At 47.7% G+C, this 57671-nt stretch carries 47 protein-coding genes, 1 pseudogene and 1 riboswitch (2 of these 49 cut by a window edge); of the genes and pseudogenes, 38 read left to right on the forward strand and 10 right to left on the reverse strand.

What is annotated here, in order from left to right:
* The 11 genes from BMW94_RS07330 to BMW94_RS07380 form a co-directional block, all read left to right on the forward strand.
* Positions 1-130 carry the 3' end of an AI-2E family transporter gene (locus BMW94_RS07330; protein WP_076287766.1) on the forward strand. It extends 938 nt beyond the left edge of the window, so the window shows 130 of its 1068 coding nt (coding positions 939-1068); its start codon lies off the left edge, out of view; it ends in the stop codon at positions 128-130.
* 421 nt (positions 131-551) lie between these two features.
* Positions 552-3173: an alanine--tRNA ligase gene (gene alaS, locus BMW94_RS07335; protein WP_090996438.1), complete on the forward strand. Its 2622-nt coding sequence runs from the start codon at positions 552-554 to the stop codon at positions 3171-3173.
* Between the two features lie 129 nt (positions 3174-3302).
* Positions 3303-3563, forward strand: a complete 261-nt coding sequence (locus BMW94_RS07340; protein ID WP_024633073.1) for an IreB family regulatory phosphoprotein — start codon at positions 3303-3305, stop codon at positions 3561-3563.
* A gap of 125 nt (positions 3564-3688) precedes the next feature.
* A complete protein-coding gene (gene ruvX / locus BMW94_RS07345) occupies positions 3689-4105 on the forward strand; it encodes a Holliday junction resolvase RuvX (RefSeq protein ID WP_053779129.1) in 417 nt (138 codons plus the stop codon).
* A 12-nt stretch (positions 4106-4117) separates the two neighbouring features.
* On the forward strand, positions 4118-4417 hold the full coding sequence (locus BMW94_RS07350) for a DUF1292 domain-containing protein (protein WP_024633075.1): 300 nt from the start codon (positions 4118-4120) through the stop codon (positions 4415-4417).
* Positions 4418-4732, forward strand: a complete 315-nt coding sequence (locus tag BMW94_RS07355) for a DUF1292 domain-containing protein (protein ID WP_024633076.1) — start codon at positions 4418-4420, stop codon at positions 4730-4732.
* A gap of 79 nt (positions 4733-4811) precedes the next feature.
* Positions 4812-5852 carry an endolytic transglycosylase MltG gene (mltG, locus tag BMW94_RS07360; RefSeq protein ID WP_254790157.1) on the forward strand — a complete coding sequence of 347 codons (1041 nt, stop codon included), beginning with the start codon at positions 4812-4814 and terminating at the stop codon, positions 5850-5852.
* A 15-nt stretch (positions 5853-5867) separates the two neighbouring features.
* A complete protein-coding gene (locus BMW94_RS07365) occupies positions 5868-6797 on the forward strand; it encodes a peptidase U32 family protein (protein ID WP_090996441.1) in 930 nt (309 codons plus the stop codon).
* A 17-nt stretch (positions 6798-6814) separates the two neighbouring features.
* Positions 6815-8143 (forward strand): peptidase U32 family protein, encoded by a 1329-nt coding sequence (locus BMW94_RS07370; protein ID WP_090996444.1) that lies wholly within the window; start codon positions 6815-6817, stop codon positions 8141-8143.
* 235 nt (positions 8144-8378) lie between these two features.
* The gene (locus BMW94_RS07375; RefSeq protein WP_090996447.1) at positions 8379-10661 is read left to right on the forward strand and encodes a methyl-accepting chemotaxis protein; all 2283 of its coding nucleotides are present in this window, start codon (positions 8379-8381) and stop codon (positions 10659-10661) included.
* 124 nt (positions 10662-10785) lie between these two features.
* A complete protein-coding gene (locus BMW94_RS07380) occupies positions 10786-12594 on the forward strand; it encodes a peptidoglycan D,D-transpeptidase FtsI family protein (protein ID WP_175480612.1) in 1809 nt (602 codons plus the stop codon).
* On the opposite strand, the gene BMW94_RS07385 is transcribed toward BMW94_RS07380, so the two are convergent.
* On the reverse strand, positions 12573-13769 hold the full coding sequence (locus BMW94_RS07385) for an AI-2E family transporter (RefSeq protein ID WP_090996450.1): 1197 nt from the start codon (positions 13767-13769) through the stop codon (positions 12573-12575). The genes BMW94_RS07380 and BMW94_RS07385 overlap by 22 nt on opposite strands.
* 186 nt (positions 13770-13955) lie before the next feature.
* Between BMW94_RS07385 and BMW94_RS07390 the strand changes: the two genes are divergently transcribed.
* Positions 13956-15356, forward strand: a complete 1401-nt coding sequence (locus tag BMW94_RS07390; protein ID WP_090996453.1) for a polysaccharide deacetylase family protein — start codon at positions 13956-13958, stop codon at positions 15354-15356.
* 109 nt (positions 15357-15465) lie between these two features.
* On the opposite strand, the gene ilvD is transcribed toward BMW94_RS07390, so the two are convergent.
* The 3 genes and pseudogenes from ilvD to BMW94_RS07405 form a co-directional block, all read right to left on the reverse strand.
* Entirely contained in the window at positions 15466-17151 is a 1686-nt protein-coding gene (gene ilvD, locus BMW94_RS07395; protein WP_090903949.1) for a dihydroxy-acid dehydratase, read from the reverse strand.
* A 317-nt stretch (positions 17152-17468) separates the two neighbouring features.
* Positions 17469-17717, reverse strand: a pseudogene (locus BMW94_RS07400) (KGG domain-containing protein); the annotation flags it as partial.
* A gap of 112 nt (positions 17718-17829) precedes the next feature.
* The gene (locus tag BMW94_RS07405) at positions 17830-18882 is read right to left on the reverse strand and encodes an acyltransferase family protein (protein WP_090996461.1); all 1053 of its coding nucleotides are present in this window, start codon (positions 18880-18882) and stop codon (positions 17830-17832) included.
* Positions 18883-19103: 221 nt separating this feature from the next.
* Here BMW94_RS07405 and BMW94_RS07410 point away from each other — a divergent pair, with 221 nt between their 5' ends.
* The 6 genes from BMW94_RS07410 to mgrA all read left to right on the forward strand — a co-directional run bounded on the left by BMW94_RS07410 (position 19104) and on the right by mgrA (position 24380).
* On the forward strand, positions 19104-20069 hold the full coding sequence (locus tag BMW94_RS07410; RefSeq protein WP_090996467.1) for a sugar kinase: 966 nt from the start codon (positions 19104-19106) through the stop codon (positions 20067-20069).
* Between the two features lie 85 nt (positions 20070-20154).
* Positions 20155-20820, forward strand: coding sequence for a bifunctional 2-keto-4-hydroxyglutarate aldolase/2-keto-3-deoxy-6-phosphogluconate aldolase (locus BMW94_RS07415; RefSeq protein WP_063566860.1), 666 nt, complete (start codon positions 20155-20157; stop codon positions 20818-20820).
* A 90-nt stretch (positions 20821-20910) separates the two neighbouring features.
* Positions 20911-21675 (forward strand): alpha/beta fold hydrolase, encoded by a 765-nt coding sequence (locus tag BMW94_RS07420; RefSeq protein WP_090996470.1) that lies wholly within the window; start codon positions 20911-20913, stop codon positions 21673-21675.
* Between the two features lie 61 nt (positions 21676-21736).
* A complete protein-coding gene (locus tag BMW94_RS07425) occupies positions 21737-22522 on the forward strand; it encodes an HAD family hydrolase (protein WP_090996473.1) in 786 nt (261 codons plus the stop codon).
* Between the two features lie 21 nt (positions 22523-22543).
* Positions 22544-23284, forward strand: a complete 741-nt coding sequence (locus tag BMW94_RS07430) for an NAD-dependent protein deacylase (protein WP_090996476.1) — start codon at positions 22544-22546, stop codon at positions 23282-23284.
* 88 nt (positions 23285-23372) lie between these two features.
* Positions 23373-24380 carry an L-glyceraldehyde 3-phosphate reductase gene (mgrA, locus tag BMW94_RS07435; RefSeq protein WP_090996479.1) on the forward strand — a complete coding sequence of 336 codons (1008 nt, stop codon included), beginning with the start codon at positions 23373-23375 and terminating at the stop codon, positions 24378-24380.
* A gap of 105 nt (positions 24381-24485) precedes the next feature.
* Here mgrA and BMW94_RS07440 read toward each other — a convergent pair whose 3' ends face one another.
* On the reverse strand, positions 24486-25430 hold the full coding sequence (locus BMW94_RS07440) for an AraC family transcriptional regulator (RefSeq protein WP_254790180.1): 945 nt from the start codon (positions 25428-25430) through the stop codon (positions 24486-24488).
* Positions 25431-25613: 183 nt separating this feature from the next.
* Here BMW94_RS07440 and BMW94_RS07445 point away from each other — a divergent pair, with 183 nt between their 5' ends.
* The 15 genes from BMW94_RS07445 to BMW94_RS07515 all read left to right on the forward strand — a co-directional run bounded on the left by BMW94_RS07445 (position 25614) and on the right by BMW94_RS07515 (position 44189).
* Entirely contained in the window at positions 25614-26795 is a 1182-nt protein-coding gene (locus BMW94_RS07445) for a galactokinase (RefSeq protein WP_090996483.1), read from the forward strand.
* Position 26796: 1 nt separating this feature from the next.
* On the forward strand, positions 26797-27786 hold the full coding sequence (gene galE / locus BMW94_RS07450; RefSeq protein ID WP_090996485.1) for a UDP-glucose 4-epimerase GalE: 990 nt from the start codon (positions 26797-26799) through the stop codon (positions 27784-27786).
* Positions 27787-27801: 15 nt separating this feature from the next.
* On the forward strand, positions 27802-29400 hold the full coding sequence (locus tag BMW94_RS07455; protein ID WP_090996488.1) for a UDP-glucose--hexose-1-phosphate uridylyltransferase: 1599 nt from the start codon (positions 27802-27804) through the stop codon (positions 29398-29400).
* A 149-nt stretch (positions 29401-29549) separates the two neighbouring features.
* Positions 29550-30137, forward strand: coding sequence for an MSMEG_1061 family FMN-dependent PPOX-type flavoprotein (locus BMW94_RS07460; RefSeq protein WP_090996491.1), 588 nt, complete (start codon positions 29550-29552; stop codon positions 30135-30137).
* A gap of 93 nt (positions 30138-30230) precedes the next feature.
* A complete protein-coding gene (locus tag BMW94_RS07465) occupies positions 30231-31394 on the forward strand; it encodes an iron-containing alcohol dehydrogenase (RefSeq protein WP_090996494.1) in 1164 nt (387 codons plus the stop codon).
* 252 nt (positions 31395-31646) lie between these two features.
* Positions 31647-32183, forward strand: coding sequence for an NfeD family membrane protein (locus tag BMW94_RS07470; protein WP_090996496.1), 537 nt, complete (start codon positions 31647-31649; stop codon positions 32181-32183).
* A gap of 58 nt (positions 32184-32241) precedes the next feature.
* Complete coding sequence (locus BMW94_RS07475) at positions 32242-33795, forward strand: flotillin family protein (protein WP_090996499.1); 1554 nt, start codon at positions 32242-32244, stop codon at positions 33793-33795.
* 166 nt (positions 33796-33961) lie between these two features.
* Complete coding sequence (locus BMW94_RS07480; protein WP_090996502.1) at positions 33962-34816, forward strand: glucose PTS transporter transcription antiterminator GlcT; 855 nt, start codon at positions 33962-33964, stop codon at positions 34814-34816.
* A gap of 288 nt (positions 34817-35104) precedes the next feature.
* On the forward strand, positions 35105-37162 hold the full coding sequence (gene ptsG / locus BMW94_RS07485; protein ID WP_090996505.1) for a glucose-specific PTS transporter subunit IIBC: 2058 nt from the start codon (positions 35105-35107) through the stop codon (positions 37160-37162).
* 77 nt (positions 37163-37239) lie between these two features.
* Positions 37240-37515, forward strand: coding sequence for an HPr family phosphocarrier protein (locus tag BMW94_RS07490; protein WP_024633102.1), 276 nt, complete (start codon positions 37240-37242; stop codon positions 37513-37515).
* The gene (gene ptsP, locus BMW94_RS07495) at positions 37508-39220 is read left to right on the forward strand and encodes a phosphoenolpyruvate--protein phosphotransferase (RefSeq protein WP_090996508.1); all 1713 of its coding nucleotides are present in this window, start codon (positions 37508-37510) and stop codon (positions 39218-39220) included. Before BMW94_RS07490 ends, ptsP begins: the two co-directional genes overlap by 8 nt.
* Before the next feature lie 292 nt (positions 39221-39512).
* Positions 39513-41084: an ABC transporter substrate-binding protein gene (locus tag BMW94_RS07500; protein ID WP_090996511.1), complete on the forward strand. Its 1572-nt coding sequence runs from the start codon at positions 39513-39515 to the stop codon at positions 41082-41084.
* A 219-nt stretch (positions 41085-41303) separates the two neighbouring features.
* A complete protein-coding gene (locus BMW94_RS07505) occupies positions 41304-42395 on the forward strand; it encodes an alpha/beta hydrolase family protein (RefSeq protein WP_175480613.1) in 1092 nt (363 codons plus the stop codon).
* A gap of 34 nt (positions 42396-42429) precedes the next feature.
* The gene (locus BMW94_RS07510) at positions 42430-43410 is read left to right on the forward strand and encodes an ABC transporter substrate-binding protein (RefSeq protein ID WP_090996517.1); all 981 of its coding nucleotides are present in this window, start codon (positions 42430-42432) and stop codon (positions 43408-43410) included.
* A complete protein-coding gene (locus BMW94_RS07515; protein WP_139209322.1) occupies positions 43407-44189 on the forward strand; it encodes a hypothetical protein in 783 nt (260 codons plus the stop codon). Before BMW94_RS07510 ends, BMW94_RS07515 begins: the two co-directional genes overlap by 4 nt.
* 212 nt (positions 44190-44401) lie before the next feature.
* Here BMW94_RS07515 and gcvPB read toward each other — a convergent pair whose 3' ends face one another.
* The 3 genes from gcvPB to gcvT form a co-directional block, all read right to left on the reverse strand.
* Positions 44402-45889 (reverse strand): aminomethyl-transferring glycine dehydrogenase subunit GcvPB, encoded by a 1488-nt coding sequence (gene gcvPB / locus BMW94_RS07520; protein WP_302847997.1) that lies wholly within the window; start codon positions 45887-45889, stop codon positions 44402-44404.
* 95 nt (positions 45890-45984) lie between these two features.
* On the reverse strand, positions 45985-47340 hold the full coding sequence (gene gcvPA, locus BMW94_RS07525; protein ID WP_090996523.1) for an aminomethyl-transferring glycine dehydrogenase subunit GcvPA: 1356 nt from the start codon (positions 47338-47340) through the stop codon (positions 45985-45987).
* Positions 47337-48473: a glycine cleavage system aminomethyltransferase GcvT gene (gene gcvT / locus BMW94_RS07530; RefSeq protein WP_090996526.1), complete on the reverse strand. Its 1137-nt coding sequence runs from the start codon at positions 48471-48473 to the stop codon at positions 47337-47339. The genes gcvPA and gcvT overlap by 4 nt, the downstream gene beginning before the upstream one ends.
* Before the next feature lie 302 nt (positions 48474-48775).
* Positions 48776-48898, reverse strand: a riboswitch (glycine riboswitch).
* Between the two features lie 347 nt (positions 48899-49245).
* On the opposite strand from gcvT, the gene gcvH reads away from it, so the two are divergent.
* The 5 genes from gcvH (at position 49246) to BMW94_RS07555 (ending at position 55354) form a co-directional block, all read left to right on the forward strand.
* Complete coding sequence (gene gcvH, locus BMW94_RS07535; RefSeq protein WP_062324957.1) at positions 49246-49635, forward strand: glycine cleavage system protein GcvH; 390 nt, start codon at positions 49246-49248, stop codon at positions 49633-49635.
* Positions 49636-50203: 568 nt separating this feature from the next.
* Positions 50204-51670 (forward strand): PTS mannitol transporter subunit IIBC, encoded by a 1467-nt coding sequence (locus BMW94_RS07540; RefSeq protein ID WP_090903929.1) that lies wholly within the window; start codon positions 50204-50206, stop codon positions 51668-51670.
* Positions 51670-53775, forward strand: coding sequence for a BglG family transcription antiterminator (locus BMW94_RS07545; protein WP_090996530.1), 2106 nt, complete (start codon positions 51670-51672; stop codon positions 53773-53775). Before BMW94_RS07540 ends, BMW94_RS07545 begins: the two co-directional genes overlap by 1 nt.
* The gene (locus BMW94_RS07550; protein ID WP_024633110.1) at positions 53772-54206 is read left to right on the forward strand and encodes a PTS mannitol transporter subunit IIA; all 435 of its coding nucleotides are present in this window, start codon (positions 53772-53774) and stop codon (positions 54204-54206) included. The genes BMW94_RS07545 and BMW94_RS07550 overlap by 4 nt, the downstream gene beginning before the upstream one ends.
* Positions 54203-55354, forward strand: a complete 1152-nt coding sequence (locus BMW94_RS07555; RefSeq protein WP_090996533.1) for a mannitol-1-phosphate 5-dehydrogenase — start codon at positions 54203-54205, stop codon at positions 55352-55354. Before BMW94_RS07550 ends, BMW94_RS07555 begins: the two co-directional genes overlap by 4 nt.
* A gap of 52 nt (positions 55355-55406) precedes the next feature.
* Here the strand turns inward: BMW94_RS07555 and BMW94_RS07560 are convergent, their stop codons facing one another.
* The gene (locus BMW94_RS07560) at positions 55407-55655 is read right to left on the reverse strand and encodes a cysteine-rich CWC family protein (RefSeq protein WP_090996536.1); all 249 of its coding nucleotides are present in this window, start codon (positions 55653-55655) and stop codon (positions 55407-55409) included.
* A 92-nt stretch (positions 55656-55747) separates the two neighbouring features.
* Positions 55748-57671 carry the 3' portion of an endonuclease MutS2 gene (locus tag BMW94_RS07565; protein WP_090996539.1) on the reverse strand. Its footprint extends 32 nt past the window's final position, so only the last 1924 of its 1956 coding nucleotides appear in the window; the start codon falls outside the window, past its right edge; its stop codon occupies positions 55748-55750.

Raw genomic sequence — 57671 nt, forward strand, 5'->3', positions numbered from 1 at the left:
CTTCGCGCTCCTTGTGGGAGGCGAACTGGCGGGCATAGTAGGTCTCATTCTGGCGGTGCCAGTCTTTGCTGTTCTGAAAGTCATTGTGCAGCACTTTTTTGCCTATTACATCAAAAGAAGAACGGACTGATTTTAGCAATGGTGTGGTCCAAAAGGGTGCGTTGACACCATATAGGCATATCGATATAATGGAGGGGTATGTTTAGAACAAGAAATCGATGATGAAATGAAGTACGCCGAGGTTCCTTTCCTCAGAGAAGAGACTTCTTCGGATCAGATGTAATCTGAGCCCGATGGCTGGAAGAGTCTTGAAAGTTGAAGCGGCGGAAAGCTGATTTCGGAGTGCAGGACAACCCTGCCGGGAGCGACCGTTATTTCGCATCAACGAGGAGATTGTTTGTTTCATCTGCGGATAAACAGCAATAACCAGGGTGGTACCGCGATTATAATCGTCCCTGACTATCAGGGGCGTTTTTTGTGTTTGTTTTTACTTGTTAACAACCCGGAGCGAATACGCACCGGACTATTATAATTAATTGGGGGCACACCGTATGAAAGCCAGTGAAATCCGGTCCAAATGGATCAAGTTTTTTGCAAGTAAAGGTCACAAAATCGAGCCAAGCGCATCGCTTGTACCTCATAATGATCCATCCCTTCTGTGGATCAATGCGGGTATGGCACCGTTGAAACCGTATTTTGACGGTCGGGAGAAACCGGAGAATCCACGTCTTGCCAACTCCCAAAAATGTATTCGTACAAACGATATTGAAAATGTCGGCAAAACTCGTCGTCACCATACGTTCTTCGAAATGCTCGGTAACTTCTCCATCGGAGACTATTTCAAGGAAGAGACGATTACTTGGGCATGGGAATTTCTCACAAGCAAAGAATGGATCGGTTTTGATCCGGAACGACTCTCTGTAACGGTATACCCTGAAGATGAAGAGGCCTTCAAACTGTGGAACGAAAAAGTAGGCTTGCCTGCTGAGCGTATTATCAAACTGGATGAAAACTTCTGGGATATCGGCGAAGGCCCGTGTGGACCTTGTACCGAAATCTTCTATGATCGCGGCGAAGCTTATGGCAATGACATGAATGATCCCGAGATGTATCCAGGCGGGGAAAATGAACGTTACCTGGAAGTATGGAACCTGGTATTCTCCCAGTTCAATCACAACAAGGACGGCAGCTACACACCGCTTCCGAACAAAAATATTGATACAGGTGCAGGTCTGGAGCGTTTTGCATCCATTCTGCAAAATGTGGATTCCAACTTTGACACCGATCTGTTCCAACCGATGATTCAAAGAACAGCGGCTCTTGCCGGTGTGAAATATAATGACAGCGTAGAGATTGACGTTGCACTGAAAGTCATTGCCGACCACATTCGGACCGTTGCCTTTGCTGTAGGTGATGGCGTTCTGCCAAGCAATGAAGGACGCGGATATGTCATTCGCCGTTTGCTCCGTCGTGCCGTACGTTACGGAAAAGTACTGGGACTCGACCGTCCATTCCTGTATGAATTGACAACGACTGTTGGTGAAGTGATGGGGATGTACTACCCGGAAGTTGTGGACAAACAGGAGTTTATCGCTAAAGTGATCAAAACCGAGGAAGAACGTTTCCACGAAACACTCACAGATGGTCTGGCTATTCTTGCGGATATCAGCAGCACAGCCAAGTCCGAAGGACGTACCGTTATTAGCGGCCCTGAAGCGTTCAAACTGTATGATACGTACGGTTTCCCGTTTGACCTGACAGAAGATTATGCAGCAGAGCATGGTCTGACGGTAGATCGTGAAGGTTTCGATGCTTCCATGCAGAAGCAGCGTGAGCTTGGACGCGCAGGACGCCAGGAAAGCGAGAGCATGAAGGTTCAAGGCGGACCGCTTGCTGATCTGGAGGTTAAAAGCGAGTTTGTTGGTTATAATGACCTGTTGACGGAAGCAAAAGTGGTAGCCATCGTTGCTGGTGACGCACGGGTAGACTCCGTAAGCGAAGGACAGACATGCCAGGTCATCCTGGACAAGACTCCGTTCTATGCGGAAAGTGGCGGACAAGTGAGTGACCAGGGTTTGCTGCGCGGAGCCAGTGTAACGGCGAAAGTGCAAGGCCTGTTCAAAGCTCCGCTTGGACAACACGTACATCTGGTGACGGTAGAGTCCGGTGAACTGCGTGTAGGTGATGTGATTAAAGCTGAAGTGGATGCGTCCAAACGCGGCGATATTATCAAAAACCATACCGCAACCCATTTGCTGCACAAAGCGCTCAAAGATGTGCTCGGAACGCATGTCAATCAGGCAGGATCACTCGTAGAGCCTCAACGTCTGCGCTTTGACTTCTCGCACTTCGGCAGCATTACGCCGGAAGAATTAACGGAGATCGAGCGTCAGGTGAACGAACAGATCTGGAATCGTCTGAACGTAAACATTGAACTGAAAGCTATTGATGAAGCCAAAGAAATGGGCGCAATGGCGCTGTTCGGTGAAAAATACGGGGATATCGTACGTGTAGTACAAGTCGGAGACTATAGTTTGGAACTTTGTGGAGGCTGTCACGTAAACAATACATCAGAGATCGGTATCTTCAAGCTGGTGAGCGAGAGCGGAATCGGCTCCGGCGTACGTCGGATCGAAGCTGTGACTGGCCGTGGCGCGTATCTATATGTAGAAAGTCAGCTTGAATTGCTCAAACAATCCGCATCTCTGCTGAAAGCAAATGTGGCGGACGTGCCTAAACGTATTGAGGGTCTGAATCAGCAATTGAAAGAAGCTGCGAGAGAGACTGAATCACTGCAAAGCAAACTGAGTGCCATGGAAGCAGGCGCATTGACTGATCAAGTGGTACAAGCAGGAAATACACAATTGCTTGCAGCTCGTGTAGATGCTCCGAACATGGATGCACTGCGCACAGTCGCTGATGAATTGAAAGTAAAATTGCCTAACGCGGTACTCGTATTGGGTGCTCCAGCTGACGGTAAAGTGAATTTCGTTGTAGCTGTCCCTGCTGAACAGGTAAAACAAGGGCTGCATGCAGGTAAGATCGTCAAGGAAGTTGCGGCAGTATGCGGCGGCGGCGGTGGCGGACGTCCTGATATGGCGCAAGCCGGCGGCAAGGATGCAACCAAGCTGGATGAAGCGTTGAAACTTGCGGTTTCGCTAGTTAGCCAATAAAGGACAAGCAAAAAACACAATTGACTTATCCTTTGTTTACTTGTGGCAGTCAGAATATGTTATTATATAAGCAGAAATCAATTCGGCAGGACATGGTCCCCATGTTCATGCAGGAGCGAGGTGTCATCAATGGACTCCATGGATAAGACGGTTAAATTTAATGTGAAAGCCGACGAGCAGGAAGCATCCTCCAAAGAGATTCTTCTCACGGTATATGATGCACTGGTGGATAAGGAGTATAATCCTATTAACCAGATTGTCGGGTATCTGATTTCTGGAGACCCCGCATACATCCCTCGTCACAACAATGCACGCAGTCTGGTCCGTAAAAAAGAGCGCGACGAGCTGATTGAAGAGCTTGTTCGTTCTTATCTGGCCAATCACCGGTAATGTACATCGCTTCCGCTGTGATGCAGCTATGCAGGCAGCGGGAAATGAACCGACAGAAGACAGCCTGAAGCTTGAGAAGGCGAATATGGTTCGACCTGAGCAGGCTTGAGGATGGGAGAGCATGGATGAAAATATTAGGTTTGGATTATGGGGACCGAAGAATCGGAGTTGCCGCTAGTGACGCCTTCGGTTGGACTGCCCAGGGATTGGAAGTACTTGAACGCCGCCGGGATGAAGGTGAGTTCGCTCGGATTGCGGAGCTTGTGCGTGAGCATGAGATCGGCGAGATTGTTGTCGGACTTCCCAAAAACATGAACGGCACCGTAGGGCCGCGTGGTGAAATATGCATCGCTTTTGCCGAACGCCTGCGGGGCGAACTGAATTTACCTGTTCACCTTTGGGATGAACGACTGACAACCATAGCAGCAGAACGAACGTTGCTTGAAGCGGATGTCAGTCGCAAAAAACGCAAGCAGGTTGTGGACAAAATGGCCGCAAGCTTGATTTTGCAAAATTATTTGGATGCCAATAGTAAAAGGTGAGGGGGATCAACAATGGCTGAAGATCAACTGGGTATGGAAGAAGAATCGGAGATTATTTACATTGCGGATGACGAGGGTAATGAAGAGGAATTTGAAGTCATCATGAAATTCGAAGTGGACGGTTCGGAGGCCAAGTACATGATGGTTGCTCCGGTTGAACCCGAAGATGGAGAGACGGATGTTTATGCATTCCGTTATGAAGAAGAGGGCGACGATATTAAACTTTTCGTCATCCAAGATGATGCCGAATGGGATATCGTCGAGGAGACGTTTAATACATTTCTTGCAGAAGATGAAGAGGAAGCGAACTAAATGACAGAATACAGCCGCGAAGACTTGAAATGGACAGATTCGCTGCGTCTGGCTTTTGGTGCTCACGTTGAGCTGGAAGAAGAGAACGGTAAATCGCACCCGTATGACCTGCTGGCTGAGTTTGAAGTGAAGGGCCAGCAATATGCGGTGCTACGAAGTTCATTACGTCCTTATGACGAAGTTGAACTTCTACGGGTTTTACCGGGAAGTGAAGGCCAGATCATGCCGGAATTAGTTACGATTGACGATGATGATGAGTGGGAGAACATCTCTGAATTGTATGATGAATGTACACTCCCCATTGACGAAGATTGATTGATCAGCTTCAAATTGAAAAAACCGGAAGGGCGGAGAAGTCCGCTCTTTTTGGTTGTGTAAAGGAGTTGTGTCTTTTTTGAAAGGGAAAGCAATAGTAGTCATACTGCTTATCATTGTAGTTCTTGCCGGAGGCGCAGGCGGTTACGTATGGAGTATGATGCGTCCTGTGGAAGCTTCTACAGAACCGGTCGTATTCGAGATTAAGAGCGGATCGGGAACTTCGAAAATCGCGGATCAGCTTCAAGAGGAAGGGCTCATTCGAAGCGGGTTAACATTTAAAGGGTATTTAAAGTGGAAAAAACTAGGTTCTAATTTCATGGCGGGTACATATTCTATGAATCCTGGCGTGACATATGATGAGATTGTTAGCAAGCTGAGTAGTGGCGAAGTTGTACCGGAGGAAATGGTGAAATTTACGATTCCGGAGGGTTATACCGTTCTGCAAATGGCGGGTAAGCTTTCTTATGAGCATGTCGTAGATCGGGATGAATTCATCAAGCTGGCCAATGATCCTTCGGCCTTTGATGTAGATATCGTCAAAGATATTCCAGTGGATGAAGAACTTCGCTATGTATTGGAAGGGTATCTTTTCCCGGAAACGTATGAGCTGAAAAAGGGAAGTTCCACGCATGATGTGATGCAACGGATGCTGGAAGAATTTCAGACCAAGATTAATTCCATTCCTGATTTGGAATCCAAGCTCCGAGAGAAGAACCTTTCCCTGCATGAACTGCTGACCGTTGCGTCACTGGTGGAGAAAGAAGTTGTAGTGGATGAGGAACGTGCTCTGGTTGCCGGTGTAATCTACAATCGGATTAATCAGGATATGAAGCTGGAGATTGATGCTACCGTTCAATATCTGCTCGACAAGCCAAAGGAGCGGTTGTTTTTCAAGGATCTGAAGGTACAGAGCCCCTATAATACGTATCTGAACAAAGGCTTGCCACCAGGTCCAATTGCCAGTCCAAGTCTTCCGTCCATTGAGGCAGCGCTAAATCCGGAAGCTTCGGAGTATCTGTTCTATGTGACGAAAAAGGATGGTTCTTCTGGACATCTATTTGCCAAAACGTATAAGGAACACCAGCAAAATATAGCCAAAAGTAAGGCTGCGCAATAAGCGGAGGGGATGTATATGAGTACGAAACATGAACTGCTCGTTACGGCGGCAAATGTGAAAGAGGCAGAGGTGCTGCTCCAGGCAGGAGCAGATGCTTTGTTAATTGGGGATGATCGCTTCGGCATGCGTCTTCCCGGAAGCTTCAGTTTAGAAGAAACGGCAGAGGTCGTTGCCATTGCAGCGAAACATCAGGCTCGTGTATACGTGTCCATGAACAATCTGATGTCCAACGAGCTGCTAAAGGAATTACCTGAATATGTTCAAGCGCTGGGTAAAATCGGTGTTCATGGGGTGGAGTTCAACGATCCATCTGTGCTCGCCGCTATCAAGGAGCATGCTCCGCATATCCAGCTGCACTGGAACGCTGAGATGACATCGACCAACTATGCAACAGCCAACTACTGGGGAACCAAAGGAGCGAGTCGTGTCGTGCTTGCTCGGGAGCTGAATATGGACGAGCTTACAGAGATGGTTCCATTTCTGAAGGTGGAGGCCCAGGTTCAGGTGCATGGCATGACGAACATTTATCATTCCAAGCGGAGTCTGGTGCAAAGTTATATGTCCCATCAGGGGCGTCCTGTAGAGGGGCATTTGGGTAAAGAGCGTGGTTTATTTCTGATCGAGGCTGAACGCCGGGATGAGAAGTTCCCGATCTATGAAGATGTGAACGGAACTCACATTATGAGCTCGGAGGATATCTGTATTCTTGAGGATCTTCATCTGTTGATGGAGGCCGGGGTACACAGCTTCAAAATCGAAGGCATATTAAAACCGCTTGCGTATAACGAAGCTGTTGTGCGTGCATACCGAATTGCTCTGGACAGTTACGCAGCTGATGCCGATGCTTATGCCTTCTGTGAAGAATGGCTGGACGAGGTTCGTCAATTGCAGGACCCTGAACGGGAATTGTCGTTTGGATTTTTCTATAAAGAACAGGTGTATTAATAGACGAGGTGAACAACATGGAAACAGTGGCGGTACAGCGGAAGTTCTCGGGTAAACGTAACCGTCTGGACAAACCGGAGCTGCTTGCTCCAGCGGGCAATCTGGAAAAACTTAAATTTGCAATCCATTATGGTGCAGATGCTGTGTATATTGGTGGGCAGGCCTATGGATTGCGTTCCAACGCGGATAACTTTAGCTTTGAAGAAATGCGTGAAGGTGTGGAATTTGCCAAAAAATATGGAGCTAAAGTTTTCGTCGCAACCAATATTTATGCGCATAATGAGGATATCGAAGGCATTCAAGCGTATTTGCAAAGCTTGTATGATGCAGGAATTGCAGCGATTATCGTAGCAGATCCAGCAATTATTGAAGTGGCTCAGCGTGCTGTACCGGGTCTGGAAGTGCACTTGAGTACACAACAATCCACTCTGAACTGGCAAGCTGTGAAGTTCTGGAAGGATGAAGGTCTTCCACGCGTCGTTCTCGGACGTGAGACAAGCTTTGAAGAAATTGAAGAAATCAAGGCCAATGTGGATATCGAGATCGAAGCCTTTATTCATGGAGCAATGTGCTCGTCATATTCCGGACGTTGTGTGTTGTCCAACCATTTTACGGATCGGGACTCCAATCGGGGTGGCTGCTGCCAATCCTGCCGCTGGAAGTATGATCTTTTCGAAGATGCCCGGGAAGATACCGTGTGGGTCAGCGAAGAAGAAATGCAAATGCAGGCACCTGCACCATTCAAGTTGGGAGAGAACCAGTTGCCCCTATTTCAGGAGCAGGACAATTCTTTTTCCATGGGTTCCAAGGATTTGTGCATGATTGGTCATATCCCAGAGCTGATTGATGTGGGTGTGGACAGTTTCAAAATCGAAGGACGTATGAAGTCGATTCACTATGTGGCTACCGTGGTTAACGTATATCGTCAGGCTATTGATTCTTATATGGCTGACCCGGATAATTATGTATTGAAGCCTGAGTGGGTAGAGGAAATGAACAAGGCAGCGAATCGTCCACTGAATACCGGATTTTTCTATGATACACCGGATCATGAGGATCACATCTATGAACCGGAAGAAAAAGCGGTACCTTTTGACTTTGCCGGATTGGTTATGGACTATGATGCGACTACAGGAATGGCGACCATTCAACAGCGCAATCATTTCAAGCCAGGACAGGAAATCGAATTTTTCGGTCCGGGCGGCCACTTTTTCAAACAGGTGGTTGGGGAATTGCAGGATGAAGAAGGCAACGTGCTCGATGCCGCCCGTCACCCGTTACAACGTGTGAAAATGAAGGTGGATCAACCAGTTTCCTACTTTGATATGATGAGAAAAAAGAAATAGGTTAAAATGCCTAGTTTTTAACAAAATAATACTAAGATTTAACAATATAGTGTTATAAAATTTACAAATTCGACCTCCGTCTATCGGCATATGGGGGTCTTTTTTTTATAGAAAAATAGGAAAAAAGTTGTAATAAATTTCGAAAAAATGAGAGGGGAAAGGAGAAAGCTGTCGAATACTACATATTTATAGGGGAGAGAAAGAAAAATCCAACAAGTAAATTACTGGCAGGTGAATGGGATTGGTTCAAAAGAAGCAGAAGGACAGTGGGGAAGAGTTGACAAAACCTGAGAAGGTTAAGCCCGAGAAGGTTCAGAAAGTGAAGAAAGAAAAAGTTGTTAAAAGTAAGGCAGGGGATGCTCCAGGCCAAAAGCCCTTTAAATTGGACGGGAGTAAGCTAAAGTCCGGATGGAACAAAACGAAAACCCAATTGAAAAAGCAGAACTGGAAAAATGTTGGGGGAACAACGTTTACACAGATTAAGAAGGCTAATCCCGTTAAATCGGTAGGCGTTAAGCTGTTTTTGATCTTTTTTGCGGGCATCATGATCTTTGTCGTTAGTTTGGGTCTATTATCCTATGCGAAAGCCAAAGATACAATTGAGAAGAATGCATCCCGATCAAATCAGGAAACGATTGAACAAACCAAGCAAAAAATGGACATTATTCTGGAGCGGTTTGTAGATACATCCACTCAAATTTTCTTCGATCCGGAAATGCAGTCCTTGCTTCAGAAGATGTCTGATAAGAATCTGTCGGCATATGATACGTTTGTGAATTCAAGCTCCATCAACAAACAATTGTCGAATATTGCTTTTACGAATAAATCTATGGAAGCGATTTATCTTGTGCCGACAGACGAAACAAAATCGATAATGGGTACAGGCAGCAACAGCTCTGCCATGGGCGACATCCGTAAAGAAGGTTGGTATGATGAATTGGTTCAGGCGGGTGGATATCGTTGGCTGCCAACAGAAGCCAAAGAGGATGGCAGCACACCCACGTTCCGCATTGCCCGTTCGATGAAAAACCTGCAAGGGACAACCCAGTCCTATGTGTTAATCATTGAATTGAAATTGGAGGTTCTGGAGCAGCAATTGAAATCTCTTGACTTGGGTGAAGGCTCAGTTCTTCAACTCATTGCTCCGGACAACAAGGTTGTAGCTTCAACGATTGCTGATCGTACAGGGAAAGATACGGATTTGACTTTTGTAAAAGAGTTGCAAGAAAAATCCGGCAGCACGAATACGGAGTATACGGTGGATGGAAATTCAACCAATATGCTGGCTTCATATAGCACCATGGATTCATCCGATTGGAAACTGATTGGGATGGTTCCAACATCTAATCTGGTGAAAGATGCCAAGGGTATTCTGACGTTGACCTTGTGGATGGCATTGGTTGATGCCGCTATTGCGATTCTGATCGGTATTTGGATGGTTCGTATGATTGCCCGTCCAATGGGCAAATTGAAAGATCTGATGCAAGAAGGAGCAAAAGGGAACCTCAAGGTGCGCACACCGTATACCTCCCAGGATGAAATTGGTCAATTATCGGCTGCTTTCAATCTGATGATGGAGCAAATTACGAAGCTTGTGGAGCAAACCAACCGTTCTGCGCAGGAAGTACTGGACACCGCTTCTGAGCTGAGCAGTGCATCCAAGAAAACAGCAGTGTCCGCTTCCGAGATTGCCGTAGCCACGGAAGAAATTGCAGGTGGAGCAAGTAGTCTGGCAACAGAAGCGGAGCGTGGAAATGAATTGACCGACAATATCTCCCGTCAGATGGAGAGTGTGGTCGCCGCGAATGAACAAATGGGTGATTCAGCCCGTCATGTAGAGAAGTCCAGTGAGACAGGTACACAGCATTTGAATCAGTTGATGACCAAAACGCAGAAGACAGAAGAAATGATTGGTGCGTTGGTGAACAAGGTGGATTCCTTGAAAGAGAGCACGTCCTCCGTTCTGAAGGTGCTTGACGTCATGCAGAATATTACCAAACAAACGAACATTCTCTCCTTGAATGCAACCATTGAAGCCGCACGTGCCGGTACGGCTGGACGCGGATTTATGGTGGTAGCGAATGAGGTTCGCCAATTGGCTGAACAATCCAGACAGTCCATTGATATGGTCGGTGACATTACCGACAAGATTATGACCGAAATGAATGAGACGGTGGATCAATTGTCTGCAGCTTATCCGTTATTCAAGGAACAGATGGATGCCGTGAAAGATACCAATGTAATATTTGCTTCAGTACAGCAACAGATGGGTGCTTTTGTCGAGAGTCTAAGCATGGTCACTGGCTCGATCGGAGATTTGAATCAATCTCAAAGTACGTTGTCCGAAGCGATGAGTAATGTCAGCGCAGTAGCTGAACAATCATCTGCAACGTCCCAGGAAGTTGCCTCCTTGAGCAGTGAACAACAAAATATCAGTAACCAATTGGTGAATTTATCTGCAAAACTGGAGAATGTGTCGACAGAATTGAAAGATACATTGTCTCGCTTTACAGTCTAATTCGAATCTGTATGCTTCATTTGAGAAGCCTGTCCTTTAAAATGGACAGGTTTTTCTTGTTATTACCGGATAATTCCATTCTGAATGTAGAATACTATGCCAAAACGCTGAATGGGGTGGTCTGATGCATGTACAACTGAAACGACGCATTTATATTGCATGTATTCTTCTTACGGGTTTATTTTCTTTGCTGCTGATTCGTTTGGCTTGGGTTCAGGTCGTTCAAATCAATCGCACGATGCCAGGATTTCAACGTACCGTTCGTGAGATGTCCGTATTGCAGCGAGAGCGAGGGGTTGTGCTGGATTCGGGGCGAGGGCAGTTTACGGATTATAAGGGTCAGCCCCTAACAGGCAAGCTGGAATGGGGGTTGGTCCTTTTTCCGCATTCAGATCAAACAAGTCATTCATATCCATCCACAATGGAGAATTCGGAAGTTAAGAAATTGGCGGCTCTCTTACATACCGATGTGAAGTCGTTACAAAAGGAATGGAATCAAGGGAACGCACCCCATTTCTGGACAGCAGGTGCCAACCAGCCCAGCACAATGACCGATTCGCAGGTTGCCCGACTACGTGAATTGAAGGCAGACGGGGCGAGTGTGTATCCTCTGATGACACGTTATGGACAAGCCGCTACAGGCATGCAATGGTTGGGTTATCTTGCTGAACAGCCTGGATTCCCGAACGCGCAGTCTGGTCACAAAAATGAGGTGAAGCAGCCTTTTGCCATGAAATCTGGAGCAGCTGGGCTGGAAAGAACAATGGAACCTTTATTGATGGGCATTGGGCCTACATTGTTAACACGGATGGTTACAGGTTCAGGAGAGGTTATTCCGGATATCCAGCCGCGCGTCATTGCACCCTCTAATACACACTATCCATTGCGTGCAGAGACGACGATCGATATCGATCTGCAGCAAGGGATAGAGCAGATGGTGAAGAAGTCCGGAATGAAGGAAGGGGCTATCGTTGTGCTGGATGCGGCCAATGCAGACGTACGTGCAATGGTTTCGGCGCCGTTCTATCATCCGCAGCATGTAGACCCCAAACAAACGGCTTGGGCAAATCGTGCCGTGCAGGGGGCTGTACCGGGTTCTATATTCAAAATCGTAACAGCAGCGGCCGCGCTGGAGTATCAAGCTGTATCCAAAGGAGAGACTTTCCATTGTGGTGGCGAGTGGGGGAAATATGGTCTGTCCTGCTGGAAGGAGCATGGGCATGGGACATTGAATCTGGAGCAAGGGTTTGCCGAGTCCTGCAATATTGTATTTGCTGAAACTGCCCGTCGGCTCAGTATGGAGCAGTTGGAACGTACGGCGGAAGCTTTGGGATTGGCACGTCCGATTGGCTGGGAGGGGAAGCAGGTCGCGGGATTGCCGGTGCTGCATCATTTTGATCATGAGGACGCAGGGAGAGTGAGACTTCCATCCGTCTCTCCTCAGGATGAAGGAGCCAAGGTACAGACGGCGATCGGTCAGCGCGACGTACTGGTGACCCCGTTGCAAGCGGCCAATTTGATTGTCACGCTCTTGCATGATGGCAAGGTGAGCGCTCCACGCCTCGTGCAGCGTATCCGATATGCTGATGGTGATACAATGCTGGATATGCCGATGCATGATTCACCATCTTCAGCAGGACGGATCTCTCCAGCTACGGCGCATCAGCTGTTGTCCTGGATGAAGAAGGTTGTTCGTGACGGAACAGGAAAATCCCTGCAACATGCACGGTGGCAGGTGGCAGGGAAGTCAGGCACAGCACAGGTACAGCAGCACGGAGAGAAACGTAACCATCAATGGTTTATCGGGTATGGGCCTACGGAACAACCCAAATATGCTGTAGCAGTCCTTGTCGAGAACGTTGCTCCAAGCAGCCGTCATCAAGCAACGGCGATGTTCAGAAAAGTGATGGACTATTTGGCTGAATCCTCATGATTCCCGGGAGGAGCAGGTTCTTGCACCGAAGTTTTAGTATTCATACTAGGGGCCGTTCCACCCGGTGTGTCCATCACTAATGGGGAAGATTCGAATTCATCCTTCGGCAAATGAATCCATTGCTGGAGATATCCTTGTTGCAGCAATTCTTTGAGCAGAATCAGCAGCACCGGAGACAATACCACACCAGCCAGACCAAAGACAGAGAGCGAGATCAACATAAAAGAAAGCATCAAGTAAGCGGAAGAGACTCCGATCGAATTACCTGATATTTTGGGCTCCAGCAGTTGGCGTGTCAGCATGGTTACAGCAAGGACTACAATTAGGCCGATCGCAAGGCTGCTATTCCCCACAATGAACAGATACACAATCCACGGAATGAATATAACTGGAACACCCAGCAAAGGCACCAGGTCAAAAACGGCGCAGATGACTGCGATGGTGAAGGCGTTGGCAGTTCCAAGAATCAACAAGCCTGCATAAATCAATACAAAAGTAATCAGCATCATAATCATCTGGGCCTTCAAATACGAACGGATCGTTTTGAACACATGATTACGCATAAATTCAAGAGCCAGCTTCAACGTTTTTGGCGTTTTGGCCCGGGCGAATTTCCGCCAGGATTCAATCTCAATACTGAGAAAGAACGCGAGAATAATGGCAATGCCAAAATTGGTAATAAACGAAGAAAACGAACTGAGAAAACCGATGACGATTTGTGCACCGCTGGTCACCCATTTGGACAGGAATCCGGTCAGTGTAGCAAAATAGTCACTAACCTTCTCGGTTATTCCGTCAGGTAAAGCATCGGACTTGTCCTGAATGAAATAAACCAGATTGGTGAATTCACGCTGAACCATCTCGATATAATAAGGGAAATTATCCTGCAAATTAGAAATTTGGGATACGATAATTAATCCCAATCCAAAAAAGGCAGCAACAATAACCGCAAGAAACAATAAAACCGAAATGGCGGCGCCCAGGGTTTTGGGCAATCCTTTGCGATGCAGGAATCTTGCCAGGGGTTCGATCATCCAATACACTATAAATGAAAGAAAAACTGGCGCAGCCAATTGATATAATCGACTGAAACCGTACATGATAAAGTACACGGTTAATACGAGCAGCGCAATGTCAAAGACGGTGCGCCCGTATTTTTTGTAAAGCGGCAGCATGGGCAGGGCTCCTTTGTACGTCATTAAAGTAAAAATTAGGATGCATTTATTGTACACGATAGCTATCTTTTTGGGAAAAGAGGATTCAAGAAAAGGCTGAATTATGATAAAATTAAAGGCGGTTTATTTTAGTTAGTGCTATATTATGGCACGGTAATTCAGCAAGAGAAGCGGGGAGTTTGTAGCATGACAAATTTACTTCAGAGCATATTACTGTGGTTATTGTACATTTCATCGTTTTACGCCTTTATTCCGAGTTTAGTTAGCAGACTTTTCGGTTTACGTGTGTTCAGGCGCGGGAGAAGTGAGACGGCGTTTTCCTTAACCTTTGATGATGGGCCGGACCCGGAATACACACCCAGATTACTTGATTTACTGCGTCAGTATGAAGCAAAGGCAACGTTTTTTGTAGTCGGGGAGCATGCAGCCCGTCATCCTGAGCTCATTCAGCGCATACATGAGGAAGGTCATCTTCTCGGAATTCATAATTATATTCACAAAACGAATTGGTTGATGCGGCCGCGTACGGTTCGAGATCAGATTCAACGAACAGGTCAGATTATTCAGGAGGTTACGGGGGTAAAAACTTGTTATTATCGTCCACCCTGGGGCATTATGAATCTGTTTGATTTTTTCAGTAAAAAAGATCGTCGGATTATTCTGTGGTCGTCCATGTTTGAGGACTGGAGAAGTAGTGTGGGCGTTGAGAAATTGACGGAACGAATGTTGAAGGAGCTAAGGGGCGGAGAGGTCATGTTGCTGCATGATCGAGGGACTACCCTCGGCGCTGATGCACACGCGCCGGAGCAGATGCTCCAGGCGCTCGAAGTCGTATTGCAGGAGGCAAACAGGCAGCAGTTGCACAGTGTACGCATCGATACGTTGATGGGAGGCGTTACGGTGAGCGAATCTAAAACTACAAGTCAACCCCAAACACATTTATCACCTTGGAAACGGGTGGTTGTTGCGTTATGGCTAGGTTGGGAGAAGTTGTTTCATTGGGTATACCATTTGCATACAGCGTCGCCGGAGGACCCATTGCTGCATTACCGCTCCCGCGTATATCATGGAGCATTGGTTGAAATGAATGATGGTCATGTGATTCGTAACGGAGATCCGGTTATTGAACTTCATTTTGATAATAAAAAGCTTTTCGATCTAGGTATGACTTCACGCTCAAGTATGCATCTGGCCATTCGCATGATTCGGGCCATGGAACAGCAGCTTCCTGATTTGGCCCGGCAGGTCGCACTTGAACCTGAGCTTCGCTCAGCCAAGGCTCTATACGGTGTGAGCATGATTAACCGGGGACCGGAGAAATTCGGTTTTACGGTTCGGGAGCTGGCTCCTGGCCCTTTCAGTTCTGCATCCAAAGTGTATCTGAAGCTTCTGCTGAGCGTCATTCATCCGGCAGGGACGAAACGTCTGAAGCAGCGATCCGAACAATTAATTCCAAAAATGATTGCCATGCCGCTTGACGTGCTGCTGGATCGATATGGTCAGCACGCATTGGTAGCAGCGACAGCGGAACAGTCTATTGAGGAATTGGTGGTTTCTGAACAGGATCTTGTACCTGAACGGAACTAATCGTGAAACGAATAAAGAAAAGGGTTGCCCTCCGCCGAATTCGGCTGGAGAGCAACCCTTTATTTATGTTTCCGATAAAAGAAAATTCATCGGATATCTTGTACTTGAATTAGATACTCAGTACGCCACCGTTGCTTGCATTCGTTACCAGTTTGGAATAACGAGCGAGGTAACCGGTTTTTACTTTCGGTTCAAAGCCTTTCCAACCTGCGCGACGACGTTCGAATTCTTCGTCACTGATATGCAATTCGATGATGCGGTTGTTCAGATCAAGTTCAATGATGTCTCCTTCTTCAACAAAAGCGATTGGACCGCCTTCAGCGGCTTCCGGAGAGATATGTCCGATACTGATTCCGCGGGATGCGCCAGAGAAGCGTCCGTCGGTGATCAGACCTACTTTGGCACCAAGGCCCATACCTACGATCTGTGAAGTAGGAGCGAGCATCTCAGGCATACCTGGTCCGCCTTTTGGACCTTCATAACGGATCACGACAACATGTCCTTCTTTTACTTTACCGTTCGCAATGCCTTCGAGCGCTTGTTCCTGGGAGTCGAAGCAAATAGCAGGACCTTTGTGGTATCCGCCAACCGAAGCGTCAACAGCACCGACTTTGATGATAGCTCCTTGTGGTGCAAGGTTACCAAACAATACAGCCAAGCCGCCTTTTTCGGAATGCGGGTTATCCAGGTGGTGGATAACATTGGTATCCTGGATTTCTTGTCCTTCAACGTTCTCACGGATCGTTTTACCCGTTACCGTGATACAGTCGCCGTGAATTGCACCTGGTTTCTTGAGCAATTCGTTCAGAACTGCACTTACGCCACCCGCATTGTGAACGTCTTCGATGTGAAGATCGGAAGCAGGTGCCAATTTTGCCAAGTGAGGAACGCGGTTAGCAACTTCATTGATTCGCTCGATTGGATACTCGATGCCTGCTTCATGAGCCAGTGCCAATGTATGAAGTACCGTATTCGTGGAACCACCCATAGCCATATCCAGTGCAAAAGCGTTGTCGATAGCTTCTACAGTAACGATATCACGTGGTTTCAGATCCATTTTGATGAGTTCCATCAGTTGTTTAGCGGATTGTTTAACAAACTCACGACGCTCAGGAGCAACAGCCAGGATGGTTCCGTTACCTGGCATAGCCAGTCCCATCGCTTCAGCCAGACAGTTCATGGAGTTCGCAGTGAACATACCGGAGCATGATCCACATGTTGGACAGCCGAACTGTTCAAGCTCAAGCAAGCTCTTGTCATCGATTTTACCAGCTTGATAAGCACCTACGCCTTCAAATACGGAGGTCAAAGACAGAGCCTTACCATTGCTGTCACGACCTGCCTTCATTGGACCGCCGCTGACAAACACGGTAGGGATATTACAGCGGAGTGCACCCATCATCATGCCGGGTGTAATTTTGTCACAGTTCGGGATACATACCATGCCGTCGAACCAGTGTGCAGATACAACGGTTTCCACGGAATCCGCGATAATGTCACGGCTTGGCAGCGAGTAACGCATACCAATGTGGCCCATGGCGATTCCGTCGTCAACTCCGATGGTGTTGAATTCGAATGGAACGCCACCGGCTTCACGAATAGCTTCCTTTACAATTTTACCGAATTCCTGCAGGTGAACATGGCCGGGCACGATATCAATGTAAGAGTTACATACGGCAATAAATGGTTTGCCAAAGTCCTCTTCTTTAACGCCCGCTGCGCGGAGCAAACTGCGGTGCGGTGCACGGTCAAAACCTTTTTTGATCATATCGGAACGCATCTTCTTGGCTGACATGGTGTATTTCCCCCCAAATTTATAATATTGAGCAACATGAATGGAAATATAAATGGCAGTGCATCTGTCGTTTAATTTCATCCGTACTCTAAAAAAATTGACCAGTGATACTGGCTTCGAGCTTCCCGTAGTTTGTGAAATTCTTTGCTGCTTTAAACCCGTGAACAACCCGGTTTTTCTATAGAGTCTATCACAACCGTCGTCATATTTCTACAATTCAATAGAAAGAAGCTTCAATCCATTAGTGGAATGAAGCTTTCTATGATTTGATGCGCTGCATCAGGTGATCTTTCACCACTGCCCATGGCGGTCGGCTAACTGCTCCCGCCTTTGCGGCCAATCTCCCGATAGAAATCTTTATGATGTGTTTCGGAAGTCGCTTCTCCACCCTTGCGTCCAATTTCCTTATAAAATTCAGAATCGTGCGCATCTGAAGTCGCTTCTCCACCTTTTTTACCTATCATTTGGTAGAAGCTCCGATCATGATTTTTGGATGTGGCTTTGCCACCTAATCTGCCCGCTTCCTCGCGACTCATTTTGTGTTCAGACGTTTGTGGACGTGCCATTACAAATCACTCCTTATTTTATAAGTAGGTTGTTGTAGCGCGTACTCCTACTTACCACAACATTTCCAGCCTGAAACAAGTCGATTTCAATGGAAAGGAGCATAATATCAGTTCATCTGAACCAGAATGCTGAGCGTTTCAATACCCCCTGACGATTGAAGTGAACGCGAGAGATATCTGGCTCAATGAGAGGTCGAAAGGCATGACGGACGGCTGGATGGGCCAGTGTTATAGCGAACAGCAATGCTATGGAAACAATCACCGGAATGTACAAGCTGGTCTCCATATCGTTGTAAACCCCGGACCAGACCGCCAGGCGAACGAGAAATCCATGTAAAAGGAACACATAGAGAGTACGTCGGCCCAGGTCGGTCAATCTGGAAGTTAATGAAGGGACCCAGGCGAGAAATAATGCTCCCGATCCGATTTCAAGTGCATAGATTCCGAGTCGATATATTCCTGCAAACCACTCATGGTGTCCAAGCTCTGCGTAAGTCATGCTACCCAGTAACCAGCCCGATGCAATGTTGAGTCCGCCCAGTCCGATCCATCCAAGAAGAGCAGCAGACAACGTAGCAGCAATTCTACGGCCCCAGCCGGATCGTAAACGGGAGCGGATGGACGCTCCGTAGTCATACCCCATAACAAAGAAAGGAAGAAACACAAACGTTCGGCTGAAGCTCAGCCAGAAACCGTCAATGGGTAAATAACCAGCACATACACCTAGCATCACGGCACAGAGTAGTCTGTAGATCGGCTTCCAGGAGAGTGTAAGACGAAGCAACAGCCGCCAGCAGAAATGACTTGCCAGAAACCAGAGCAATAAATAAGGTGCAAAGAAAGACAAACGCATATGCGGTGTGTGGAATACGGTGAAATCCATTATTGCATACAAGGACTGAAACAGAAGGTACTGTAATGCAATCTGCTTAAGCACATTACGGCCAGAAGTACCTTTGAGTGAATGTCTGGCAAAGTAGCCGGTTACCCATACAAACAGCGGCATGTGAAATGTATATATCCACAGAAACAGAGCCTCTGCTCCTGCAAAACGCGTAATGATTGGTTCGAGAGCATTGCCCGCTAATACACAGACAATGAGCATAAAGCGCAAGTTGTAAAAAAAGGAATCCTGATCTTCGTGATTGATGGTCGGTTTGTTCATGTTGTAGCCCCCCTGATAACCCTTGGCGATTGCAATCTGGTTCTGTAATAAGGGTAATATGGATGTGCATCATTCATTGTGATATATTTCACAATAGAAAGCGCTATCCTTTCTCAAAGCTGTGACAACAAAATGAACGCTCCGGGATTGACAACGGTTGCATAGAGGCTGACAATGGGGAAAGAAGATGAGAAATTGTAAATATAAGGAGGGGAGAATTCATGTCGACGAATACCCGCCGAAGCCCTGAAATTGTTACGTTTGGCGAAAGCATGGGTTTGCTGACGGCGAAGGATACAAGAGGTCTCGAATATGCCGCGACATTGGACAAATCATTTGGGGGCGCTGAGAGTAATCTGGCGATTGGTGTATCCCGGCTTGGGCATACCAGCGGCTGGTTTGGCCGTCTTGGTAATGATCCGATCGGTAACATGATCATGAAGGCTATTCGTGGTGAAGGTGTAGATGTATCCAGAGCAAGGATGAGCGACAAGGAGCCCACCGGTTTGATGATTCGTGAGAACGCTTCCGGGAAAGCCTCGGTGCATTATTATAGGAAGCTGTCCGCTGCAAGTGCGATTACTCCTGAGGACCTGGACACGGAATATATCGCGGGTGCGCAGATCCTTCATGTTACAGGCATCACCGCAGCAATAAGCGCGTCGGGACTTGCTACTGTTGAAGCTGCTATACATATAGCCAAGCAGGCTGGTGTGAAAGTGAGTTTTGATCCGAATTTGCGTCTTAAACTGTGGTCAGTTGAGGAAGCACGTCCTGTTCTGCTTCGTCTAGCTGAGCAGGCGGATTATTTCTTGCCGGGTCTGGACGAGATGAAACTTCTGTATAACGAAGAAGATGATCAAAAAGTACTTGAGCGTTTGTCCGCCATGAATGCAGTTTGTATCGTGAAGGGCGGCCCTGATTTGACCTACGTATTGGTGAATGGTACCCTAACGGAAGTTCCGTACTTCAAGGCAGATTATGTCCTGGATACGGTTGGGGCAGGAGATGGATTCTGTGCGGGCTTTTTGTCCGGCCTTATTAAAGGATATTCTCCGCAGGAGGCGACCCGCCTCGGGAATTTGACCGGTTCCATGGTTATACAGGCTGTTGGCGATTGGGAGGCGCTCCCGACGTGGGAGCAGGTCGAGGCCAAGCTGAACAATGTAGCTCATGTTGAGCGCTAGTCGCTGCTGATATCATAATGTCTCATCTTCGTTCATTAATGTAAGGCTTGTAATACACAACCACATTGACAAGGGAGAGAATGAAATGAAGAAGCTTCAGCTGCTGCAAAAAATAACGGACAGTGGGGTTGTAGCGGTTCTGCGTGCAGATTCTGCTGATCAGGTTATCGCTATGGCCGAGCAAGCCATCGCGGGTGGCATCAAGATTATCGAGATTACGATGACAGTGCCTAGTGCCCTCAAAGCCATCGAGAAATTAAGCCGTGTATACCATTGGAACACACAAGATCCAGAGAAATTTGCCATTATCGGAGCTGGAACAGTGCTTGAACCCCAGACAGCGCGTGCCGCGATCATGTCAGGGGCCGAGTTTGTTGTGGGTCCTTCCCTGAACCCGGATACTGTGAAAATTTGCAATCTGTACCGGATTCCGATTCTGCCAGGGGTGATGACGATTGCGGATGTACAACGTGCATTGGAACTTGGCGTGGATATTGTGAAGTTGTTCCCGGGTAATCTCTACGATCCGTCCATCATCAAAACGATGAAGGGACCTATGCCACAAGCGAATTTCATGCCGACTGGCGGGGTTTCCTTATCCAATCTGGGTGACTGGATTAAGGGAGGCGCTGTTGCTGTAGGGATTGGCTCGGACCTTACAGCAGAAGCAGTGAAGACGGGGGACTTGAGTCATGTTCGCCGCAAAGCGGAACAATATATGGATGCTTACCGCAAGGCCAAGGCCGAATAGCGATGAATGATGTAGAAGGGGAGCCTCAGGAATGAAGGCTCCCGTTCTGCAAGCCGCGACACCTGCGGAAGTGCAGAAAGGTGATGAACGTTGAGAAACCGATATAATACAGGGCGCAAGAAGAGGGGCATCGGGAAATTCCTGCTCGTTCTTCTGGCGCTCATTGTCATTGGGTGTGGGTTTGTGGCCTGGAAGCTGTTTACGCCTTATGGACCACAGGAGATGGCTCAGACAGCCATGGAAACTGCTAATCAGGTGACTGTAACTGAAAAAGACAACTGGATTGATTTTGTGCCGGACAAATCTGTTGGGGTGAGTGTTATTTTTTATCCAGGTGGATTGGTTAAACCGGAAAGTTATGCACCTCTTGCCCATGAACTTGCGGCAGCAGGACATCATACCATTATTGCAAAAATGCCTTTTAATCTGGCGGTAATCAAGCAGAATCTCGCAGATGATATTATTAAAGCCTATCCGGATGAACCATTTGTTATGGGAGGTCATTCTCTTGGTGGCTCGATGGCGGCTCGTTATGCAGCCTCGCATCCAGATGCACTTCAGGGCATCTTTTTCCTCGCATCCTATCCGGATGAAAAAGGCAGTGTGAAGTCACTGGGGATACCCGCGTTATCCATCTTGGGTACGAATGACGAAGTTGTGAATGCAACAAAGTATCAGAATGGTCGGGCATATCTGCCAGAAGATACGGTGTACTACACCATTGAAGGTGGTAACCATTCGCAGTTTGGTGACTATGGCCACCAGAGTGGTGACGGCGAAGCTGGAGTCAGTGAAGAGGAACAACTGGCTCAAACGGTAAAAACGACTGTGGGCTGGCTGGATACAATCAAGTAAGCTGCAATTTCAATGGTGAATGGAACGAACCCACAGTAGACGGGAACTGGAGGTGATACGTATGTCCATGCTTCAAATCCGTGGTAAGCAAGTTACGTGCCGAGGCATTCTATTTGATAAGGATGGTACGCTGCTGGATTTCTTACAGCTATGGGGGCCGTGGGCGGAGTCTTTGCTGAATCAGCTGGAATCACAGCTGTCAGAGCTTGGGGCTTCGTTCACGGTGGAGCGTGAGCAAGTTCTCGGTACGGTCCGCAATCGCGAAGGTCATCTGATCGGATATGATCTTCAAGGGCCATTGGCTATTGCTACGGTGGACGAGAGCAACGGTTTGCTTGCTGGGCAGTTGTATGCAGCAGGCATGCCGTGGAACGAAGCAATTACTACGATCCGCCGTTTTTCCAGTGTCGCCATGGGTGAGGTAAGGCAGAGAAAAATGGCTGAACCGCTGCCTGGGCTAAATGCATTTTTGCAGAGCTGCAAGGAAGCATCAATTCCCATGGCGGTTGTCACTTCGGACAGCACAGCTGCTGCCGAGGAGCATATGGAGTGGATGGGCATCCGGTCGTATTTTACATCGATTGTTGGCAGTGACCGGGTGACTCGGGGCAAACCGGATGGAGAGGCTGCGGTTCTGGCTTGCCGGGAATTACATATTCTTCCTGAGGAGGCTGTTGTGATCGGTGACAGCAATGGGGATATGCAGATGGGACGCAACGCAGGGGTGTCCTATAGGATCGGTTTCTGTCCAGAAGTCGAGGGAAGCCACTATTTACATGACGCCGATGCCATTATCCAAAATTATGATGAGTTAAAAATCATCTCTGAATATTCTTCACAGGGGTGATCTCATAAAGGAGGAGAGAGGATGAACGCAACAGAACAACTGGCTGCCTGGATTAAGGAAAGCTCAAATATTGTTTTTTTCGGAGGGGCCGGAACTTCAACGGAAAGCGGGATTCCCGACTTCCGCTCTGCCGCTGGCTTATACCAGACAGAGCAGCATTCACCCTATCCACCGGAAGAGCTGCTGAGCCGACATTTTTTTGATCAGCATGCTGATATTTTTTATGATTTTTATCGAGGCAAAATGCTTCATCCCGATGCGATGCCCAACGGCTGCCATCGACTGCTCGCCAGATTGGAGCAGGAAGGAAAGCTTCAGGCGGTTATCACGCAAAATATTGACGGGTTGCACCAGAAGGCTGGCAGCAGCAATGTTCTGGAGCTTCATGGTTCGATCCATCGAAACGCTTGTAGGGATTGCAAGAGGTTTTATGGGTTGGATGACATTATTACGGCAAAAGAGAAGGTTCCTCGTTGCACTGCATGTGGTGGCGTGATCAAGCCGGATGTCGTGCTGTATGAAGAAGAACTGGACCAGACGATATTATATCGTTCGGTTGACGCACTGTCCTCGGCGGATTTGCTGCTGGTTGGTGGAACTTCACTAACGGTGTATCCTGCCGCACAATTGATTACGTACTTTCAAGGGAAACACACGGTCTTGCTGAACGCTACACCTACAGCTTACGACAGGCGAGCTGATTTGCTGATTACTGACCCTATTGGTGAGGTAATGAATAAGGTGGATCAGCTTATTGGTTAAACGTAAGTCGACATTGTCCGAATAACCGCATTCTCCGGCATACGGACCGGGAACTAGAGGCGGAACCTGGGGAAAGAAGGGATTCATGATGGTCTACGTAGCCAGCGATGCACGCTACGAAACAATGAAATACAACCGCGTTGGACGTTCAGGTTTGAAACTGCCAGCGATTTCACTTGGGTTATGGCATAATTTTGGTGGCATTAATAATGCGGAGAACGGCCGAAATATGATTACCCGTTCGTTTGATCTGGGCATCACGCATTTTGATCTTGCCAACAATTATGGTCCGCCGGCAGGTTCGGCAGAGCAGTTATTCGGTCAGGTATTGGCGCAGGATCTGAAGCCATATCGAGATGAACTCGTCATCTCCACCAAAGCCGGGTACTATATGTGGCCTGGACCTTACGGTGAATGGGGTTCTCGTAAAAACCTGGTTTCCAGTCTCAATCAGAGCTTGAAGCGCATGGGTCTCGATTACGTAGACATCTTTTATTCTCATCGTTATGATCCCGAAACACCTCTGGAAGAAACGATGATGGCGCTGGACCATATTGTTCGTTCCGGCAAAGCATTGTATGTCGGCATCTCCAACTATCCTGCAGAACAGACGAAGCAGGCGGCCGAGATTCTCAAAGGCCTGGGTACACCTCTGTTGATTCATCAACCCAAATATTCCATGTTGGATCGTTGGATTGAGCAAGGATTGCAGGATGTACTTGATGACTATGGAACAGGCAGTATCGCTTTTTGTCCATTGGCACAAGGCGTGCTCACCAACAAATATCTGAACGGTATTCCTGAAGATTCACGTGCGAAGGGCCCGTCTGTATTCCTGAATGAAAACAACATCTCTCCAGAGACATTGCGCAAAGTGCGTGCTCTGAACCAGATTGCAGCCTCGCGTGGTCAGAGTTTGGCCCAATTTGCGCTCGCTTGGGTATTGCGTGATGGCAAGGTAACATCTGCACTGATTGGTGCAAGTCGTCCTTCGCAGATTGAAGAGAATGTGGCTGCTCTCAGCCAGTTGGAATTCTCCTCAGAGGAATTGGAGCGCATTGAATCGATCCTTCGTCCCGAACCGGATCATAAATAAAGCTCAAAAGGTGCATCTTAGCCATAATGGCGGGATGCACCTTTTTGGTCTCTAATTATTTATGCTGACCTACGGGGAGAGCAGATCCTGCTTTTGATTAAAGGGTTATCGCTGTTTGGGTAGTACTTGGCGTGTCGCTTGATGCAAGGGCCTGTTAAGAATGTTCTCCCGATACAGACTAGGGGCTTCCCCATGGAATCGCTTGAACTGTTTGGAGAAATACAGCGCATCTGGCAACCCCACGGAGGCCGATACCTGTTCAATGGACAGATCCGGACGTTCCCGCAGCAGCTGGCGCGATTTATCGATCCTTAGTTTAAGCAGGTAGGTAACTGGTGATAGTCCGGTTTCCTGTTTGAAAATGCGGGACAGGTAAGCACGGTTATAGCCAAGACTGGCCGACATTTGCTCAATCGAGACAGGGTAGGCATATTGAGTAGACATGTATTGAATCATCTGTTTTACAGTTCGTCGTATGGAAGATTCACCTGGTACTAAGGTTTGCCCCTGAGAAAGGTGATTTTGTGCCTCGGCTAGAATCATATATAACGTACCCAGCGATGTAAAATGAGAGCTTTCTTTTCGCTCGGCAAAAGCCGTCTGCATCACGGATAACCAATCGGAAATACCGCAGGAAGGACCGGCATGAAAGACGGGTTTTTCCGGACGGAAACCTGCTTCCTCTATATGCTTGGCAGTCTGGCTGCCGTTAAAGGCCATCCAGCGGTATTGCCAGGGATTCCGGGCATGGGATTGGTAGCTTACAAGCTGCCCTGGTTGAATAAGGAAACAATCTCCTGCGGATAGTTCGTAGGTATGTAGTTCAGTACGGAACGTACCGGCTCCTTTTTCTACATAATGCAATAGATAATAATCGTATAGCTTCGGGCCAAGGGCGTGACCGGGAAGGGTCTCGCTTGCCCCTGCAAAGAGGACATGCAATGCTCCTTTTTCGTAATAAACAGGGTTGGAGGCTACCGAGTAGCTGAGAGCTCCGCTTTTGCCAGAGGTTTCCGGAATCTGTTTTATCGGATCCCCCGAGTCCCCCATTGGACCTTCCTTACGTTGTTCAGTCATGATGACATTCCTTTCCTTCCTGGATGTTCCATTCATTATACGTCGAAAGGTCACATTTATCCATATGGAACACACATGGTTGCATTTCAAGAGGAACCGCCTTCTTGTATAATAACATTAAGAAAACCAACAACATTGAGATGGGGTGCAGCAGCAATGAACATAAATGAATTGAAACAAAAGTTTATTGACAAGTACGGAGAGAGTGGAGCGGACATCCGTGTGTTCCATGCCCCTGGGCGGGTGAATCTGATCGGTGAGCACATTGACTATAACGGTGGATACGTGCTTCCGGCAGCACTTGAATTCGGTACCACTTTGATTATCCGTGAGCGTGGGGACAACAAGTTGCAGTTGGCTTCCACCAATATGTCCTATGAAGGAACGCTGGATACGTCCTCGATTGGCAAGGAGAAAACAGGGGAATGGACGGATTACCCGGTAGGCGTCATGGTTGAACTGCAAGGCAAAGGCGTAAAAGTAACCAAAGGTTATGACTTCCTCTATCATGGAGAAATTCCGAACGGCGCAGGACTTTCCTCTTCCGCATCGCTGGAGGTTCTTACCGGGTTTGCCATCCAGTCGCTTGAAGGTGTGAAGGACATTGATACAGTTCAACTGGCGCTGCTGTCCCAAAAGGCAGAGAACGAATTCGTCGGCGTCAACTGCGGCATCATGGATCAGTTCGCTGTAGCCAATGGAGCAGAGGATCATGCGATCCTGCTCATGTGTGACACTCTTGAATATGAAAAAGTACCTTTCCGTACCGGCGCCTACAAGCTGGTCATTGGTAACACGAACAAACGTCGGGGGTTGGTGGACTCGGCTTATAACGAACGTCGCTCCCAATGTGAGCAGGCACTTGCCATTTTAAAAGAACAACTGCCTTCGCTGAACTATCTGGCGCAACTTACACCTGAACAGTTCATCACAATGCAGGATCACATCAAGGATGAGAAGGTTAGACAGCGTGCTCAGCACGTCGTGGAAGAGAATGCACGTGTACTTGCATCAGTGGATGCACTGCGTGATAACGATCTGGAAACCTTCGGCAAGCTGATGAATGCTTCTCATGAATCCCTTCGTTATCTATATGAAGTGAGCTGCGAAGAGCTGGACGTAATGGTTGAAGAAGCTCAACGGATTCCAGGCACTCTGGGTGCACGCATGACCGGAGCAGGATTCGGTGGATGTACGGTATCCCTTGTGCATGAGGACGATGTAGAGCTTTTTGTAAGCGAAGTTGGAGCGGCATATGAAGCACGTACCAGTCTCAAAGGCGAGTTCTATGTATGCGGAGTAGGCGATGGCGTTAAAGAATTGAAGGAGGCGAAGTAAGATGGCGATTTTGGTGACAGGTGGAGCAGGATATATTGGTTCTCATACGGTAGCGGCTTTGTTGGAGCGTGGCGAAGAGGTCGTTGTACTGGATAACTTGCAGACAGGGCATCGTGAAGCTTTGCTGGGCGGAAAATTGTATGAAGGTGATCTTCGTGACAAGGAACTTCTGGCGAAGCTGTTCGCTGAGAACTCCATTGATGCAGTCATCCACTTTGCAGCTAACTCACTGGTTGGCGAGAGCATGAAAGATCCCGTTAAATACTATGATAACAACGTATTTGGCACATTGTGCCTGCTGGAAGCGATGAATGCAGCGAACGTACGTCGCATTGTCTTTTCCTCCACAGCTGCCACTTACGGCGAGCCGGAGAAAGTGCCAATTGAAGAGAGTGACCGCACAGAGCCTACGAATGTATATGGTGAAACCAAGCTGATGATGGAACGCATGATGTCCTGGTTCGATAAAGTACAGGAAATCAAATACGTCTCCCTGCGGTACTTTAATGCAGCCGGAGCCCATGAGAGCGGCAAAATTGGTGAAGATCACCAGCCTGAGAGCCATCTCATTCCACTCGTACTGCAAACAGCGCTGAAACAACGTCCACACATCGCCGTGTTTGGTGACGACTATGCAACAGAAGATGGAACCTGTGTACGTGATTACATCCACGTGAGCGACTTGGCTGATGCACATCTGCGTGCAGTAGATTATCTTCGCAAAGGTGAGAACAGCAACGTGTTCAACCTGGGTAACGGCACAGGATTCTCTGTTAAACAGGTTATTGAAACAGCTAAAAAAGTGACTGGCCTGGATATCCCGGTTGTACAGGAACCACGTCGTGCGGGTGATCCGGCTGTACTGGTGGCTTCATCTGCCAAAGCAAGATCCGTACTGGGCTGGAATCCGAAATGGACGAATCTCGAAGATGTCATTCAAAGCGCATGGAGCTGGCATCAGTCTCACCCTGACGGCTACGGAAAAAACTAGGAGGCGAACATCAATATGTCACAGACTCAACTTGCAGCAGGTGCCACAGAACGGACACCGGAGCAGCAGGAAGCACTGCATGCCATTGAACGTCTGGTAGCATTTGCCTTGCAGAACAAGCTGATTGAAGAAGCGGATCGGGATTACAGCCGTAATTTGCTGTTGGAACAGTTCGGATTCTCGGAGCCGTATGCTGGAGTATTGAACGAGACGGTGTTGGATGGCCCCCAACCATTGCTGGATACGCTGATTGATTATGGATTCGAAATTGGACTTATACCTGAAAATACCGACACGTACCGTGATTTGCTCGATGCGAAAATTATGGGTCAATTGATGGCCCGTCCTTCCGAGGTGGTGCGCGCATTCCGTCATACGGAGCAGACCGAAGGCATTGAGGCGGCTACATCCCAATTTTATGAGCTTTCGATTCATTCCAACTACATTCGGATGGACCGCATTTCCAAGAATGTGTATTGGACACAGGATACAGCTTATGGAGACATGGAGATTACGATCAACCTCTCCAAGCCGGAGAAAAGTCCGAAGGAAATTGCGATGGCCAAGCTGCTTCCGCCTCCGGTATATCCGAAATGCCAACTCTGTCGTGAAAATGTGGGCTATGCTGGTCGGGTCAACCACCCGGCCCGTCAAAACCTCCGTGTCATTCCTTTGGAATTGAACGGCGAACCTTGGTTCTTCCAATACTCGCCATATGTGTACTACAACGAGCACTGCATTATTTTCCATCACGATCATGTGCCGATGAAATTGACCAAGGACACGCTTCGCAGGCTGCTGGCTTTTGTGGGGGAGTATCCGCATTACTTTATCGGATCTAACGCGGATCTGCCGATCGTGGGTGGTTCTATCCTGACACATGACCATTTCCAGGGCGGACGTCATACATTCGCCATTCAAAATGCACAGCCAGAGGCGGTATTCCGCCACGCTGGTTCACCGGGACTTACGCTCAGTCTTGTGAAATGGCCAATGTCCGTACTGCGGCTGGCCTCACACGATCCTGCACAGCTGCTTGAAGCGGGTAACGCAGTATATGAAGCGTGGAAGGTATACAGTGATTCTACGGTGGAGATCGAGGCCTTCAGTGAGGTTGATGGAGAACAGATTCCACACAATACAGTGACTCCAATCGTTCGTCGCAGTGCAGACGGAGGATATGAGATGGACCTCGTTCTGCGGAACAATCGTACGAATGATGAACATCCCGAAGGGATTTTCCATCCGCATCGTGAAATGCATCATTTGAAAAAAGAGAACATTGGACTCATCGAAGTGATGGGGCTTGCAATTCTGCCAGGTCGTTTGAAAGAAGAGCTGGACAGCATCGCGGATATTCTTGCTGGGGATACCAAACTTGCTGAGGCGGCCAAAGCTTCCGAACATGTGTTGAACAAACATCTGGGCTGGGCAGAAGAACTGATCGAACGTTTCGGTCCCAACCTGAACAAGGAGCAAGCTGTTGCGCTTGTGCAACAGGAAGTCGGCTTGAAATTCGCCGAGATTCTGGAGCATGCAGGTGTATACAAATATGATGAGGCAGGACGTCAAGCCTTCCGTCGTTTTGTAAGCAGCATGGGATACACCGAATAGTAGTCAACTAACCAAAACACCCGCCCAATCATGAGCGGGTGTTCTTGTCGTTCTTGACATTTGTGTGCATTGGAATGAACTACCGAGCCAGTTATAATAGAGGGAAGTCCTAGAGTACCACAATGAATTGAGGAAATGGGGTTAATAATATGGAAAAGAAGGCATTGGATATTCCGTTGATCACAGATGCTGAGGAACTGCAAGGCATGGTGGGTGAACCGCATGAACATGTGCGTAACAAGGCAATCTCATTTGTGGATTCACATGTTCAGAACTTTCTATCCATGTCACCATTATTTTTCCTCTCCACCTCCGATCGTGATGGGAAAAGTGATGTGTCACCACGGGGCGATGGAGCGGGATTCGTAAAAGTATATGATACATACCGGCTCGTCTATCCTGAACGCCCAGGCAATCGGCGGATAGACTCCTTGTTGAACATTTTGTCTAACCCTGGTATTGGCATGCTCTTTTTGATTCCGGGTCTGAATGAAGTGCTGCGCATTAATGGTACAGCGTCCATTACCAAGGATGAAGAATTTATCGCGAGTATGGGCTGGACTGGTAAAACGATTGGTGCGGCTGTCATTGTGGATGTGGAAGAGTGCTTTATCCATTGTCCACGGGCATTCAAACAGGCTGGATTATGGGCCTCAGAAACATGGGTGGATGCTGAAGATTTGCCTTCAACGAGCGAGATGTTTAGAGCCCATTTGCAGATTAACGGGTTGTTATAAAGTGAGTGACTATGGATTTGTTTTTCTATAAACGGGGTACTATAATTGGAGTTGCACTAAAAATTCTAAACTCCATTGGAGGCGACAATAGATATGAGATCTTTTCAATTTTATAATCCAACCCGATTGATTTTCGGTAAAGGTCAGCTGGAAGCACTGAAAACCGAATTACCGAAATACGGCAAGCGGGTTCTGCTTGTATATGGTGGCGGCAGTATCAAACGCAGCGGTTTGTACGATCAGGTGATCGGTTTGCTGAAGGAAGTTGGAGCTGAAGTTACGGAACTGGCTGGTGTAGAACCGAACCCACGTCTTTCGACGGTGCATAAAGGGGTAGACCTCTGCAAAACGAACAACATTGACCTGGTCCTCGCTGTAGGCGGCGGCAGTGTACTGGACTGTGCCAAAGCGATTGCTGTAGGTGCCAAGTATGATGGTGACATGTGGGATTTTGCCCAGCGTAAAGCCGTTGCACAGGATGCTCTTCCACTGGGAACCGTGCTGACAATGGCTGCAACTGGCTCGGAAATGAACTCCGGATCAGTTATCACGAATCAGGATACACAGGAGAAATTGGGCTGGGGCAGCGCGTATTCGTTCCCTGCGTTCTCGATCCTTGATCCGGTAAATACATATACCGTTCCTCTGGACCAAACGGTTTATGGCATGGTGGATATGATGTCCCACGTACTGGAGCATTACTTCCATCTGGATGCTAACACACCGGTTCAGCTCGGCTTCTGTGAGACGATTCTGCGCACGGTTATGGATGCAGCCCCTCGTCTGGTTGAAGATCTGGAGAACTATGAACTGCGTGAAACGATTCTGTACTGCGGAACGATGGCATTGAACGGCGTACTGAACATGGGTCTCGCTGGTGACTGGGCTACTCACAATATCGAACACGCGGTATCCGCAGTGTATGATATTCCGCATGGCGGAGGACTCGCAATTCTGTTCCCGCATTGGATGAAGCATAATGTGGACGTCAATGTGGATCGTTTCAAACGTCTGGCCATCAATGTATTTGAAGTTAAACCTGAAGGTAAATCGGACAAACAGATTGCTGAAGAAGGCATCGAAGCGTTGAGCAAATTCTGGACATCCATTGGTGCGCCTAACCGTTTGGCAGATTATGATATCGATGACAGCCAAATCGAAGTTATGGCTGACAAAGCCATGCTCTTCGGTCCATTTGGTAACTTCAAAAAATTGCAACGTGAAGATGTTGTAACCATCTACAAGGCTTCTCTCTAAAAATAAAACACAGCAATGTGTTCTGGAACCGCACGTCTCCTTTAACGGAGAGGTGCGGTTTTTTGTTGTGAACAAGAGCGAGTTGGAGAATGTTCCAGGAACTGGACGATATTCCGATGAGAATAACCATTATCGGGTCTGGAAACCAAATGAGGAAAGATTTTGAAACATAACAGTGGGTTGCTACGTATTTATTTACATGAGGAATGCCCAGTTGGATGGAATTGCGGCAGAAGAGAGGAGGAACGGGGAATGGAGTCAATCTATTGGGGGTGTCTAATCGGAGGAGCCATATTTGCAGTCGTTAGCCTTGTGTTAGGTGACTTGATTGATGGCTTGCTGGACGGGGCCTTTGAATTGCCAGGCCTTGATTTTTTCAAACCTGTTGTGCTGGCCGGTTCCGTAACAACCTTTGGCGGAGCCGGTATTATGCTGACACGTTATAGCTCGTTAAGTGCCAGTTCGGCATTGATACTTTCCCTGCTTATAGGTATTGCTGCATCCATGCTGGTATTCTTTGCATATATCAAGCCGATGCGTAACAGTGACGTTTCCATTGCGTTTTCCATGAAAGAGCTATCCGGGAAAATTGGTGAAATTACCATTCCGGTACCGGAAAAAGGTTTTGGTGAAGTCATGATCAAGATTGCTGCCGGTAATACGGTGCACACGGCATCCAGCTTTGAACATCGTCCCATTGCGGCGGGAGCGCGTGTTGTAGTTGTGGATGTAACCGAAGGTGTACTGCGTGTATCGGAATGGGATGAAGATGTACTTAAAGATGTTTAAGGAAGTTTAACCGTTAGCGGTGTAAGCACTCATGAATGAATAAGGGGAGAGATGTGGAATGGATTTGAATTTGGATTGGGATGTATTGTTGATTCCTGCAGTTGTGGTAGGTATTATTCTGATTCTTGGTTTGGCGTTCTGGGCAAGGTACAAAACGGTTGGACCGGATGAAGCTATGATCGTTACGGGTTCATTCCTTGGAAGCAAAAACATTTCCGACGATGACTCCGGTCGTAAGATTAAAATTGTTCGTGGAGGCGGCGCATTTATTTTGCCAGTGTTCCAGCAGTCGGAGTTTATCTCGCTGTTGTCCCATAAGCTGGACGTTTCCACACCGGAAGTATACACGGAACAGGGCGTACCGGTCATTGCCGATGGTGTCGCCATTATCAAGGTTGGAAGCTCAATAGAAGACGTGGCTACTGCAGCCGAGCAATTTATCGGTAAGCCGGTAGAATCGTTAAGAGGCGAAGCACAGGAAGTTCTGGAAGGGCATTTGCGGGCCATCCTCGGAACGATGACGGTGGAAGAAGTATACCGTAACCGTGATCGCTTCGCGCAAGAGGTTCAAGGTGTAGCTGCCAGGGATCTGAAAAAAATGGGACTGCAGATTGTTTCTTTTACCATCAAAGATGTTCGTGACAAACAAGGCTATCTGGATGCTCTAGGTAAGCCAAGAATAGCAGCCGTTAAGCGGGATGCTGAAATTGCGGAAGCGGAAGCGATGCGGGATGCGCGTATTCAGAAGGCCAATGCGGAAGAGCAGGGGCAAAAAGCCGAGTTGCTGCGTGATACGAATATCGCTGAAGCCGCAAAAGAGAAGGAACTGAAAGTAGCGACGTTTAAGCGGGATCAGGATACTGCTAAAGCGGAAGCGGATCAGGCGTATCATATCCACGAAGCGCGTGCGAGACAAACCGTGGTGGAAGAAGAGATGAAGGTTGAACTCGTTCGTAAAGAACGTGAGATCGATCTGCAAGAGAAAGAAATAATCGTACGTGAGAAGCAGTATGATGCTGAAGTGAAGAAAAAGGCGGAAGCCGATCGTTATGCGGTGGAGCAGGCTGCCGAAGCGGATAAAGCCAAAAGAATGCGTGAAGCCGATGCAGTACAGTACTCCATTGAAACGCATGCGAAAGCTACTGCGGAGCAGAAGCGTCTTGAAGGGCAAGCTATGGCGGATGCAGAACTCGCTAAAGGTACAGCGGATTCAGAGGTTATTCGTCTGAGAGGACTTGCAGAAGCAGAAGCGAAGGAAAAGCTGGCCGAGGCGTTCCAGAAGTTCGGCGAAGCAGCAGTGCTCGATATCATCGTCAAAATGCTGCCTGAACTTGCTGGTAAAATTGCGGAGCCGATCTCTGCGATTGATAAGCTGACCGTTGTGGACACAGGGAAGGGGGAAGGCGCCACTCGTGTAAGCAATTATGTAACAGAGCTCATGGCGACGGCTCCCGAGATGCTCAAAAGTGTCTCCGGCATTGATGTGGAGCAGTTAATTAAAGGTCTCACCAAGCCTAAGACAGCTGTACCGGTTGCTATTCAACAGAGTGAACCTGTAACGACTCCCTCTATAATCGATAGGATTGTGGAAAAAGCTGGAGTTGACGAGTAAGACAACGAATTATAAAGCACTCATGCTCTATTGACCTTAAGGCGAATTTTTGTTACTTTTTAAGCGAGACGTCCGGCGCGGTTTGCCCGCTCCCGGATGTCTTTGCGTTCTTACTAGGGTGTGACTGAATCACACCTAAGATGGTGTGAAAAAAGAGGTGCAAACATTGAGTAGCCTGCAAGTAGCCAAAGCTCTAAATAATAATGTAATTATTGCACAGCATCCTGAACATGGAGAAGTTGTCGTGATTGGTAAAGGCATCGGCTTCAATCGGAAAACGAATGACATTATTCCACTGATGGCTGTGGAGAAGATGTTCATTTTGAGAAACCAGCAGGAGCAGGAGCAGTATAAACAGCTTCTTCCACAAGTGGATGAAGCATTGATCGAAATTATTAACGAAGTCATTACGTATATTGCAGAACGTACGGACGTTCCTTTAAACGAACATATTCATATCGCACTAACCGATCATATTTCTTTTGCACTGAAACGGAAAGAACAAGGGATTGTCATCCAGAATCCGTTTCTATATGAGACCCGTGAAATTTATCCTGATGAATATCGCATGGGTGAATATGCGGTTCGCTTGATTAAAGAAAAACTGGGCGTAGATCTGGGAATGGATGAAATCGGTTTTATAGCGCTCCACATCTACAGTGCCATGACCAACCAAAATATTTCCCAAGTTCGCGAGCATTCGCAATTGATTACCGATCTGGTGAGCCTGGTGTCCACCCAACTGGATTATTCGTTTGAGAACGAGTCACTGGATTATTCCCGGTTACTGACTCATCTTCGGTTTGCCTTAGAGCGTGTCCGTCGGGGAGACAAAGTGGAAGAAATCCACAAGTTGGATTCCCTGTTGAAGTTGGAATATCCTGAAATGTACTCGCTTGCATGGAAGCTAACGAAGGTGATGGAAAAAAGGTTGAATCTTCCTGTATATCCTGCTGAAGTAGGGTATCTGACCATTCATTTACAGCGTTTGAATCAAAGGAAAGAAGAAGAGAACAAGTGAAATTTTTCCACAAGTGGAATACTGATTTGAGAAATTTCGTGTAAAGGCTTGCATCGTTTTTGAAGTGGTGCTACAATGGTCTCCGTAATCAAGCAACTGAATAAACACAAACGACGTGTTACTGATTCGATCAGGCATGAGTTATCTAGAGCGTGATTGTTCTTACCTTATACCGGGTATGCTATACCCGAAGGTTGGACCAATTTGCTTTGTTAACTCGTGCCTTTTTTGTTTTCCCTTGCTTGCTTCACAACATAAAAATTTAAAAGAAAGGGTGGATACGACGCAATGTTTAAAAAGCTTTTTGGTGTATTGCAAAGAGTAGGTAAAGCTCTCATGTTGCCCGTAGCGATTCTTCCAGCAGCAGGTTTGTTGCTCGGGATCGGTAACATGCTTGTAAATCCGGATTTTCTGCAATATGCTACAGCGCTAGATACCCCATGGGTAAGCTCGATCGCGACGATTATGATGAATGCGGGTCAGATCGTATTTGATAATCTGGCATTACTATTCGCTGTCGGTGTAGCCGTCGGGCTGGCCGGAGGCGAAGGTGTCGCAGGTCTTGCGGCCATCATCGGTTACCTGGTCATGAATGTGACTTTGGGTACGGCTGTTGGTGTTACGCCGGCCATGATCGGTGAAGTACCCGGTTATGCCAGCATCTTGGGTATCCCTACATTGAGTACTGGCGTGTTCGGAGGTATTATCATAGGTATTACCGCCGCGCTATGTTACAATCGATTTTTCAAAATCGAACTGCCGTCTTACCTTGGTTTCTTTGCAGGTAAACGCTTTGTCCCCATTATCACTTCAGTCGTTTCCCTCTTAATCGGGTTGCTTCTGGTAATCATCTGGCCTCCGATTCAAAATGGGCTGAATGCTGTATCTCACTTCATGGTAGATACAAGTCCGACATTGTCGGCGTTCATTTTCGGAGTGGTAGAACGGTCACTTATTCCGTTCGGTCTGCATCACATTTTCTATTCACCATTCTGGTTTGAGTTCGGTGAATATGTGAACAAAGCTGGAGATGTCATTCGTGGAGACCAGCAAATCTTCTTCAATCAACTGCGTGATGGTGTGAACCTTACAGCGGGAACGTTCCAAGTTGGTAAATTCCCGTTCATGATGTTCGGTTTGCCAGCTGCGGCGCTTGCGATGTACCATGAAGCAAGACCGGAGCACAAAAAGTATGTTGCAGGGATCATGGGATCAGCTGCGCTGACTTCGTTCCTCACAGGGATTACAGAACCACTGGAGTTCTCATTCCTGTTTGTAGCGCCAATCCTTTTTGCAGTACACTGTATCTTTGCAGGTTTGTCTTTCATGACGATGCAGATTCTTGGAGTCAAAATTGGGATGACATTCTCCGGTGGATTTATTGACTTCCTGATCTTCGGAATTATCCCGAACCGCACGCCGTGGTGGGATGTTATCATCGTAGGTTTGATTCTTGCAGTGATCTACTATTTCGGATTCCGATTGATCATTCGCAAATTCAACCTCAAAACACCAGGACGCGAAGAGGCAACACCTGAAACTGCTTCGGGCGGTGGAGGCTCAGGTTCAACGGATGATCTGCCTCACAACATTCTTGCTGCATTCGGCGGACAAGAAAATATCAAACATCTGGATGCCTGCATTACTCGTTTGCGGATTGAAGTAAATGAGAAATCCAGTGTAAATAAAGATCGTTTGAAACAATTGGGTGCATCTGGCGTACTTGAAGTGGGTAATAATGTACAGGCCATCTTCGGTACACGTTCAGATACGATTAAATCTCAAATGCAGGATATCATTGCAGGACGGACACCGGCACCATCTCCAGCAGCTGTGGCTAAGCCAACTCCTGAACAGGAAAAGGCGCAAGGTGAAGAAGGCGAACGGATTATTGCGGAAGACATCGTTATGCCAGTGAATGGTGAACTGATGGACATCACAAACGTTCCTGATCCGGTCTTTGCTGAGAAAATGACAGGCGATGGCTTTGCTGTTCTGCCTCATGATGGCAAGATTACTTCTCCTGTATATGGTAAGGTGTTTAACGTATTTCCAAGCAAACATGCCGTGGGCATTATGTCTGACGGAGGCAAGGAAGTGCTTGTTCATATAGGTGTCAACACGGTGAAGCTGAAAGGTCAGGGCTTTAACGTGCTTGTGCAGGAAGGCGACCTGGTATCGGCAGGACAGCCGATTATGGAAGTGGATCTGGAGTATGTGAAAGCTAATGCTCCGTCGATCATCTCTCCGGTCATTTTCACCAACCTGCCAGAAGGCTCGACAGTAACGCTAACGAAAAGTGGGTTACTGAAAATTGGCGATCAGCCGATTATTGAGATAAAATAAGAAGTGTTACGACGATGGCAAGCAAGTGTAAATATATGCAATGCCTAAACTAAACTATTGAAAGTGAGATGATTGTAATGCAACAAACATTCAGAATTACAGACGAAGATGGTATCCACGCACGTCCGGCGACAGCCCTGGTTAATACAGCAAACAAATTCAAAGGTGCAGAATCCTTTGCAGAAGCTAACGGTAAAAAAGTAACTTTGAAATCCATCCTGGGCGTACTTTCCCTTGGTCTGGAACAAGGCGACACCATCAACATCATCGTTGAAGGCGAAGGAGAAGCTGAAGCTCTTCAAGCTCTGACAGACGTTATGGTTAACGAAGGGTTGGGCGAAATTAATGCTTAATGTCTCTGGGATCGCGGCTTCGGCGGGTATTGCTATCGCCAAGGCGTTTATCTTGGAGCATCCCAACTACTCTGTAGAAAAACGCGAAATCAACGACGTTGACGCAGAGATCGCGAAACTCGACTCAGCTCTGGGCAAGTCCCAGGCTGAGCTTGAGGCGATCAAAGAGCGTACTTTACAAGAGCTTGGCGAGAAAAAAGCTGAGATTTTTGCTTCGCATTTGCTCATTCTGAATGACCCGGAACTGATTGATCCGGTTAAAGCGAAAATTGCAGATGATAAGGTCAACGCGGAATTCGCATTGAACGAAACAGCAACGCAATTTATCGAAATGTTCGAAAACATGAAGAGTGCTTACCTGCAGGAACGTGCTGCGGATATGCGTGATGTAACCAAACGTGTGCTAAATCACTTGCTTGGTATCGAATTCATGAGTCCGGCTGAGATCAGTGAAGAAGTGATCGTGCTTGCGGAGGATCTTACGCCTTCCGACACGGCTCAACTGAACCGTCAATATGTTAAAGGTTTCGCAACCAATATTGGTGGACGTACTTCTCACTCCGCGATCATGGCGCGCTCTCTTGAAATTCCGGCTGTTGTTGGAACCAAGGACATCTTGGCCCAAGCGAAACAAGGCGATATGATTATCGTTGACGGTCTGGATGGTCACGTACTGGTTAACCCTACTGATGAAGTTATTGCTGAATACCGTGCCAAACAGGAGCAGTATGATGCACAACGTGCAGAGTGGAGAAAACTTCGTGATGAGCCAACGGTAACGGTGGACAACGTTCATGTTGAACTTGCAGCCAACATCGGTACACCGAATGATGTAACGGGTGTTCTGGAGAATGGCGGCGAGGCTGTAGGCCTGTACCGTACCGAGTTCCTGTACATGGGCAGAGACAAGCTTCCTTCCGAGGACATTCAGTATAATGCTTACAAGGCTGTACTGGAAAAAATGGAAGGCAAACCTGTTGTTGTTCGTACACTCGACATCGGTGGAGACAAAGAGCTTCCATATCTGGATCTGCCAAAAGAAATGAATCCATTCCTCGGTTTCCGCGCAGTTCGTCTGTGTCTGGACCGTCTGGACATTTTCCGTACGCAATTACGTGCATTGCTGCGTGCAAGCGTACATGGTAACCTGCGTGTTATGTTCCCAATGATCGCAACACTTGGTGAATTCCGTGAAGCGAAAGCTGTCCTGCTCGAAGAGAAGGAAAAGCTGGTTGCTGAAGGTATTGCTGTTTCGGACAGCATTCAACTCGGAATCATGGTCGAAATTCCTTCGACTGCAGTTCTGGCAGATCAATTTGCCAAAGAAGTGGATTTCTTCAGTATCGGAACGAACGATCTGATTCAATACACGATGGCTGCTGACCGTATGAATGAACGAGTGGCATATCTGTACCAACCTTACAACCCAGCCATTTTGCGTTTGGTTAAAATGGTTATCGATGCAGCGCATCGTGAAGGCAAATGGGTTGGCATGTGTGGTGAGATGGCCGGAGACGAAACAGCAATTCCATTGCTGCTCGGTCTCGGACTGGATGAGTTCAGCATGAGCGCAACATCCATTCTGCCAGCTCGCAGTCAGATCACCAAGCTGTCCCGTGCAGATATGCAAGAACTTGCTGCCAAAGCACTGGATATGCAAACGGCTGAACAAGTCGTTGAATTGGTTCAAAGCATTCAAGCGTAATGTAATTTTACGGGGTTTCCACCCGATTTTAAGGGTTTCTTTTTCCGATAAAAAAGCTGCAGTCGTGCAGCGATTTTGCCGGTATCTGTTGTTACAACAGATACCGGCTTTTTTTGTTTTGAGCATTTTGCATAAATCCATAGAGCGTCTTTCAATCAGCAAGATAGAGATCGAAACGCTATTATTCGTTTTTTATATTTTTCCGTTTGTATCTTGGTTGAAAATCATTATCATTAAGGTAATCGAACAATCAATCAATGGACATCATGCTGAGGGAGAAAGTAGGGTTACCATGAAGGTCAATGAAAAAAAGGCTGGCAAGATGCTTAAATATGGCAGTATCGATTCGTTTGAAGTGTCCTCGAATGGAGAAATTGTTCATGCAGCGACAGCGGAACACTTCGCTATTCTTTGTACAAGTGGCTCAGGAACTTTGGTATCGAACGAACACATATCCCGATTGAATGAAGGGGAAGTCTATTTGCTGGCTCCTGGACAGAGGTTCAAGCTGGCGGCAGATGAGCAGGCGTTAAAAGGCTGTATGGTCCGTTTCGAAGTATACGAATATGGCGGAGAACAGCAGATGACCGCTACCCATGCTTTCATGGAGGGTTTGTTTTGGTGCAAAGATCCGCATCAACTCGCGCTCTCTTGTGATCGATTGCTTCAACTGGAGGTCGCTGGTGACGAGGAACACTTCAATAGACAGGCCGCATTATACGGTTTGATGACTTCACTTGTTCAAGCGGAGGCCAAGCCGGAAAGCGTTGAGTCTACCGCTTCTGCGATTGCCCGTGTTGCCGATTATATGAATGAACATCTGGATCATGAATTAAAACGAGATGAATTGTCCAAGCTTGCTGGCCTGAGTCCAGGGTATTTTTCGTGGGCATTTCAGCAATATACAGGAAAGACCCCGACGGCCTATCTGATGGATGTCAGAATGAAACGGGCCAAGGAGCTCCTTTTGTCAGGTGATGGTGTAAAAGAGACCGCGGTCCGAGTCGGCTATGAAGATGAATTTTATTTTAGCCGCAGATTCAAACAGAAGATGGGACTTTCGCCTAATGCGTTTGTCAAAAGCCGCAGATATAGTATCGCAAGTGTCTCTGATCCAATCTCGGGCAGTTTACTGGCACTTGGCCTGCTTCCGAAAGCTGCTGCCTTTTATCCAAATCATGAATTATACAACCGAATGACTCGTCTGCATTCTTATGAGCTGGGGGAAGGGCAGATCTGGCAAGAAAATGTGGATCGATTGCGTGCGTCGGAGCCGGAGCTTATTTTCTGCACTGACCTTCTGGCCGAGCGGGCGCGAAAAGAGCTGGAGCAGATTGCGCCGACAGTTGCCATCCCTTGGTTATCCGCAGACTGGCGCGAGCAGCTTCGAATGATTGCAGAAGTTATGGAGCATCGGGCAGAGGCGGAGATGTGGTTGTCGGAATACGATGGCAAGGCGGAAGCGGTCTACCGCAAAGTAAGGCGTAACATCGGTGGAGCTACGGTCAACATATGGCGTATCACGGATTCGGAATATCGGATATATGGCAAACGCAATGCTGGTGCGGTCCTTTATGATGATTTTAGATTGGCAGCTACGCATCGTCTCGATGACATCAATGTTTTTGAATCGGTGACCAAAGAAGCTCTGGAAAAATACGACGCAGATATGCTGATTATCATGGTAGATTCTACGCAGCAGGCGGCCCGGGAATGGAAGGCACTTCAGGCCAGCGAGCAGTGGCATCGTTTGACAGCGGTTCGGCATGGACATGTGTACGAGGTGGGGACAGAAAAATTGTTTGAGTATTCAGCATGGTCGCATGAGCGGGCGCTGTTCTATTTTATGCGGTTATTTGGCTGACAAAAGTCCAGTTCACTACGTTTAAATATCCATGTTTAGCTGAAGCAATGAATGATATGATATCTATTGAGAAAGAAAATCATTATCAGTGTAAAGAGGAGGTGACATTCCATTTCTGGAAAGCCGCCTTGGAATCTAGAGCAATTGTTTAAAGTACCTCGATTATACCCGTTTTCCGAAGATCAACATACCGGCGTACATGCCTGCTTCTATGAGGGGGTGTCATATAAAGGTCGTGCTACTCGCATATTTGCCTACTACGGCATCCCGCGTTCAGTCTCTCCTAACGAGAAAGTTCCCGCGGTGATCCTGGTTCACGGTGGTGCGGGAACAGCCTTTAGCAGTTGGGTGAAAGAATGGATGGCACGCGGGTATGCTGCGATAGCCATGGATCTGGAAGGACATATTCCATTCGGGGATGAGGAGCACAGCGAACGGATGGAATGGCCATCACATTCATGGAGTGGTCCGGAGAAGCAGGGTGTATTTGCGGATTACGAACAGCTTGTCGACGATCAATGGATGTATCATGCTGTAGCTGCGGTAATATTGGCACATTCGCTGCTCCGCTCTTTTCAGGGAGTGGACAAGCAGAGCATAGGCATAACAGGAATTTCTTGGGGAGGCATCATCACAAGTTTGGTTGCGGGATTAGACACCAGGCTTTCTTTTGCCATGCCCGTTTATGGCTGTGGGTATCTGCATGAACCGGGTTCCTATTATGGGCTTAGCTTTGCATCCATGCCGGAGACAGAAGCAGAGCGTATTCGTCTATTGTGGGACCCATCCAATTATCTGTCGGAAAGCCGCTTGCCGATGTTATGGGTTAACGGTAGTAATGATACCCATTTTCCGTTGACCATATTTAACAAGTCTTTTGAGCAGCATCTGGAGTGCCATCCAAACAACAACCATAGCAGACTAAGCCTTCATCCGGGTCTCGGGCATTCTTACAAGGAGGCATGGGCATGCGAGGAGCTCTTCGCTTTTGCGGATAGTATCGTTAAAGCGAAACCTGCGCTTGTTGAAATTTGTGAGGAGAAGCACGAGGACGGTTGGTTTGCCGTTCGGTATGATTCATGCCTTCCTGTCCTGGAGGCCAATCTGTATTGGTGCGTGGATGATCGCGATTGGAGAACCGCAAGATGGGAGTCTATTCCCGCTTCTTTGGATGCAACGAACTCTAAAGCGCTAGTACGTCTTCCACAGCATGGGATTTCGTTTTTTATGAATCTAAGAAATGAAAAGGGCTGGATCACAAGCACACGCGTAATGAGAAATGAGAGAATGGCAGAGCAGAAGATAAAATAACAGAATAACGAATGAATAAGGGGATTTGCAGAACATGAAACAACGAAATCAACGCTATTTCACTTTAACAGCAGTTTTGCTTGCGGTGTTATTATTAATTGTAGCCTGTGGCAACAAAGAGAAGTCAGGTTCGTCTGAGGCAGAACCGACGAAACAGGAACAAGCGACATCGGAAGAGTCCCAAGATGCCACGTTTACATTTAAGGATACAAATGGTGAGCAGACATTACCGCAAAAGCCAGAAAATATCGCTTCCACAGTGACATATTTGACGGATCACCTGATTGCGCTGGGCATGACGCCGAAAGCTACGGTGAAATCACAGAACGAAGATTTTCCGTTATATTTGAAGCCATTCTTAAATGATGTGGCGATCATCGGTGATCAAGGTAAGGTAAGTGCTGAGAAAATGCTCTCTCTTGGACCAGATCTGATTGTGACGGATACGAACAGCAAAGAGCAATACGAGAATTACGCCAAAATTGCTCCAACGGCCATGCTTGAGAATGGATATGTGGCACCTGACTGGCAGACGGCATTTCGGGCTACCGCTGCGGCCTTTGGTCTGAACGAAAAGGCAGAAGAAGTGATAAATACCTATGAAACGTATAAAGCTGAGGCGATCCAGAAGGTTCACGCCAAAGCAGAAGGCAAGACACTGATGGTATTGCGGATAAGAAATGATATTCGGTATTACGGAGACATGGACTACAAGTGGCTTTATGATGATTTCGGTTTCTCCAGACCGGCTGTTTTCCCCGTGACAAGCGCTGAAAGTCGCTATGAAGTGTTGTCTAATGAAAAGCTCCCAGAAATCGATCCGGATTACATTATCCTTATCAATGATAATGAAGAGATCTATAACAATCTGCAGACCTTGGGGATTTGGAAAAACATGAAGGCTGTTAAAAATAATCAGGTATTCCAGGTGGCCTCGGATTCGTGGTTTGGCGGATATGGACCTAATGCTGCTACTTCCATGCTGGATGACCTGAATCGTTTGTTCGGCGAATGATGAATGACCTAATTCGTGAGGAACTGGGGAAGCACTTTAATCTGGTGCAGGAACTGAATGGTGTACCCGTGGCATCGCTATGGGGAGAATCTATTGTTGATCCAGAGGCAATGAGAAGCTTTTTGTCCGCCTATCAACAGTTAATCGAGGGACAGGATCTAACGGTTGCCGCAGCCTATTTTACCAGTTGGTTCGGTGATGTGGCAGCTGCGCTGCAATATACCGTATCCGTCCATCATGCAGCTCCGAATTTTTCGCTAGCCAATCTGAGTATACATTTGATGAAGGAAACCGGGTATACACGAATTGCTTTTCAACTTGAGAACATGGATGTCACTCTCGCTCCGAAGCATTCGGAGGAAAGAACGGTCTGGCTTGAAGCAGAATTAAGACGTTTTTACAGTCAGACTGCACGTCCCCTCATAGAGTGTTTGTCCGAAGCTTCCGGGTTGCATGTAAGCATGTTGTGGGGGCAGTTGCCAACGGCTCTGCAAAACTACAAGGAGAATATCCATAATACGTATCAAGACAATGAAGCTCTCTTGCGTCAGTTTGCCGCTGATGAACTGGTGCTGCAAAATGGTCTGAAAGCTGATATATTTGGTCTGGTCAAGAATCCGCTTCGTGTCAGGGTTCGGATGATTGATCATCCGCTGGAGCCTTCCAAGAGACTTGCGATCAAAAACGTCTGTTGCCTGCAATATTTACGACAAGGTCGCTCCTATTGTTACACCTGTCCGCGATTGGGCAAGAAGGAACGGGCTAATTGGAAGCCCTAGACCTCAAAAGATAAAATAAAGCTGACAGGTTAATCAGCAATAAGAAAAACAGCCGCGCAGAAAGAAAAATGCGGCTGTTTTTGGCATTTATTAATGATTATCCAACGATAGAATATGTGTTTTCGTTGTAATGATCGTTCCCAGTCCTGGGATCATAACATAGTTCGGACGTCGTTGCAGGCATAATCATATGCAAGTTTATTAGTTAACTTTTAACTGCAAGCGCAGTTCAATACAGGTTTACGGGCTGCTGTTGTTTCATCCAGACGGGTAACCGGTGTGCCATAAGGGGCATTGAGCACCAGTTCTGGCGTTTCTTCTGCTTCCTTGGCAATGCGAATCATTGTATCGACGAACCCATCAAGGGTTTCTTTGCTCTCGGTTTCCGTTGGTTCGATCATGATGCACTCCTCGACGTTCAGCGGGAAGTACACGGTTGGCGGGTGATACCCAAAATCAAGCAATCGTTTGGCAACATCCAGTGTACGTACACCATACTGCTTCAACCCCCGGCCAGACATAACGAATTCATGTTTGCACACGCCTGGATACGGAATCTCGTAGTAAGGTGCGAGACGGGCCATCATGTAGTTGGCGTTGAGCACCGCACATTCAGATACCCGGCGTAAGCCTTCAGGTCCATAGGTACGAATGTAGGCATAGGCACGGACCAGAATGCCGAAGTTGCCATAATACGCTTTGACCCGCCCAATGGATTGATCGCCTTCGCGATCCAATGCATATATGCCCTCATCATTTTTGATGACCATCGGTTTCGGCAGAAACGGAATCAAGCGGCTCTTCACGCCAACCGGGCCGGCACCAGGCCCACCGCCGCCGTGCGGAGTACTCATCGTTTTATGCAAGTTCAGATGCACCACGTCGAAGCCCATATCGCCAGGCCGGGTGATGCCCATAATGGCATTGGAGTTCGCTCCATCGTAGTAGAGCAGTCCACCTGCCTGGTGCACAATGGAGGCAATCTCCTGAATGTCTTTTTCAAAAAGTCCGAGTGTGTTCGGGTTAGTCAGCATGAGCGCTGCGGTGTCCGAACCAACAGCTGAGCGAAGTACGTCCAAATCTACCAGTCCGTCTGCGCGGGAAGGGATCGTTACCGTTTCGAAACCTGCTACGGTTGCACTTGCCGGGTTGGTTCCGTGAGAAGAGTCCGGTACGATAACTTTCGTGCGCTGTTCACCACGACCTTCGTGGTAGGCACGGATCATCATGAGCCCGGTCCATTCGCCATGTGCACCAGCAGCTGGTTGGAGCGTAACGGCGTCCATCCCCGTTAGTCCGGCAAGGTCATTTTGCAACGTATAGAGCAGTTCAAGGGCACCTTGAATACTGGATTCATGCTGATAGGGATGAATTTTGGCGAACCCGTTGTAACGGGCCACATCCTCATTAATCTTCGGATTATATTTCATCGTACAAGAGCCCAGCGGATAGAATCCGTTATCTATCCCGAAATTACGACGAGACAGGGCAGTGTAGTGGCGAATGACGTCAACTTCAAAAACCTCAGGCAATGCTGCTGCTTCCGACCGAAGCATTTCCCGGGGAATCAGGGAATCCACAGCTTGACGGGGAACGTCGCATTCAGGCAATGAATAAGCGACCCGACCCGGACTGCTGAGTTCAAAAATCAACGATTGCTCCAGTGCTGGAGAGGCAGTCTGAGCAGTGACTGTTGTGATGGTTTCAGGTTGGCCCGAAGTGGAGATAGAGGTTACCGTTTCCGATTGTCCTTGTGCCGATGTTGTCGTCGTTGTCTTTGTTGTCGTTTCCTGAGTCACAGCGATCCCTCCAATACACGTGCGAATTCGTCGATCTCTTCCTTGCTGCGTCGTTCAGTGACCGCAATCAGCATATGTCCAGCAAGCTCGGGATAATCACGTCCAAGTTCATACCCGCCAATGAAACCTGCATCGAGCAATTTCAGTTGCAGTAGTTCCACTTTTGTTCCTTCAGGCAGTTGGATCACAAACTCATTGAACGTCGGTGCGGTAAATGTAAGAGAGACGCCTGGAATTGCGGTAAACGTGTTAAGGGCATAATGGCTCTTCTGCAAATTCAAATCAGCGACGTCGATCATGCCTTGTTTACCCATGATCGACATATAGACAGAGGCGCTTAGCGCGAGTAACGCCTGGTTCGAACAGATGTTGGACGTCGCCTTTTCCCGGCGGATATGCTGTTCTCGTGCTTGCAGCGTGAGTACAAAACCACGCTTGCCGTTGCGGTCCGTTGTCTGGCCTACAATTCGGCCAGGAATCCGGCGCATATGAGCCTGGGATACAGCGAAGTATCCGCATGTTGGGCCGCCGAGTGAAGCGGCGATGCCAAGGGGCTGTGCGTCGCCAACGACGATGTCAGCACCCAGCTTGCCTGGGGCTTCCAGCAGACCCAGCGATAGCGGGTTGGCGCTGACCACGAGCAGGCTCTTGTGCGCATGCGCAAGCTCTGCGGCCTGTTTTACATTTTCCACGGCGCCGAAGAAGTTCGGGCTTTGAATCATGACGGCTGCGGTGTCATCGGACACGGCGGCTTGCAGGGCATCCCAGTCTGTTACACCATTTTGATATCCAATCTCAACAATCTCCAGATTGAGGCCGTGAGCATAAGCTTGCAATACCTGACGGGATTCGGGGTGCACGGTACGTGACACAATCAGCTGTTTGCGGCGGGTTGCCGCTGCGGCCAGATTGCCTGCTTCCGCAAATGCAGTTGCACCATCGTACATGCTGGCATTGGCTACAGCCATACCTGTCAACTCACAAATGTAGGATTGAAACTCGAAAATCGCCTGCAATTCTCCTTGGCTGATCTCGGGTTGATAAGGTGTATAGGCGGTATAGAACTCAGAACGGGAGATGACATGATTAATGACGGAGGGAACGTGGTGATCATAAATGCCTGCACCCAGAAAACTGGCGTGTGTCTCGAAGTTGGCATTCGCTCCCGCTTGCTTCGACATATGACGTGTTAGTGCATACTCATCGAGTTTGGAGGAAACAGGCAGTTCGCCCTGATAGCGAATCTCCTGTGGAATGTCATGGAACAGATCCTCAATCGTTTCCACGCCGATGGTTGCCAGCATGGCACTCTGATCCTGCTCGGTCATGGGAATGTAGCGATGCTTGCTCATGCTTGATCAGCTCCTTGAGTAGGTGTCTTTGGCGCACGTGTCCGTTTATGAAAAGGGGTCTTCACGACCTCGGCTTTCAGTTTCTTGCCACGAATCTCAATCTCCAGCGGGGTACCCAGTGCAGCATATTTGCTGTCAATCAAGGCCAGCCCCAGATTACGTTTTAACGTAGGCGACTGGGTGCCTGTGGTTACTTCACCAATCTGTACGCCTTCGGCGTAAATGGGATAATGAGGACGAGGGATGCCGCGCTCCAGCACTTCGATGCCGACCAGCTTGCGGGCAGGCCCATCATTTTTTTGCTGCAACAAGGCTTCATGTCCGATAAACGGTCCTGCATTTAGCTTCACAAACATGCCAACGCCAGCCTCCAGCGGTGAGATGGTTGCAGACAATTCCTGTCCATACAGGGGCAGCTTGGCTTCAAAGCGCAGCGTATCCCTGGCACCCAGTCCTGTCGGAACGAGACCGTGACCTTCTCCCGCTTGCATCAATCCGTTCCAGACCGCAGCGGCTTGTTCCGCAGGAACATAGAGCTCAAAGCCATCTTCACCGGTATATCCGGTGCGGGATAACAGCAATGTAACGCCACATACCTTCGCATTTGCTACAAAGCGGAAAGGCTCAATCGAAGACACATCGGTATCTGTCACCGTTCCGAGAATATCGACTGCCAGCGGACCTTGCAGGGCAAGCAGCGCCGTTTGATCCGAATCATTGGTCATCGTTACGCCTGGCGTCATGTGCTGTTGCAGCCATGCCCAGTCCTTGTCGATGTTGGAGGCGTTAACCACGAGCATATAATGCTGGTCTTTCAGTTTATAGATCAGCAGATCATCGACCACGCCGCCATCCGGATAACACATTAACGTATATTGGGCCTGACCGGGAACGAGTGTTGTTACATCATTGGTGGTCATGTGCTGTAAAAAAGCTTCCGCGTGTTCACCTTGTACGGTGAATTCACCCATGTGGGATACATCAAATAATCCGGCACGTTCTCGCACCGCTTCATGCTCTTTCTGAATTCCACTGAATTGTACCGGGAGCTCCCAACCCCCAAAATCAATGCATCGTACGCCTTCATATTGCTGATAGAGTGGAAAGAGTGGGGTTCTAAGCAAATCGGACATCCAATCACCTCGTCATGGGCCGTCAACCGGCCGAGTGTATAACCGTAGATCAATGAATCTGGCAATATATTTTATTATAAAAGTAAGGTAAGGACGCTATAGGCAGCGCCGCTCTATAACCTGTTTTCGTTTTTTTTGGGAAAAAGGAAAAGGACAGGCCAAAGAACCGGCATGCCAGAAGCACGCTGTATTCTTAGGCTCTGTCCTTGGTACCTGAGAGTTACCCCGCCGCATGATGCAGCAGGTTTCCCCTTGGGTGATCATAACGCCCACACAGGGCGATTAGATGCTCTCCAGAGTTGCGTCCCGTAAAAGTCCTTTTGCCTGAGAGATTCACCTCCGCTTGTCGGTGGTTTACTCCTTCGGCGTTACCGCAAGTACACCCTGAATCGGGTGTCAAGGGTAATCTCTCCCTTTACATTCATCCGCGGGTATTGCATAGACCAATGAAAAACATTTACTACTCTCATTAAAGCCTGAATCGACTATTGATGTCAAGAACGATATCATAGAAATGAATAAAAAACCCGAATGATATTCGAAATTCATTTAATAACGTTCGTCTATTTATGAAGAGTGCGCTTACTTTTCTAATATTCACCATTATATGTAGGGAGGGTCCATTTGAGTTACAGGCATATAAGGAAGAAAATCAAATAAATTGTAAGGTATCTTGACATTTGAATCGGAAATATCATACGCTATGTTTTGGGAAAAAGGTTAAGGTCAAAGAAACGCATGCACTCATTAATGAAAAGCGAGGCGGATATCGATGAGCGAATTGAAAAGTGATTTCCTGTACAGTGAAGAGCACGAATGGGTGCAGACCGTAGGGGAGGATACCGTACGTATTGGCATTACCGAGTTCGCGCAGCATCAGCTGGGTGACATTGTGTTTGTTGAATTGCCTGACCTGGAATCGGATGTAAAAGCGGAAGACAGTATTGGAACGATTGAATCCGTCAAAACCGTTTCGGATTTGTTTTCTCCTGTCAGCGGAACGATTATTGCTGTGAATGATGCATTGCAGGATTCCCCGGAGCTGGTTAACAACTCCCCGTATGAGGAAGGCTGGATGATTGAAATTCGTGTTGAGGGCGATCTGACAGCAGCACTTTCCACATTGATGAACGCGGATGCGTATCGTAAACATACGGAATAATATGAAGGTGCAATTCACCGGTTGGATAGAGAGCTTTAGCTTGATGTAAAAGTCCGTTTAGCGTAAAAAAATGAATCGATTGATTATATAGATCCGAATGGTCATTTCGGTTATTAGGAGAATACTTAGACGCAATTGCCTCATCTGAAACAGGATGAGATAATTGCGTTTTTTCGTTGTTACTCGACGAATTAGATGGGATAAATATCAATCTAACATGTTTCATCATCATTTCTAAATGAGGTAGGAACAATTTATTTAAATAGAATAAATTTACATTTTGTATGTCATTAAAATGGGGCAATTCGTGGGTATGATACATAAAAGGGAATAACAGGTTCCAGTGCTTATACAAGCTCTTAAATATGGGACAATCCTTTAAATTTAAAATCTTGTCATCAACGTTCATGACGGAAGTAGGTTTTCATTTCGTTGTAGAAGATACCGTTTTCATTTACGATATGGTTGTAAATTAAGATTTATTGAAGATTTGTACCTTTGTTCGTCTGGATCATCGTTGTCAAAATTCAGTGGAATTAAGGTTTAATATGTTGAGGAGGTTTTCAGTATGAGTTCAGTGGACGCAAAGTCCGAAAAAAGCGGAGGAATACGGGTCGGCGTTCAGAAGTTTGGACGTTTCCTGAGTGGTATGGTTATGCCGAACATGGGTGCATTTATCGCCTGGGGTTTGATTACGGCATTGTTCATTCCAAAAGGATGGTTCCCTAACGCAGATTTTGCATTGCTGGTTGATCCAATGATCAAATATTTACTGCCTTTGCTTATCGGTTACACAGGCGGTACCATGGTACACGGACAACGTGGTGGTGTAGTCGGTGCAATCATGACCATCGGGGTTATTGTCGGCAGTGATATTCCAATGTTCCTTGGCGCCATGATTGCCGGACCATTGGGAGCCTGGGTCATTAAGAAATTTGACAAGGCTGTTGATGGCAAAATCAAATCAGGGTTTGAGATGCTGGTTAACAACTTCTCCGCTGGTATTATTGGTGGGATTTTGGCCCTTCTAGCCCTTAAAGGCATCGGGCCTTTCGTTGAAGCGATTAGCAAGGTGTTATCGGCCGGGGTAGAAGCTTTGATGAATGCTGGTCTTCTCCCACTGGTCAACTTGATCATTGAGCCAGGAAAAGTATTATTCCTGAACAATGCCATCAACCATGGGATTTTGACGCCAATTGGTACGGATCAAGCAAGAGAACTGGGTCAATCCGTATTATTCATGCTTGAATCCAATCCAGGACCTGGACTCGGCATTTTGCTGGCATACTGCTTCTTCGGTCGCGGATCAGCCAAATCTTCCGCTCCAGGTGCTGTAATCATTCATTTCTTTGGCGGGATTCACGAGATTTATTTCCCTTACATTCTGATGAGACCGATACTGATTCTGGCTGCGATGGCTGGTGGTGTGGCGGGTACATTGACCTTCATGCTGACAGGAGCTGGTTTGGTATCTGCACCGTCACCGGGAAGTATCATTGCCTACTCATTGTTAACGCCTAAGGGTGGATATCTTGGCATGTTTGCAGGGGTAGCCGTAGCTGCGATCATCTCGTTCCTCGTGGCATCGATCCTGCTCAAAACAGGTAAACAGAAGGACGACGAAGATCTGGATAGTGCGTCCAACCGTATGAAGGACATGAAAAATCAGGGCAAAACGGGCAATCTCACCGTTGATAAAGACAATCGTGAAGCTGACCGTGCGGCCGATATTGCTTCTTCGGCAGTAAAAACGGATATCAATAAAATTGTATTCTCCTGTGATGCAGGGATGGGTTCGAGTGCCATGGGTGCCTCGATTCTCCGGAAGAAAATGAAGGCAGCCGGTGTGGATGTCGCTGTAACCAACACGGCGATCAGTGAGATTCCACAAGATGCCGACATCGTCATCACACAGAAAACATTGACAGACCGGGCCAAATCCGTGGCTCCAAATGCAGAGCATATTTCCATCGATAACTTCCTGAAGAGTCCTGAATATGAGGCACTGGTGGAGCGCCTCAAATCCGACTCCTGATGAGTAATATTACAAGGAGACAGCGTGAGATCGTGGAGTTCCTGCTGGAGCATCCTCATGAGGTAACTGCTGGCGATATAGCTGTTGCGGTCAAAGTAAGCACTCGTACCGTACATCGAGAGTTGCAGATGATTGAACAATGGCTTGAGCCCCTTGGCATGAGATTGGAAAAAAAATCAGGAACCGGGGTTCGAATTGATCCCGGTTCCGATGATTTGGCCGTATTGCGCCAACAACTTGAGCTTAACGAATATGTGGAGTTTACGCCCGAAGAGCGTAAACTCTTCATGCTTTGTATTTTGCTGGATGAAGCTGAACCTGTGAAGCTGCTTGCATTGGCCTCAGATCTGAAGGTAACCGTGTCTACGGCGAGCAATGATCTGGACGATCTGGAGCCACGCATTCAGCTGGCGGGATTGAAGCTGGTTCGCAGGCGTGGATACGGGGTCAAGATCAATGGAAGCGAGCTGGCTCATCGCATGGCTATTTCCGCGCTCGCTCTTGAATATCTGGATGAATCCGATTTATTCGGTAGACATGCGGAGCAGGGAGTTTCCAAAGTAAACAGCAAACTTCTAGAAATGATAGGGCATGAGGATGTACTTAAAGTTGAAAATGCGTTATGGCAGCCGGATATTGAGTGGTTGGAAAATATCCCGGAGCGTCAATATATGAAGCTGCTGATTCAATTGTCAGTAGCCGTTGTGCGGATTCGGAAAGGTTTTGGCATAGGTCGGAGCACTCAACAGGACAAAAAAGACGTTGGAAATCCTCTGCAAGATGAGCGGAAGGTGCCGGAATATTTGGCTTCACGGTTGTGCGGCGTTCTATCTGCCCAGCTTGGGCTGGAGTTTGTCGGCGAGGAGCAGGCTTATTTTCACAGGCTGCTAGTTGAAATCGAGCAATCGATTCATTCCTCGCGTCTACTGCCCATAGACGATCTGGTCTTACTCGACATGGTTCGTTCTCTTACAGATCGAATGCAGGAGAAAACTCATTATTCGTTCCATGAGGATCGTCTGCTTCGTGAAGGTCTGATTGCCCATATAGAGCCGGTGCTGGAACGAATGGATGGGCGGCAGCTCATCCGTAATCCGTTGCTTCAGCAGATCCGAAAGGATTATGAATCACTGTTTGAGGATGTAAAGTCAGCGGTGCGAGAGGCTTGGCCCCATACGGATGTGCCGGATGAGGAAATTGGTTTTTTGGTAATGCACTTCGGTGCTTCCATGGAACGGCTGCGGGTGCTGAAGCGTGAAATCCGGGCTGTCGTCGTCTGTACGAGTGGGATCGGATCTTCACGGATGTTATCGAGCCGTCTGTCCAAGGAAATCCCCGAAATTCGGATTGTGGACAGCGTGTCCTGGTATGAAGCTGCACGTATACCGAAGACGGAATATGATCTGGTTCTCTCTACAGTGGATTTACCGATGGATAAACATCAATACTACAAGGTGAGCCCACTGCTGACGGCAGAAGAAAGTGAACGTTTAAGACACTTCATCCGGACAACGACGCTTCAGCGGGAACATAGTCCCCCACCTGAAGCAGATTCAGTGACAACAGGACGAATTTCCGATCCGGTTGGACTGGAAGCGACCCTGATTGAAATCGTACAGATTATCGGCAAGTTTCAGGTGTTCCCGCTGGATAATCAGGATATCGGATTTTATGAAACGGCGTACGCTATGTGCAGCGTTTTGCATCAATCCGGTGTATTGAATAATCCAGATGAGATTGCCAGGCTGCTGGAGGAGCGTGAAGCTGTTGGAAGTCAGAAGATTCCCGGAACTTCCCTCGCTCTGTTTCATACACGCAGTGATGGCATTCACAGTCCTTCAATTACGCTGTTCCAACTGACAGAGCCGCTTCTCCGCACGCCGGAAGACCCGGCAGGTGTCAGCCATGTGCTCTTGATGCTTGGGCCGAGACAGTTATCGAAGGAAAGTTTGGAGGTACTGAGTGAGATCAGTGCGCTATTGTTGCAGGAAGAAATGATTGCATTACTTGAAAAAGGCAACCGGGATGATCTAATTCATTACTTGTCCCAAGAACTTGCGGGATTTTACCGCAGCAAAACCGAAATTGGAGGTATTCAAACATGAGTGTGTTAACTAAAGATAAAGTCATCATGAATGCAACGGCTCAGGACAAATACGAAGCGATTCGTATGGCAGGTCAAATTCTGAAAGACGCGGGACATATCACCGCTGAATACATTGACAAAATGCTGGAGCGTGAAGAGATTGTCTCCACATATGTCGGCAACGGACTTGCGATTCCACACGGCACGAAGGAATCCAAATCATTCATCCTGTCCACAGGCATTTCCGTCATTCAGTTCCCGCAAGGTGTTGATTTTGGGGAAGAAAAAGCGTATATGGTCATTGGTATCGCCGCTCAAGGTGGAGAACATATGGAGATCCTGACCAGCATCGCAGTCATCTGCGCCGAGGAAGAGAACATGGAAGCTTTGCGTCATGCTCAAACCGCTGAAGAAGTCATCACTATTTTGGAAAGTGAAATGGAGCTATGAAGGCCCTTCATTTTGGAGCAGGTAATATTGGACGTGGCTTTATCGGTTTGATTCTGTCCCGTGCAGGCTACAATGTCGTTTTCTCCGACGTCAATCAGGAGCTGGTTACGGCTCTCCAGCAGCGTGGAGAGTACACGGTTGAACTGGCTAACGAGGCCAAGGATCTGGAGACAGTTACCGGTGTGAGTGCAATCGATGGAACCAACCTGGATACTGTTGCCCAGAACGTTGCAGAAGCTGAACTGATCACAACCGCAGTGGGTGTGAACATTCTGAAACATATTGCTCCGGGTATTGCCAAAGGACTGACGTCCAGACTGGGAACGGGTGATGTCTTCCAGCCCCTTCACATTATTGCCTGTGAAAATGCAATTGGTGCCAGCACTCAACTGAAAGAACATGTATATGGTCTGCTGGATGAGCGTACTCGCCTGCTTGCGGATCAGTACGTGTATTTCCCGGACTCTGCCGTAGATCGGATTGTGCCGATTCAGCATCATGAAGATCCATTGCATGTACAGGTAGAGCCTTTCTATGAATGGGTTGTTGACCGTTCACAAATGGCTCCTGCATTCAAACCGATTGAGGGTGTAATGTATGTGGATGATCTGGAGCCTTATATCGAACGGAAGCTGTTTACCGTTAATACGGGACACTGTATTGCCGCTTATATTGGATATGTGAACGGATATGATACGATTCAGAAGGCTATTGCCGATGAAAAAGTCAAATCCATCGTATATGGTGCCTTGCAGGAAACCGGATCCGTTTTGGTGAAGCGATTTGGATTCAATGCCGATGATCATCAGTTGTACATTGCCAAAATATTGGAACGTTTCGTTAACCCGCATCTGACGGATGAGGTAACTCGTGTAGGACGTTCACCACTGCGGAAACTGTCCCCGAATGACCGTCTGGTTCGCCCGGCTCTCCAGGCTTACGAGTATGGAACAGAGACAACACATTTGGCGATGGGGATGGCCGCTGCCTGCAAGTTTGACGTTTCCGAAGACCCGGAAGCAGTGGAACTCCAGACTACGATCCAGCAAAAAGGGATTGAAGCAGCACTCAGCCAGTATACGTCCATGGACGAGAGCCATCCTGTACTGAAACAGGCTGTAGCGCATTATCAACAAATGCAGAAGTAACGTTCTGTATTTCAATACAAAATAATATTGATTGAAGAAGAGCCTCACAGGGTTAACTGTGGGGCTCTTTATTTTGGTCTGTCTTCTTTTTATACGTATCCAGACATGTCTCGCAGATGCAGGACTTCCTGCGCTGGTCTGCCGGAATGGGGTCAAATACCCCTTCTGGGAACACAGCCCGGTTACACCAGCATTCTGAATGAGGACGACCAGCGGCATAGGAGCAGCCATTGGGCTCACCGCACAAAGGACATACAAGAACTTCTGGATTGACTTTCTTTGTATCTTGCTCAACAGACATACGAGTCTTCCTTCCCCGATGAATTTCTAACCACGCACGATCGATAGGTTTATTAAAGCATAGCAACTCAACCCATTATACCAATCCTGTGATTATTCTTCAGGGGGCAATTCAATCTTCAGTCCTTCCACATGCTTGCGACTCATCAGTTTGCGTTTTTTGCGGTTCTCTTTGGTCTCCAGCACGATGTCGAGGTCATAGTCGTCGCCCGGATAAAGTTCCTGTGCAGAAATATGCAAAGTCAGGCGTTTCTTGTGAATTTTGACTTTACGTCCACGTAGCATGACTCCGATATTTCCGCGACTGTCCTCCACATCACAGACGATGCCTGACTGGTTCAGATAAGCTGCATAGACGCGATCCCCTTTTCGGAATGCTTTGGCAGGAGGAGTAGGTTCTAATGTTTCAGGCCGATCAGCAGATTGCTCTCTTGTTTCCGTTTGTACGGACGGGCTCACAGATTTCATCTTGTTCCTTGTTTTATTTAAGTGTTCTTGTTCAACCGTACTGTTTGTTTGCGAGACACCCTGATCTGAAATGAGCTTGGATCGCTCAATAATGCGCTGTGGCATACCCAGTTTCAGTGCAATGGAATAGGCATAGCTGTCTCCGGCTTCTCCGATCCGCAATCGATAAAGAGGCTGAAGAGAGACCGTATCGAATTCCATTCGGGCATTCTCAAATCCAGGCGTGGCTGCTGCAAAATGTTTGATTTCCCCAAAATGGGTTGTGGCGATAACGGTAGCTCCACGGCTGTGCAGCTCTTCCAGCATGGCGATCGAGAGCCCCACTCCCTCACCGGGATCGGTACCGGAGGCCATCTCGTCAATAAGCACAAGTGTAGATGAATCGGCTTGCTCCAGAATGCCAATCATGTTGCGAATATGTGCAGAAAAGGTACTGAGTGCTTGCTCCAGGCTCTGTCCATCGCCGATATCAACAGCAACTTCATGATATACGGCCATCTCGCCATTTTCAGCGACAGGCACAAGCAGACCAGATTGCATCATCAAGGTGAGCAGACCCAATGTTTTGAGCGCAACCGTTTTGCCACCCGTATTCGGCCCGGTAATGATTAGTGAGGAATACGTCTGACCGATTGCAAAATCAAGCTGAACCATGGATGCACCCATAAGCGGATGGCGGGCATGATGAATCCGAACCCGTCCATTGGCATTGACACGTACAGTCCGTCCGTCCATGGTGGCCGCATATTTCGCTTTGGCGAACAGGAAATCCAGAATACCTACCGTTTCCGTATTTAACGATATTTCACGATGATAAGACTCTGCCAGGGAGGTTAAGTCACCGAGGATTTTCATCTCCTCCCGTGATTCCTCGGCTTGCAGTGAAGCGAGCTCCATTTGCAGACCTACTAACTCAGCAGGCTCGATATATACGGTTTGACCACTTCCCGATTCATCCAGCACACTGCCTTTAACGTGTTTGCGGAATTCTTTCTTAATGGGCAGCACGGTTCTTCCACTACGCTGACTAATCACATTTTCCTGCATGATGGAGCGGTGTTTGCTTATAAGAGAATCCAGCTTGCGCTTCATGCGTTCCTCATTCACCGTCATTTTTTTACGAATACGTATCAGCTCCTTGCTTGCCTGATCTTGAATGCGTCCACTATGGATACAACGTTCAATCTCGCTCAGCAGGGATTCCATCCATATCATGGATGAAGCGTAGCGACTAACTGTGGGGGCCACTTCGGATTTGCCCTCCATGTATTTCATAAGCTGTGCGCAGCTGCGAAGAAATTGGGCGAGATGGCTGAAATCACGTTCCGTAAATAAATAACCGGTGCCTAGCAGATCCATAATGGTCTCCATGCCATCCAGTGATGGAATGGGCACGCTGGCGCCGTTACGAATCAAAGCAGCCGCTTCAGCGGTCTCTTCCAGACGCATTTGAATCAGAGGAGCGTCCACCATTGGTTTCATGTCTCTTGCATAACGTTTGCCCAAATAAGATAGGGCACAGTTAGCAACGTTTTTTTGAATTTGTGGA

Source organism: Paenibacillus sp. OK003 (assembly GCF_900109515.1).
GTDB classification, from domain to species: domain Bacteria; phylum Bacillota; class Bacilli; order Paenibacillales; family Paenibacillaceae; genus Paenibacillus; species Paenibacillus marchantiae.

What these genes read in the sequence shown, in the direction of transcription:
- BMW94_RS07500 (WP_090996511.1), top strand. Translation starts at nt 39,513, where the DNA reads ATGAAGGTCAATGAAAAAAAGGCTGGCAAGATGCTTAAATATGGCAGT.
- ptsP (WP_090996508.1), top strand. Translation starts at nt 37,508, where the DNA reads ATGCTTAATGTCTCTGGGATCGCGGCTTCGGCGGGTATTGCTATCGCC.
- gcvPA (WP_090996523.1), bottom strand. Translation starts at nt 47,340, where the DNA reads ATGAGCAAGCATCGCTACATTCCCATGACCGAGCAGGATCAGAGTGCC.
- alaS (WP_090996438.1), top strand. Translation starts at nt 552, where the DNA reads ATGAAAGCCAGTGAAATCCGGTCCAAATGGATCAAGTTTTTTGCAAGT.
- gcvH (WP_062324957.1), top strand. Translation starts at nt 49,246, where the DNA reads ATGAGCGAATTGAAAAGTGATTTCCTGTACAGTGAAGAGCACGAATGG.
- ptsG (WP_090996505.1), top strand. Translation starts at nt 35,105, where the DNA reads ATGTTTAAAAAGCTTTTTGGTGTATTGCAAAGAGTAGGTAAAGCTCTC.
- BMW94_RS07385 (WP_090996450.1), bottom strand. Translation starts at nt 13,769, where the DNA reads ATGCTGCCGCTTTACAAAAAATACGGGCGCACCGTCTTTGACATTGCG.
- BMW94_RS07410 (WP_090996467.1), top strand. Translation starts at nt 19,104, where the DNA reads ATGTCGACGAATACCCGCCGAAGCCCTGAAATTGTTACGTTTGGCGAA.
- BMW94_RS07390 (WP_090996453.1), top strand. Translation starts at nt 13,956, where the DNA reads ATGACAAATTTACTTCAGAGCATATTACTGTGGTTATTGTACATTTCA.
- BMW94_RS07555 (WP_090996533.1), top strand. Translation starts at nt 54,203, where the DNA reads ATGAAGGCCCTTCATTTTGGAGCAGGTAATATTGGACGTGGCTTTATC.
- BMW94_RS07380 (WP_175480612.1), top strand. Translation starts at nt 10,786, where the DNA reads ATGCATGTACAACTGAAACGACGCATTTATATTGCATGTATTCTTCTT.
- BMW94_RS07515 (WP_139209322.1), top strand. Translation starts at nt 43,407, where the DNA reads ATGATGAATGACCTAATTCGTGAGGAACTGGGGAAGCACTTTAATCTG.
- BMW94_RS07455 (WP_090996488.1), top strand. Translation starts at nt 27,802, where the DNA reads ATGTCACAGACTCAACTTGCAGCAGGTGCCACAGAACGGACACCGGAG.
- BMW94_RS07350 (WP_024633075.1), top strand. Translation starts at nt 4,118, where the DNA reads ATGGCTGAAGATCAACTGGGTATGGAAGAAGAATCGGAGATTATTTAC.
- BMW94_RS07540 (WP_090903929.1), top strand. Translation starts at nt 50,204, where the DNA reads ATGAGTTCAGTGGACGCAAAGTCCGAAAAAAGCGGAGGAATACGGGTC.
- BMW94_RS07355 (WP_024633076.1), top strand. Translation starts at nt 4,418, where the DNA reads ATGACAGAATACAGCCGCGAAGACTTGAAATGGACAGATTCGCTGCGT.
- BMW94_RS07430 (WP_090996476.1), top strand. Translation starts at nt 22,544, where the DNA reads ATGAACGCAACAGAACAACTGGCTGCCTGGATTAAGGAAAGCTCAAAT.
- BMW94_RS07560 (WP_090996536.1), bottom strand. Translation starts at nt 55,655, where the DNA reads ATGTCTGTTGAGCAAGATACAAAGAAAGTCAATCCAGAAGTTCTTGTA.
- BMW94_RS07545 (WP_090996530.1), top strand. Translation starts at nt 51,670, where the DNA reads ATGAGTAATATTACAAGGAGACAGCGTGAGATCGTGGAGTTCCTGCTG.
- mgrA (WP_090996479.1), top strand. Translation starts at nt 23,373, where the DNA reads ATGGTCTACGTAGCCAGCGATGCACGCTACGAAACAATGAAATACAAC.
- BMW94_RS07445 (WP_090996483.1), top strand. Translation starts at nt 25,614, where the DNA reads ATGAACATAAATGAATTGAAACAAAAGTTTATTGACAAGTACGGAGAG.
- BMW94_RS07340 (WP_024633073.1), top strand. Translation starts at nt 3,303, where the DNA reads ATGGACTCCATGGATAAGACGGTTAAATTTAATGTGAAAGCCGACGAG.
- BMW94_RS07465 (WP_090996494.1), top strand. Translation starts at nt 30,231, where the DNA reads ATGAGATCTTTTCAATTTTATAATCCAACCCGATTGATTTTCGGTAAA.
- galE (WP_090996485.1), top strand. Translation starts at nt 26,797, where the DNA reads ATGGCGATTTTGGTGACAGGTGGAGCAGGATATATTGGTTCTCATACG.
- BMW94_RS07415 (WP_063566860.1), top strand. Translation starts at nt 20,155, where the DNA reads ATGAAGAAGCTTCAGCTGCTGCAAAAAATAACGGACAGTGGGGTTGTA.
- BMW94_RS07425 (WP_090996473.1), top strand. Translation starts at nt 21,737, where the DNA reads ATGTCCATGCTTCAAATCCGTGGTAAGCAAGTTACGTGCCGAGGCATT.
- ilvD (WP_090903949.1), bottom strand. Translation starts at nt 17,151, where the DNA reads ATGTCAGCCAAGAAGATGCGTTCCGATATGATCAAAAAAGGTTTTGAC.
- BMW94_RS07470 (WP_090996496.1), top strand. Translation starts at nt 31,647, where the DNA reads ATGGAGTCAATCTATTGGGGGTGTCTAATCGGAGGAGCCATATTTGCA.
- BMW94_RS07460 (WP_090996491.1), top strand. Translation starts at nt 29,550, where the DNA reads ATGGAAAAGAAGGCATTGGATATTCCGTTGATCACAGATGCTGAGGAA.
- BMW94_RS07440 (WP_254790180.1), bottom strand. Translation starts at nt 25,430, where the DNA reads ATGGGGGACTCGGGGGATCCGATAAAACAGATTCCGGAAACCTCTGGC.
- BMW94_RS07490 (WP_024633102.1), top strand. Translation starts at nt 37,240, where the DNA reads ATGCAACAAACATTCAGAATTACAGACGAAGATGGTATCCACGCACGT.
- BMW94_RS07405 (WP_090996461.1), bottom strand. Translation starts at nt 18,882, where the DNA reads ATGAACAAACCGACCATCAATCACGAAGATCAGGATTCCTTTTTTTAC.
- BMW94_RS07475 (WP_090996499.1), top strand. Translation starts at nt 32,242, where the DNA reads ATGGATTTGAATTTGGATTGGGATGTATTGTTGATTCCTGCAGTTGTG.
- BMW94_RS07375 (WP_090996447.1), top strand. Translation starts at nt 8,379, where the DNA reads ATGGGATTGGTTCAAAAGAAGCAGAAGGACAGTGGGGAAGAGTTGACA.
- BMW94_RS07550 (WP_024633110.1), top strand. Translation starts at nt 53,772, where the DNA reads ATGAGTGTGTTAACTAAAGATAAAGTCATCATGAATGCAACGGCTCAG.
- BMW94_RS07510 (WP_090996517.1), top strand. Translation starts at nt 42,430, where the DNA reads ATGAAACAACGAAATCAACGCTATTTCACTTTAACAGCAGTTTTGCTT.
- gcvT (WP_090996526.1), bottom strand. Translation starts at nt 48,473, where the DNA reads ATGTCCGATTTGCTTAGAACCCCACTCTTTCCACTCTATCAGCAATAT.
- ruvX (WP_053779129.1), top strand. Translation starts at nt 3,689, where the DNA reads ATGAAAATATTAGGTTTGGATTATGGGGACCGAAGAATCGGAGTTGCC.
- BMW94_RS07370 (WP_090996444.1), top strand. Translation starts at nt 6,815, where the DNA reads ATGGAAACAGTGGCGGTACAGCGGAAGTTCTCGGGTAAACGTAACCGT.
- BMW94_RS07365 (WP_090996441.1), top strand. Translation starts at nt 5,868, where the DNA reads ATGAGTACGAAACATGAACTGCTCGTTACGGCGGCAAATGTGAAAGAG.